The following is a 57,671-nucleotide window of genomic DNA, read 5'->3' on the forward strand; positions in this document are numbered from 1 at the left end:
TCATTTGATTTAACCTCACAATTATAACGTAAGCTTTCCCTTTAAGCCAAATATTCCCTTTTATTGAGGAAGTTCAATTCCTTGATAAAAAGTAAGTAACTAAGTTATAATTAATCAAAGGTCAAAAAAGGTCAATTAGATAGTTGATCTTAATTATCAAGTTAGGAGAGTGATCAAATGCTTTGTCAAAATTGCCAATCAAATGAAGCTACCATTCATCTATATACAAATGTTCAAGGTCAAAAGAAACAAATTGACCTCTGCCAACAATGTTACCGTGAGATTAAACAACAAGAAGATTTAGCTCATCGTGAAAAAATGACCCAAGATCCCTATGGTTTTGGTTCCCTCAATGAGTTATTCCGTCAATTAGCCGAACAAAACTTCCAACAATCACAAGATAAAACGCCACCAACTCAATCAGGTAAAATGGGACCACCTAAACCGCCTAGAAATAATGGTGGCAGTATTCTACAAGAGTTTGGTGAAAACTTAACCCAAGCAGCCAGAGATGGAAAAATTGATCCTGTCATTGGGCGAGATGAAGAAATTACTCGTGTGATTGAAATATTAAATAGACGAACAAAAAACAATCCTGTTTTAACCGGTGAACCTGGTGTAGGTAAAACGGCTGTCGTCGAAGGTCTCGCTCTAAAAATCGTTGAATCTAGTGTGCCACAAAAATTACTTGAAAAAGAAGTAATTCGTTTAGATGTAGCTTCTTTAGTTCAAGGAACTGGTATCAGAGGTCAATTTGAAGAACGAATGCAACTACTCATCCAAGAACTAAAGGCAGACCCATCGATCATTTTATTCATCGATGAAGTCCATGAAATTGTGGGAGCCGGAACTGCTGGTGACGGGAACATGGATGCGGGAAATATTTTAAAACCAGCTCTTGCTCGTGGTGAGTTACAAATGGTCGGCGCAACCACTTTAAATGAATACCGAATCATTGAAAAAGATGCCGCTTTAGAAAGAAGAATGCAACCTGTTCGGGTTAATGAGCCTTCTGAAGAAGAAACCATTATCATCTTAAAAGGCATTCAAAAACGATATGAAGATTTCCACCATGTAACTTATACAAAAGAAGCCATCACAGGTGCGGTTAAATTATCTAGTCGCTTTATTCAAGACAGACAATTACCAGATAAAGCCATTGATTTACTGGATGAAACTGGTTCTAAAAAGAATTTAACCATTCAAGTCATTGATCCAAAAGTCTTAGATCAACGAATTATAGATGCTGAAAAACAAAAAGAGCTTGCCTCAAAAGAAGAAGATTTTGAAAAAGCTGCTTACTACCGAGACCAAGTCAAAAAGCTAACTGATTTAAAAGAAAAAGAAGTCGCTGACGAAGACATCCCAACTGTGACACTAAAAGACATGGAAAAAGTCGTTGAAACAATTACTGGTATTCCCGTGGGAGATTTAAAAGAAAAAGAACAAGCTCAAATGAAAAATCTCGACAAAGACTTAAGAAAACACGTGATTGGTCAAGATGATGCTGTTGATAAAGTTTCAAAAGCGATTAAACGAAACCGAATCGGTTTAAACAAAAAGAATCGCCCCATTGGTTCATTTCTCTTTGTTGGTCCAACGGGTGTTGGGAAAACAGAACTTGGTAAACAACTCGCCTTCGAAATGTTTGGAGATAAAGAAAGTATGATTCGCTTTGATATGAGTGAATACATGGAAAAACATAGTATCTCAAAATTAATCGGATCTCCTCCCGGTTACGTCGGTTATGAAGATGCAGGACAATTAACAGAAACTGTGAGAAGAAATCCGTACAGCCTGATTCTTTTAGATGAAATTGAAAAAGCTCATCCTGACGTGTTACATATGTTCCTTCAAATATTAGAAGACGGTCGTTTGACTGACTCAAAAGGTCGCACAGTGAGTTTCAAAGACACCTTAATCATCATGACAAGTAACGCTGGAACAGGAGCTGTGGAAGCAAACGTTGGCTTTGGTGCTGCTAAAGAAGGAACAAACCAATCAGTTTTAGGGCAGTTAAACAATTTCTTTAAACCCGAATTCTTAAATCGTTTTGACGGGATTATCGAGTTCAAATCTTTAAGTAAAGAAAACTTACTAAGGATTGTTTCCTTAATGATTGATGAGGTTAACGAGATGATGAAGGATCAAGGCATCCAAATTGAAACAAGTACAGAAGTTAACGAAAAACTAGTTGATCTAGGCTATGACCCTAAAATGGGGGCACGACCACTAAGACGAGTAATTCAAGAAAATATTGAAGATGAAATTGCTGATTTTTACTTGGAACATCCCGCAACGAAAGAACTTGTTGCTGTTTTAGAGGGAGATGACATCGTGGTGAAGGGGAAATAACAACTTTTTAAATAATGAAATTATCTCCTATGAGAGTTACTTACTCATCTCAAAAGGTTGCTAAACAAGATTTTTATACTTTACCTCCTTTTAATATACATAACAAAGATTCAACAAAGCTACTTATAAATGAAGGCATACCAATTATTTATCTGATTTATTTTTCATTTAATGGTATAATAGATACATATTCTAAAAGAAGTTCAATAACAGACAGAGGTGATCAGTATGAAATTAATCGATGTAACTAACAGCTATGCAACTCTAGTTTCAAAACAATTAGAAAATACAGATGCAACGTATGTTAAAGTTTACTCACTTGGAAAAACATTAGTCGTCCACAGTATTGCAGACACTCATATTGAAGTGGTGATTGTTAACAAATCAAGAGAAGTGAAAGAATTTGAAGTGGATCATGTTTTAGAGGAAATTTTAGATCGAGGGATCAATAAAGATGATTTAAGTATCATCAGAACCACTGGTGTTGTTGAAATTTCCATGAAAGTTCAGAAGAAAAAAGTAAAAGCTAATAGTGAGGAATAAAATAAACGGTTAGGATTTTAGATCCTAACCGTTTATTTTTTATTTCATAATGTCATAAATTTCTTTAGATAAAATAGAGATTGTTTCATAAGAAGTATTATTTTGTGTCATCACTGATAAAACATACGGTGTATCTGTATAAACAACTGCCACATCATGTCTAAAACTTCCTACATCACCAATTTTATGAGCAACTCTAACTGGTAGATATTTAGGAATACGTTGATCATCAAAAACCGTATTTTGCATGTAAGACATTACTTGTCCACCTTGACGATACATCGCACTAATTAATAGTGCATTTTCTTTAGCAGAAATTTGGAAAGGCGATTGCCACTGACGACCAATAATACTTGAAATTTCACTTCTCATTTTGTAATCATATTGATTAGCACCGTAATATCCTAAGAAGTTCGCTCCTTGGTTATCTGAATATTTAGCTGTCCAATTTAACATTGTATCTAATGAATAGTACGTTCCAAAAGGTTTCCCTTGTAATATTCCAGCTCCGCCTCTCATATATGAGTAAATTGGCATTTGATTAATCGCATCTGTGTATAGATATTTACGATTTGGATCAATTTTACCTTGATTAATCATTTTTTGAGTATAGTACATAGCGGGTAACTTCCCTGTACTTGCTGCTGTAAAAATACGACTACCATTCATTGATGCTGTTGAACCATCCACTAAACTCGTTACATAAATTCCATAATTATAAGAATTATATTTAGAGTTTAAAAGCACTTGAACTTTTTCCATTTTCTCAGCTTCACTAGATACTGCTGATTCATTTAAATAGCCGTACCATTTTCCTTTATTATCATATAAAGAAACATAAGTTGAACCATTAAAATGTTGATATTTCCCTCTAGCATTAAATTTTTTCTTCATATAAGAAGATGTATTTCCTTTTTCATTCCATGAAAAATCTGACCACATTGGATAGTTAGACTTAACAATCATCACTTCTTTACCATAGCTTTGGTAAATTCCTTGAGCACCATCTGCTACAGTCACACCATTTTTATTAACATAACCAAGCCAAGTTCCCTTGTTATCAAATAAACTATAATAAGTTGCTCCGTTAAAATGACGATATTGCCCCTTAGCTAAGTAAGTTTTATTATATTTGTTATTAGTTTTTCCTAAGCTATTCCATGAAAAATTTCGCCACATATCATAATTATTTTTAGTGATAGTTACGTATTTACCAAAGTTTTGATAGCTGCCTTGAGCACCATCTGCTACTTTTACAAAATCTTTGTTAATGTAACCTTTCCAGACATTATTATTATCGTATAAAGAATAATAGTCATTACCATTGGCATGGTAATAAACACCTTTTGCTTTTAACGTTTGGTTGGCTAGGCTGCTGATTTTATGGCGACGATTCCAATCAAAACTATTCCATGTACTACCATTTTCATTTTTCACTGTGACATATTTATTAAATGAAACATAGTCACCTTGACTGCCTTGAGTTTGTTTCATTGCATTCTTATTGATGTATCCATACCATTTATCATTTAAGTCAAATAATGAATAATATGTTTCTCCGTTGTAATGGTGATATTCACCTTTAGCTAAAAACGTACGTTGATAAAATTTCTTGCTCTTATTTTTTTCTTTCCAATCAAAATTTTGCCAAATCGGATAATTAGGACTATTCATGATTACATACTGATTTAAACTATGATAAGCACCTTGCGCTCCATCAACAATTTTAGCATCCTTTTCATTTAAATAACCATACCACACACCCTTACTGTCATATAAAGAATAGTAGAGACTACCATCAAAATGATGATATTTTCCTCTAGCTAGGTAAGTATTTTTATAAAGTTTGTTCGTTTGATGTTTTTCTTTACCATCAAAATTTGATAATGTGCTACTTTGATTATTCGTGACTGTCACATACTTACCAAAGGATTGATAAATGCCGCCTTGACTTTCAGCAATAGAAACATCTTCTACTAAAACATAACCAATCATTTCTTCTTTAACAGAATATAATGTATAATAATTTTTGCCATTAACATGCTTAACTTGCTCTTTAGCTAAAAAAGTTTGCCCCTTAACATAACTATGATTTTCTAAAAATTCTAACTCTAAATTTTTATAAATTTTTGCCTTATCTTGATTTAGACTAACATATTTGTTGAAGTCTGCTTTTTCACTATCTAATGTGTCGTGTAATTTAATTTCTGATTCTTCTACAACACCAATCATACTTCCTTTTAAATCTGTTAACACATAATATGTTTTTTCATTAAAGATAAATTTTGTATCAGTTTTTAATAGAACATTTTCAATTTCAGATAATTTAACCAATTCTTTTAAGTCATTATCTTTAAAAATAATCGGTTCGTCTTTAATAAAACTAACATATTGTAATTTTTCTAATTTAATTAATTCTTTTTCAACATTATTTACTTCTTCTTTTGATTCACTTGTTTTTGTCGTGCTCGTTTCTGTTGTGTCTAACTCAATGCTTGATGTACTGCTTTCGACTTTTTCTGTCGTACTGGTTGAACTCGTACTTACCTCCGTCGACTCATTTAACTTTTCAGCACTTACTTCACCAGTTGATAACATAAATAAACTAAAGCATCCAATCAATACTGTAAAAATATTCTTTTTCATCTTACTGACAATCCTTCCTTAACTATTTTTTATCCTAACTATTTTAGTATACTCGTTTCCGCTCAAAAAAGAGGATAATTTTTCAATTAATCATCCTCTTCTAATAATTAGTTAATTACTGTTGTTGCATTGGCGTTAATATAACCATGCCATTTCCCTGCGTTATCATACAAAGATAAGTAAGTTGAACCATTGAAATTTTCATATCTTCCGCGAGCGGTAAAGGTCTGATTATATACTGAATCACCACTTTCGCGGTAAGCCCAGTCAAAATCATTCCACGTATTATAGTTTTTCTGTGTCACTTTAACATTTTTCCAATGGGATATATAGATACCATTTTTATCTGGAACAACTTTAGTAGCATCTTTATTTAAATAACCAATCCAGCTACCATTACCATCATATAATGAATAATAAGTACTACCATTAAAGTGTTCATATCTACCTTTAGCTAAATAGGTTTTTTCGTAGATATTAGTTGTATTTAGCAACGCTTTAGTAAATCCAAAATTTGACCAAATACTATAATTTTTTCTTTGAATAGAAATATATGACCCATCAGAAATGTAATCACCTTGACCACTTTTTTCTAAAGAAACAAGTTTTGCTTCTGCATACCCTTGCCATTTATCTTTTGAATCATATAATGAATAGTAAGTTTTACCATCCATATGATGGTATCTACCCTTGGCACGATACATTTGACCGTAAACATCATTTGTTGATTTTCTTACTGTTCCATTAAAATCATTGTATATTTTTTCATCTTTAGCCACTATTTTAGCGTATCTACCATCAGAGAAGTAAGCACCTTGCGCACCATCTCCTTGTTTAGTCGCTGCCGCATTAATATAGCCACACCAATTATCTTCTAAATCAAAGAGAGATAAGTAAGTTGAACCATTCGCGTTTTCATAACGACCTTTAGCAAAGAATGTTTTTTGGTAAACATCTTTATCTTCTAATTTTTCTTTCCATGAGAAATTACTCCACGTGTTGTAGCCTGATTTCTCAACTGTCACATATTTATTGTGGGCAATATAGTTTCCACTTTTATTAGCTACTGGTTTAGTTGCTTTTTCGTCTAAGTAACCATGCCAGTTTCCTTGAGTATCAAACAGTGATAGGAAGGTATTACCATTAAAATGATCATAATGACCTCTAACTTGATATGTTCTTTGATATAAGTTAGAAGTATTATTTTTTTCTTTGTTAAAATTAAAGTTTTGCCATACAGAGACACCTTTTTCTTCAATTGATACATAACGATTACTATCTGCTATATATTCACCTTGTGCTCCTGGTAAATCAATTGTTGCCTCTGCGTTTAGATAGCCGTGCCAATTTCCTTTAGCATCATATAAAGAATAGTAAACAGAACCATTTGTATGTTGATAACGCCCCTTAGCTTCAAATCTTTGACCATAAATTTGCTCAGATGATTCTCTAAATGTCCAATTAAAATCAGACCACGTATTGTAGCCTTTTTTATTCACTTTTACAAAACGACCATCCGCAATGTAGTTTCCTTGAGGCGGTAATTTCGTATCACTTGAAAAACTACCTACATAATCACTGGAAATATCATACACACCATGAACACCTGGGAACGTCATTGATGAAGACCATTGCCATGCTCCATATTGCGTGTGATATTGATGACTCGTTGGATTGTAAGGATAGGCAGCCACCCAAACTTTTTTATTACCAAGTTGACTCGGATTAATAACTCCTTCATTAATCCAATGTAAGCCTAAGTAATGATTTACATTTGAGTAACCTAAATTGTTTAATTGTTTTTCAAAGGCTTGAGCATTTTTAGTGTGGTTAACGCCTTTTTTATATTTTAACTCAGGTGCTTCTTGATCATTAACCATTAATGTTGATTTAGATAACCCTAACTCTTTCGCCATATTTGAGAAATAATTCGCTTCAGCTTTTGCACTTGCTTCTGATTCGAACCAGCTAAAGTGATAAACACTTACAATTAAACCTGCTGCTTGGGCATTTTTTATTTGATTTTTAGCAAAAGGATTTTTATAACTTGTACCCTCTGTTAACTTAACAGCCACCCCTTTAACACCATATGATTTCATAATTTTATATTCATCCACAGAGATATCATAATTGTGAGATGACACATCAATAAAATCTGCTCTTGGTTTGTTGTTATCTGTAATTGATAGTTTATTAGCTCTTGCTTCATATCCAAAAGCTGCTCGACTACTAATCATTAAATCTGAACGATTACCCGGGTAAAAGAATACATCATCATCAACGTCTGATGAATTCTCTTCTATTGAAGACTCTTCAACTTCATTTCCTCGAATATGTGTTTCAACGTTATTCGTTGTTTCTGTTGTCGAATTAGACTTAGTTTCCGCAACTTCGCTTGATACTTCTTCTTTTAATAATTTACTTGATGACTCTGTCCCGACAACTTGTTCTCCACTTACTTCTACTTTTTCATTTTTGATTTCAGCTTGCTCCGCAAAAGCAGCAACTGGTGCTGTTAATACGCTCAATGTTAAGCTTGCCAAAAGTAAATATGAATACTTTTTGTTATTCAACTATTTATCCTCCGTTTTTTTATTTCTTTTAATAGTTTAACACACTCTTAAATTAAATAAATAGAAAGTAACGTTTTTATTTTATTTCTCATTTTAACTACATAAAATAAATATTTAATAAACATTATATTTGCTTTTAAATCACCAAAAACACAATATCGTTTTTATTTCAAAACTTAATTATTTTGTTTATGTATTCCTACTTCTCTTAATAACGGATACTATTTTTTCTATAAATTTTTCAATATTCCGTTCATATTTTACATATTTTTTGATTTAAGTTTAAAAAAAAGCATGTTGATATAACTTTTTACACATGATAAACTTCATATAGTTTTAAAAAATACCCATTAAAAGGAGAGAAAAAATTGAAAAAGATTTACTTTGGTTTAATTTTGTTATCAACTATGGCTTTTAACACTAGCGTTTTAGCTGATGATAATCAACCAACCACACAGACAACTACTACTGAGGAAAGCATCCTTGTTGAATCCTCAACAGAAACAACAACTACAAAAGAATTAGTCACTTCTGAATCAAGTAGCCTTAAAGAAACAACTCAAACTGAGACTTCTGAAGCTAAAAAAATGGATGTAACACCAAAAGCTGAAATAACAAATCGTGCTGCTACGAAAGAAACAATCCCTGCACAAGGACCTTACATTACCGATGGTAGCTATGTAAAAATTACAAAGAAAAATTATGAGATTTGGCAAAACTTTAATTGGAAAAAGAAAGACGACACCACTAATCATTACGGAAAAGTCTATCTAGCTAAAGGACGTTATGAGCATAAAAATGGTCAGACTTACTACTCTTTATTCAATAATAAAGATCAATGGGTTGGTTACTTAAATGCAAATGCCACAACTAAAACTGTCGCCCAAGGACCTTATATCGCTGATGGAACTTATGTGAAATTCAAAAAAAGAAACTACCCAGCTCGGCAAAACTTTAACTGGAAACAAAAACAATCTGGCTCGGACATTGTAGAAGATCTTTACCAAGCAAAAGGGCGCTACGAACATTTCAACGGCTCAACTTACTATTCAATGTATGACTCAAAAGGAGTTTGGCAAGGTTATGCTAATGCCAATGCTGTTGTAAAAACAAGTAAAAAAGAAGGTCCGTATATCGCTGATGGACGTGAAGTAACTATCACAAAGAAAAATTATGACATCTGGCAAAACTTCAATTGGAAAAATAAAAGCAATACTAACAAATACTACGGTCAAAAAATGACTGCACGAGGCCGTTACTATCATTTTAACGGTGAACGTTATTATTCTCTATACGACAACAAAGGAACTTGGATTGGTTATTTAAATTCTAAAGCAACTACTGTTGTTACCGGTGAAAATGGTTCGAGACCAACTACTATTGATGAATTAGAAAAAGGTTATTCATCTAACGATGAAACTTATGATTACTGGGTACATTTCGCAGGAAATACTGGTCTATCATTTGCTAATGAGACAGATTTCGAGAAATATTTCCACAAATATTATCGTACTGGAAATAATTTAAATGTGAAACTAAAAGATACTGGCGAACGCAGAATGTCAATGGAAGCAGGTGGTGCTAAATCATTCTTCCCAAATGAAAATTATCAATAAAAAATAAATCTACCTACCAAGTTGCTTTTAGCAATTTGGTAGGTAGATTTTATTTTTCAGAAATAACTTCATACTTTTTAGAAACTTTATTAATAATTTTGTTTTCTTCTTTATTGTCTTCATATTGAACAAGAGAGAGGATGTGCTCTCCTGGTGCCATTGCATAAACCATTTCTGATAAAGAAACAGATAGATCAGAACCACTGTTTGTTTCCTCACTCATTAGAGCATCATCAATATAAACAAAAATATGCTCTTTACTAAAATCTTTTAGACTAAGTTTTAAAAGATTTTCTTTCTTTTCTTCAATTCTAACTTGAGTCTCATCCTTGTCGTTCTCAAATTTAAAATCTGCTTCGCCCACTGCTTTTTCTACCGTTTTTTTGTCGTCTTTCGGTAAAAAATAATCACTATTCTCCACTGTGGTTGATTCTGTAGTTTTATTTTTTGACGTACTGGATGTCGTTTCAGAAGTACGACATCCTCCTAACGAAATTAGGCTACTTACTAATAAACAGATTAATACTAGGTTTTGATTTATTTTCATATCTTTTTACTTTCCTTTACAATATCTACCAAAGATTGGAACAGATCATTATAAAATTTTTGATTGTAATGAACATAAAACAATCCCCATTTATGATCTATATCTCCGTAATACTCCGTTAAATCAAAGTCAATCGATTTTAAATTATATTTTTCCACTGCATATGTGTCAAATAAATTCCAAATTATATTAAATCGATCAATATGAAATGCTTTCCAACGATCTTCTTTCTTATCAGAAATAGATTTAAAACTTTGTTCGGGTTCATCCCAATATTTATCAACAAATCTGGATTTATTAATAATAATTTCTGTATTGAGGCAGTTTTTATTCATAAAATACATAAACCGATCAAAGTATATCTTCCACTTCTCAATATACTCATGAGAATTTTTAAAAACTGATAATTCTTTTCCCAATCCCAAACTAGAAAAATAATCTAATTTCTTATATTGCCATAATTTATTAGTAATAAAAGTACCACTAATCTCTTCTACAGAACCATAAAAAGTATCAGTATAAAAATCAACAATCAAATATTCTGGGGGATTTGCCTTTAATTCATTTAAATATGCTTTTGATAAATCACGCCTAAAGACATTTTTATAAAAATTAGTTACTTCACCATTCAACTCTTCTACTTCTTTAAAGTACGGCGATGACATTAATGAAATAACACTAACATGTTGTTGCTCATGAATTAACTCAAATTCCTCTTTGTAGTCAGCTATGAAGTCACTATTAAATATATCTCGAGACACGCAACTTCCCCAAACTGATATTTTAGTTTGTGACATGTAATACAGCCCCTCCTTTTTCTGCTTACTATCTAATTACTACCATTTTTCTTCCTTTTACTGCCATATAGTCATTAACTCTTTGTTCACTAAACCATCTTCTGTGGTTACCATTATCGTAAGCTGGATCTTGAACTAAATAATAGCCATCTTTATAACCAGCAAAAGTCATAACATGAGTTGTTAGTGAGTTAGTTCCATCACTTAATCCTACTCTTCCCCAAAATAGGACCGGATTACCTAAACTTAATTCTCTTTTTACATAACTCATAGATTGCCCTGTAATATTTTGTGTATCTCCACCTAGTGATCTCATAAAATTATTTAATCCAATTGGTGAGATAACTGCTCTAAAATCTAAATATGTCCAAGGATTTCCGATTTGTCCAATGTCTGGGTTAGTTGGATGTTGTGGCAAGTTATTATAAAACCATACTAAATTCTTATCCATTGCTTTATTTTTAGAATGTAAGGCTGTATAGGCAGAACACGCTGCACAACCACTTGGAGCATATCCAGCAGAACTTATTTGGTTGGCTTGAATTAAAGGTACAATTACTTCATTTCCAAGATTGTTTAAGCCTTCTTTTTTCATCCAACCAATATTTTTACCATATGATTTTAATTCATAGTAAACACCATAGTTTGTTTTAGCTTCTGAAGCGATTTGAACATTTTGTCCATAGTAAGTAGACGAATTACTTTTAGGTTTTGCTCCATATACGTATGGTCTATCCCATAATGTCCAGTTCCACTTAGCAACTTGTTTCATAGGTATCGAAACACTCTTCTTATATTCTACTTTATCAAGCAATGTTGTTCCTGAATCCTTGATCCAACCCACATATTGATAACCGCCGTTTTTCTTAGCCCACATTTTATAGTAAGTACCATAATTGGTTTTTGCTTTTCGTGTAAATAAAAGTGTTTGATTACGATAGTTACTTGTATTAGCTACTGCCTTAGTTCCAGGTTTATATGGTCTTTCCCAAATATCCCAATTACTCTTTAAAATTTCACCGTATGTATTTGGTATCAATTCACCAGACATTTGATTAATTTCTGGAATATTATTTGATAAACCTGACTCATTTAGCCAACCTTTATACTGATAGCCACCATCACGATATACCCAAATCTTTACATATGTACCAGACGAATTTTTAGCACGACGTGTGATAAGAACTTTTTCATTTAAATATTCTGTTGTATTTTTTACTACCTTAGAACCACTTTGATAAGGTTCATTCCAAATACTCCAATCATCTTTAGTTATAAACTTGTAAGTATTGGGTACTAACGCACCTTCCTTAGTGTATAAAGGATCTACAGCATCAACAGCATTTTTATTTATCCAACCAATCACACCGTTTTTTGTTTCAATTAAAACATATTTAGTACCATTTGATACTGACTCACGAGTAACTGTTACATTCTTTTCGTAGTAAGTTGAAGAATTAGCTATCGATTCTGCACCAGAAACATAGGGTTGATCCCAAATATCCCAATTTTTTTTATAAACTCTTTGCTCATAAGGCGTCACTTTTTGTCCAAGTTCTAAGTTCCCTAGACCTGATTTATTAATCCAACCAATCGGAGTTATTTGATCAGCACTTTTACTTGAAATTAATACATACGTTGAATTTCCTTTTTGAGCTTCACGAGTAACAACAACTATGTTTTGATAGTAAGGTGTCGAAATTCCTAATGATTTTGCTCCATTCTCATATGGTTTATTCCAAATATCCCAATCTTTTCGATAAACTTTTTGTTCGTAATCTGTCACCTTTTGACCTGCATTTAGATCGATAATCTCTTCTTCTGAAACTTGTTTTTCAGTAGTTGTTGAAACACTTGTTTTATCTTTTGAACTATCCACTGAACTTTCTGTTGTTGTTTCTTCTGTTGAACTAAAAGTACTCGTTGTTTCAATTTCGCTTGATTCTGTAAAAACTGTCGTGTCCTTTTTAGGTAAATTAACACTACTTTCTGTTGCAGCATAAACAAAGGGAGTGCTAGTAAAAAATAGAGCAGTAGCAACGAACAAATAACTAACATACTTCTTATTCATTTTATATCACTTCTTCCTAAATATTTTTTCAAAGGCTTGTTTAGATGCTTCACCTTTTTCAAACTCATTATACCTACTTCTAAATTCATTTAATTTTAAGCTATATTCTTTTTGATAATTTTCAAGATCTTCTAATGATTCAATTAACTCTTCTGTTTTCTTACATAGTTTTCCTGGAGCTTCTTCCTCAAAATCTAAATACATTCCTCTAAGAACATCTCTATAATACTCAAGATCATACGTAAAGAATAACATCGGACGATTTAAATTAGCATAATCAAACATGATAGAAGAATAATCGGTAATTAATACATCTGTGATTAATAATAACTCTTGAACATCTGGATAGTTACAAACATTGACAACAAAATCTTCAACTTCATCTAAATCTAACGATTTAGCCACAAAATAGTGTAATCTAACTAATAAAACATAATCATCAGATAATTTTTCTCTCATTTCTTTGATATCTAATTCGAAGTTAAAGCCACTCTTATTTCGATAAGTAGGTGCATAAAGAATTACTTTTTTATCTGCTGGAATATTTAGTTTTTCTTTTAACTTAATTGAAATGTCTTGATGTTCTTCTGCATTTACAAGTAAATCGTTTCTAGGAAAACCAAATTCTAACATTTCTTTATTAAATTCGAAAACTCTCCTAGCAGTTTTTGTCATGAAACTACTTGGAGAAACTAAGTAATCCCAACGACCATGTCTTTTTCTAAAACCTTCTAATTGCTCTTTTGTTTTTACTTCATCCTCTACATCTAATCCCATAGTTTTTAAAAATGTTCCATGTAGAGTCTGTATTTCAACACTAGTATCACGTTTTATATATTCATTAGGCCAATTCACATTGTTGATAAAATATTTCGACCTAGCTAAGTAATAGTAGTAACGCCAGCTATTTTTCTTAACTTTAATTGCATTACCTTTAACTTCCTCATATGGATTATTTAAACTCCAAACACATGTATATCCTGGATAATTCTGATCTACATACTCATACATAGCTTTCGGATTACAACTATATGATCTGCCCCAATATGCTTCAAACATAATCATCTTTTTCTTTTGAGGTAGTTTCATGAAGAAAGGATATATCTTGTCTTTCAACATCTTCTTACGTCTTGGACCTTTATCAAAATATTCTTTTTCTAAAGAAGACATCAATTGAATTTCATGTCTAACATTTTTTTCAATAATAAAATTATTTTTCAAAATACTCCAGCGAATTTTTTGACCTAAATATTTCATTACAACTACTCGTTTAGTAACTCCGTCATTAGTTTTTATTACTTGACTAAATTTCCAAGAAGAATTACCAAACATATGTAAATCATTCTCTGAAACTTTTATTTGATAACTTAATTTAGCAACTTCTTCAGTTATATCAATTTTAACTGGATTAACATTAAATACTAAACCATCTTTATTTCTAACACCTTGTAAACTAAATTTAGATAGTTCTTCTACATTCAAATCATCTAAATCTTGGATAATATCAAAAGTTAAATTGAATACTTTGTTACCATCTTGATGACCATTAATTTCTATTAATTTAGCAGTAATTTCATCAAGAATATAAATCTGTAAAAAGTTATTTCTTGTTTTATTTGAACAAATTTCTTTATTTCCATACTTATGGAATTCAGTTTTGAAATCCTCTGAGACTTCAACTTTAAATTCATTATCATTTTCAAAAAATTGTGGATAAAAATTTTCTCTACTAGAAATCTTCTCCATATCTGAAATATCAAAACATAATTCAAATGATTTATCTTGTGGGTTAACTACCACTTCTTTTTCTATATAATGGTTTAAATGATAATTAGTTAAACGAATAATATTTATTCTTTCATCTACAAAGCAACCTAAAAGTTTCACTTGATCTTTCTCAAGAATAACATTGTTTATCACTCCACCCACAGGAGTTGCATTTATCTTTAATTGCCATTGTTTATTGTATAATATGCGATAAACAACATTATTAATCTTAATATCCTTAGGACGAGTACCATATCCTTTGGCTGGTTGACCTATGAATAATTCTTGCGTAAAATCACCATTTTCAATACTCAAACTCACTGAGCACTCGTACTTAAGTAACTCCTGAATTTCAATATTGGAAAGATCCATTTTTATTTTATAACCTGAATAATCATAATCATACGTTCTTTTAACTAAATTTTCTTGTTTGCCACCACCGTAAATTTGAGTGTTACTTTGGTCTTTATATAATTCAACGGGCAGAGATACTTTTTTACTTCCCTTATCTGAATTTAGATAGGCTTTATATTTAACACTACTATTCGTATCAAGGTATTTTAAGAACGCTACACCATCTATTTCAAGAATATTTTCTTCCCAAGAAACTTTTTTTATCTTTGTTACAGGGGAAACATCTGAAGTCATATCAAAATAAGAACTGTCTAAAAATGTCTCAAAAATAGAATTGTCGATTTTTTTTACTAATCTTCCATCTACTAAAATATTCTTTAATTGCCAAAATTCTTTGCTATGAGTACTAAATAATACTAGGTCCTCTTTTCTATTCTCCATGACTAAGCGATATTTTATTTTATTAATAGTCGCTAGTCTCTCTTGAAAGACATCTGTTTTCATATTCTCAATATAATTAGTTACTGACTTTGAAAACAAATCAAAGTAAGATTCATCTGTTTCAGACAATTGATCTAAAAATAATTTCAAGTCAATTTCCAATTCTTTTAATTCTTTCTTCTCAATAAATTCTTTATTATCAACAGCCATCTCTTTAATAATGTCATTAAACATTGCCATTGCAGTAATTCTATCCAACATATTTTTTTCATTATGCCTTGATTGTGTTATAGATTTATCGCCATCGTTTCGTAACTGCCATCTATAAACATAATCATTAATTATATTAGTGTTAGAAGATTTCAAATGAGCTTCCATATTAAAAGGAATGTCTTCATAAAGGATCCCTTCTGGAAACGTGATTTTATTTTGATGTAAAAATGATGTTTTAAAAAGCTTATTCCAAGATGTCGTATCAAATAACAAGTTAGGATATTCTAAAATATGAGTTCCTACCTTCTCATCTGAGAATATTTTTTTATGTAATCCACTCAAGAAAAATTTTCTAGTTGAATCAAATCTTGAAACGTTCCCAACTACAATATCAGCATCATTAATTCTAGCTGAATTTAATAATTTTTCATATGATTTTGGATAGATAATATCATCGCCATCAATAAATGTAATATAGTCCCCTGTAGCTTTTTTCATCGCAATATTCCTAGCCTCACCAGGGCCTATATTAGATTCTTCAATCAATATTATGAAAGGATATTTTTCTTGATAGTCTTTTATTATGGATTTCGTCATATCTGTAGAACCATCATCTACTATAAACACTTCTAGCTCAATATTAGAATCTATTTGTTCTACTAAAGATTCTATCGCATCAGAAATGTATTTTTCTACATTGAAAGTTGGCATTATCGATGTGATTTTTACTTTGTTCAATTTATTTCCCCCTATTAATCCTATAAATAAATTCAAATTCTATAGATTTAATGATCTCATTTATTCAAAAGATAAGACTGATTTTACTATCAGTCTTATCTTTTTCTGTCTCTTTATAACAAACTCTTAAGTTCTATCTCTGGATACTTATCAGCAAACCAACGCATTGCAAATTGATTTTCAAACAAGAATAACGGTTGATCGAAACGGTCACGAGCTAAGATGTTTCGGCTTGAACTCATTTTTTCATCTAATTGTTCCGGTTCGATCCAGCGAGCAATTTTAGTTCCCATTGGTTCCATAATAATTTCAGTGTTGTACTCTCCTTGCATACGGTGTTTGAACACTTCAAATTGTAATTGACCTACGGCACCAATAATAATATCCTCAGTTAAATACGTTTTATATAACTGAATGGCACCTTCTTGGACTAATTGATTCAATCCTTTATGGAATGATTTTTGTTTCATCACGTTTTTAGCAGTAACACGCATAAATAATTCTGGCGTAAATGATGGTAAGTCCTCAAATTCGATTTTTTCTTTACCAGTGTAAATCGTGTCTCCAATTTGATATAGACCAGTATCGTATAACCCAATAATATCTCCCGCCACAGCTGATTCTACTTGCTCGCGAGAATCCGCCATAAACTGAGTGGAATTATTTAATTTAATTTTTTTACTTTCACGTGATAATTGGACATCCATTCCACGTTCAAATGAACCAGAACAAATACGGACAAAAGCAATTCTATCACGGTGAGCTGGATTCATATTCGCTTGAATTTTGAAAACAAATCCTGAAAAGTCTTCACTATAAGGACTTACTACATCTTCCGCTTTTGTAATATGAGCCGTTGGTTGTGGCGCAAATTGTAAGAATGTTTCTAAGAAAGTCTCCACACCAAAATTTGTTAAGGCTGAACCAAAGAAGACAGGTGTTAATTTACCCGTTGCGATTTTTTCCTCAGAAAATTCATTCCCTGCTTCCATTAATAATTCCACATCATCTTGAACTTGATCAAAAATTGATAATTGCTTAATTGGATGATCTATCTCTAACTCACGGTTGTCATTTAAAGGTAAGAAACGTTCCCCATCATAACGATCTGGACGATGAATTTCCACACGATTATGGAACATATCATATAATCCTTCAAATCCTTTACCCATACCAATTGGCCAGTTCATTGGATAAGATTCAATCTCTAAAACTTCTTCCAACTCCTCTAGTAACTCTAAAGGTTCACGGCCATCTCTATCTAATTTATTGATGAAGGTGAAAATTGGAATCCCACGCATACGACACACTTGGAATAATTTCTTCGTTTGTGCTTCGATACCCTTGGCGCTATCGATAACCATCACGGCACTATCCACAGCCATTAAGGTACGATACGTATCCTCAGAAAAATCCTCATGTCCGGGTGTATCTAAGATATTGACACGTTTACCGTCAAAATCAAATTGCATCACAGAACTGGTTACAGAAATCCCTCTTTGTTTTTCAATATCCATCCAGTCAGACTTAGCAAAATTCCCTGTTTTTTTCCCCTTAACAGTACCAGCATTACGAATTGCCCCACCAAATAAAAGTAACTGCTCAGTAATTGTTGTTTTCCCAGCATCCGGATGGGAAATGATAGCAAACGTACGACGACGTTCCACTTCTTGTTTTTGATTAAAAACCATATTTTTCTCCTAACACATTTTTATATTTAAAATTGATTGACATTTTTCACAAAACATCTTCTATTATAGCATGATAATAGGGGAAAGTGAATGTTATAGAAAAATAGTCAATTATAAATTAATGAAAAATAAAGTCATACAAAAACAACACATAGTTACCTATAATTTCCTCCTTCAACACCCAAATACTCCTCTAAACATTGACCTGAATTCATAATTTTATTCGCTTGATCTTTCCCAACATATCTAACATGCCAAGGCTCTCCTTGATAACCAGTGATAGGTGTTTTACTTGCTTTATACCTGATAATAAAACCATACTTATGAGCATTTTGCGACAACCAATTTGCTTCCCAACCAGATTCTATTAATGTTCCATTGCCGTGTCTCAAATCAAAAGTTAAACCTGTTTGATGTTCCGAATGACCAGGTCTTGCACAAAATGTATCTGTTTTAGCTTGACCGTTGATTCTAACATAGTCATTATATATTTGTTCTTGATACTGATAAGTTCTGAAACCAGAATAAGAATTACTGACACTCATTCCTTGTCTTTGCATATCAGAAATCATGTAACGTACTTGTCTACCTGCTTCTCCATTTTCACCTGGATTAAAATAAGAGGGAAGTTTAATTTTTTTATTGGCTATCATAATGTTATCAATATACAAGACACCATTTTTTTCTTGCCATGATTTACTGCCTTTTTGGTTCAAATATCCCATCCATTTATTGTTATCATAAACCGAACTATAAACATCTCCATTAAAGTGGTGGTATTGATACTTCACAGTATATTTTTTCTTAGCTACATTATTGGTGTTATTCTTCTTTTGCCATGAAAAGTTTTGCCACATCGGATAATTATTATTAGGAATTGCGATTGTTTGATTGACTTTAATCGCTTGACCTTCTCTACCTGATGCCAAAGTTACCGCATCTTGATTAACATAACCTAACCAGCGATTTTTGTTATCATAAACGGAATAATAAGTTGAGCCGTTATAATGATTGTACTTCCCTTTCATTAAAAGAGTTTGCTCATAATATCGACTAGTATTGTTTATTTCTTTACTAAAAGAAAAATTATTCCATAATGAATACCCTTTTCTATTCACTGTTCCGTACTTTTCTAGGGATAAATAACCACCACCACGACTGTCGCCTTCTTTAACACCACTCTTATTAAGATAGCCTAGCCATTCATTCTTATTATTGTAAATCGAATAATAAACTGAGCCATTAAAATGATGGTATTCACCCTTAGCCAACATGGTTTGTTCGTAAAATTTAGTACTATTATTCTTTTCTTGACTAAAATCAAGATTTCTCCACATAGCGTAATCCTTTTTAGTTAACGTCACATACTTGCCTGATGGAATATAGATTCCTCCACGATGCTCACCAATCGTTACACCATCTTGATTTATGTAACCTAACCAATTATCTTGATTATCATAAACCGAATAATAAACGGTACCATTAAAATGATGATATTCACCTTTCATTAGCAGCGTTTTCTGATAAAAATTGCTAGAATTATTACGTTCTTGACTAAAGCTAAAATCTTGCCATAAGGAGTAGTTTTTCTTAGTAACTGTCGCGTATTTCCAAGTACTTATATAGCTACCACCACGATGCTCACTTAGTGTAATATCTTCTTGATTTATAAAACCTAAAAACTCATTTTTATTATTATAAAGCTCATAATATGTAGATCCATTAAAATGATGATACTCATTTTTTATCGATAGCGTTTTTTTATATAACACTTGCTGATCTTCTATTTTTTCTTTTTGTTCTACGTCTTTCCATAGCGAATAATTAGAACTTAGGACAGTACCATATTTATCTACTTTTGTAGGGGCACCACTGGCGTTTTCAGTTATTTCAACAGCAGATGACAAAACATAGCCGATTCTTTTTTGATTATTATCTATTAATAAATAAGCTTTATTTTGTTGTTGCTCATCCTTAACTTCTTCAGTGATTTGAAAAGTTTTATTAAGATGTTCATCCGTTTTACCTTTAACAGTCGTTAAATCCTGATCTTCCCAAATAGTGACACCACTCTTTTTAATCGTGCCATAATAAGAAACTGATATTTTTTGATTTTCTTCTTTATCTTTAACATCCTTAGTTTCTGTTGTCTCAGTTGTAACGACTCCCTGTTCTGATAATTTTGTAGAATCTGTAGTAAAACTTTCCTTAGTTTCACTGCTACTACTCGTTTCAGTTAATTCCAATGTTTCTTTTTCAGAATTCTTAGTCGCTTCTTGAGCTGAGACAGTCGTTGCAGAAACAGCAACCGACACCAGTCCCATCAACATTAATATTTTTATTTTTTTCATAACCAAACTCCCTTAAAAAAGGTTGACTAAAAAGCCAACCTTTTATTTTATTTATCTAATAACCACTGATTTTTTCTCATTGTATTGATATGACGCCTGTAATGTTGAAGCACTTACCCAATTAACACCTCTATCATTTGGATCCACTAGGTGATACATATTAGTTTGACTATTATAACCATCAAGCGTGACGACATGAGCATTTTCAACACCACGTCCCCAGTGATAATTATGATATCTTGGTTTAGCATACTCTAATGTTATGTATAAAACTATCGGATTTCCTTTTTCTAACTCATTTGAAAGCCGCTTAAATTCAGTACCAGAAATATCTGCTGCCGTTCCATGAGCATAATCGTTAGCCCATTTTGTTAAAGGTTTAGGGAAAATAGAGTGATAAACCCCATCTCTCACCACATAAGGAGAACCAGAGAATCCTTCGTTTGGATTGTTATTCTTCGAACGAGGCATCTCTTCTATAAAAGGTGCTAATGTATAGTTTTTAGCAAATCCTTTAACTTGAAGTGCCTGTAGTAAACTAGCTGCTTCACATCCCATATCAGCATGTATATCATTTTGATTATGAGTAGGCGCATTTAACATCACATAAGTCGAGTTTTTTCCTGCTGCTTCTTTAACTCCTGTATTATTTAAATAACCTAGCCAATTATCCCCTTCATACATAGAATAATAGGTTGAACCATTATAGTGTTCGTACTTGTATTTCACTTTATAAGGTTTGTTAACAAGTCCTTTTGTTGTTCCTTTTTTGGAAGAAAAATTAAGATTTCTCCATAGATCATAATTACCATTAGTTACTGTCACAACTTTATTCATTGGAATGGCGTAACCAGAGCGCTCGGTAAATTTAGTGCCATTAGAATTGATATAACCATACCACTTGCCTGAACTGTCAAAAATAGACAGATAGGTTTCACCATTGTAATGTTGATATTTACCTTTTGCTAAAAAAGTCTTCTCATAAATATTTTTTGAGTCACCACGTTTTTTCCAATCAAAATTTTGCCACATTGTGTAGTTATTTTTAGTAATCGATACATACTTATCGTAATTTTGATAGCCACCTTGCGCGCCATCCGCAACTGTCACAAAATTCTTATTCACATAGCCTTGCCACTTATTATCTTTATCATATAAAGATAAGTAATCTTCACCATTAGCGTGATAGTAAATCCCTTTTGCTTTATAAGTTTTATTAGCTAATTGGCTCAATGGTTGGCGTGCGTTCCAGCTAAAACTATTCCAAGCACTACCGCCGCTGTTTTTGACTGTGACGTACTTATTATAAGAAACGTACTCACCCTGATTTTCTGTTGTCAGTTTTGTTCCTGTACTGTTGATGTAGCCATACCATTTATCGTTTAAATCATATAACGAATAGTAAGTATCTCCATTAAAATGACGATACATCCCCTTAGCTACAAATGTTCGGTTCAAGAATTGCTTGCTATCATATTTTTTCTGCCAGTTAAAATTTTGCCAAATCGTATAATTATCTTTATTAATAATCACATTCTGACCAAATTCTTGATAACTTCCTTGCGCTCCTTCGGTAATAGTTAGATCTTTTTCAGAAACATAGCCTAACCAATTACCTTTGTTATCATCCATTGAATAATAGATAGTACCGTCAAAACTATGGTATTTACCTCTTACTCTTAAGGTTAGATCCTTATATTGAACTAAACTATTTTTTACAGTTCCTTCAAAATCTGAATATGCTGATCCATTAACATTAACATCAGTTCCGTATTTCCAAAAAGACTGATAAACACCACCTTGACTTCCAGCTAGTTCTATATCATTTGAAGAAACAAAACCTACTTTTTCATCTAAGTGATTAAATAATAAATAAAATATATTTCCATCTGATTTAGTTATTTTTTCTTTGGCTAAAAAAGTTTGACCTTTAACAAAAGAGGATTCATTAGATGTTGCTTCTTCCATATCTAAATAAATCATTGGATGCTCTTTATTAACACTAATAAACTGATGAATTTCTTCTTTCTGATTCTCAGAAATCGGTGCTGTATCCTCTTCTTTTATATCTTCATTTTTTTGAGGACTAACCTTTTCAACACTATGACTTGTGATTGACTCTGTTGTTTCTTGTGTCAACTCAGTACTCTCTGTGCTCATAACCACACTACTGGAAGACGTTGTGGTCGTTTCCTTAACTACTTCTTCTGCTAAATAAGTATCGGTTGATACTAAAATCATACAACTAAAGCAGCCCAACAAAATTTTATTTTTCACTTTTTCGTTCCTCCTTCTTCTTATTAAACTAATAACTTCTATATTTATCGGATGTTTCCATAAAAAAATAAAACAGTTCATTTCAAAAAAACAGTCTAATTGAACTATTTATACAATATCATTCTAGCATACTCACTCATATCCATAAACCGTGTAAAAATATTGATTTAAGAAAAAAACTCTCACTATCAGAACTTTAAGTTCCGCATTTGAGAGTTTTTTTCTTATTTTCTATAATCTTGTTTCAAAAACTTTTTCAATACCATCTTCTGTTGCTACTTTAACTTTTACAATTAACTTATCTTCGAACCAACCGAATTTACTATTTAAACTCATGTTAAGTTGGTTTCTTGAAGAAATAGTTGTATTAATTCCATTTTGAGCTAGCTCTTGTTCTGTATATTTTGAGCTTCTAGAGCCAACTTCACCAATTTCTACTTCTTTAACATATAACGTTTCATTTTCATAATTTACAAATACAAATCCAAAACTTTTTACAATTCCATTCATAATTGCACTAGAATTGATTCTTAAATTTCCAGAGATGTCGTTAGAAACGACTATATCTTTACTGCCTGCCACACCATTTGAAGCAGTCGCTGTGATTGTTACTACACCTTCTGATACAGTTGTTACTTGACCAGTTTGATCCACAGTCGCTACTAACTCATTAGATGACGTCCATACAACTGACTTATCTTTTGCATCCGCAGGTTGAACGTCAGCAGACATTCTCATTGTACGACCGGCTTTTTCTTTATTCATACCAGTGACAATGACACTTGCCACTTGAACTTCAAAAATTTCTACAGAACGTTTTACTTCAACCTGATTTCCAGCTTTATCTTTTGCTTGATAAACTAATTCATACGTACCTAATTGATCTGCTTTAACTTCACCAGTTACCGTATAATCAATCACATTTCCGTCACTATCTACTGCTGTCACACCAACTTTAGGATTGAACGAACCGACTGTAATGTTTTGTTTGCTATTTTCTACCCCTGTGAAGGTTGGTTTAATATCATTAATGACTGTCACTTTACGTTTTGCTGATACTACTTGATCCACATCGTCAGTTGCTGTATACGTTAATTCATACACGCCACTTTTAGACATATCAACAGTACCAGTTACTTTAACTTCTAATTTTTTATTATTGTAATCTGTCGCTTCAATATCTTTTAACGCATCAAATGTCTTAGCTGATTTTTTTACTTCAATATCTTTGATTTCTGTTAATTTTGGTTCAGCAACTTTATCAACAGTCACCGTTTTTGTTTCTTTGGTTGTATGTTTACGACTATCTGTTGCTTCATAAGTCAGTTCATACTTACCGGCTTTTTTAGTATTTACTTCACCAGTTACTTTATAATCAATCGTTTTACCTTCAAAATCAGTTGCTGTCACATCTTTTTTAACATCAAACGCGACTGGACTTTGTTTGATTGTTTCATTTTTAATCCCTTTAAAGATTGGAGCATGATCATCCACAACCGTTACTTTTGATTTAGACTCTGCTTTATTGCCATCTCCATCAACTGTTGTATAGACTAATTCATACGTGCCAGCTTTCTTCATATCTACAGAACCTGTAACTTTGATCTCTAATTTTTTACCTAGATAGTCTGTTGCTTCAACACCTGCTAAAGCATCAAACTCTTTGTCTGACATATAAACGGTTTGATCTTTCACTCCTGTTAATGATGGTACGACACCTTTTACAAAAGCCGTATTCACATAACCGTACCAAGTCCCTTTTTCATCAAACAATGAATAATAATCATCTCCATTAGAGTGCGAATAAACTCGTTTAGCAGTGAAAACTTTATTCATTAAATCTTTTGTTTGGTGTTTTACTTTCCAATTAAAGTTTTGGTAAGTCTTTTGATTTGGTGTACTTAATTTAACTTGTCGAGACACTGCGTACCCTTTACCTGAAGAACTTACATCTACTATTAAGTCTTTCTCACTAACATAACCTATCTTAGAAAAAACACCTTTTTTAGTATTATATAGACCATAGTAAGTTTCCCCATTAAAATGATAAAAAGCTTCGTTGATAAAGAAAGCTTCTGCTTCTCTATTACCTTTTAACACAAAGGGATTTTCTAACGTATCTAAATCTTTATAAACTGTTGCTTCTGAATTTTTTAAACTTACGTATGAGTCACGTGGTAAGCTTTTACCTTTAGGACCATTTTCTTCCGTTGCATTTTTATTAATATAACCTAACCAATTATCTTGATTGTCATACATTGAGTAGTAAGTTGAACCATTTTCATGATGGTACTCATACTTCACTCTTTTAGTTTGCATTTTGTAAGCTTCGCCCTGCTCTTTAATTTTCCAATTAAAATTTTGATATAAATTATAGTTACCATTAACTAAAGTTGCATATTTATCTACTTTAATCGCTTCACCTTGTGGCTTTTTATTTGTGCTTACTTCTGTCACACCAGTTTTATTAATATAGCCTAACCATGTATTGTCTTTACTGTATAAAGAATAGTAGGTTGAACCATTGAAATGGTTGTATAGATAATTAACTTTTAAATCTTGATCTTTAAAATTCTTACTATCATTTTTCTTTTTCCAACCAAAATTTTGGTGGATTTGATAATTAGTATTTGTTACTCGAACTGTTTTACTTGTTTTTACTACCATGCCTTGTTTTCCAGAAGCCATCTCAATTGCGTCTGAATTAATATAACCTAACCATGTGTCTTTTTCATTGTATAAAGAATAATAAGTTGAACCATTGCTGTGCTCATACTTATATTTTACTAAAATCGTTTGATTATAAATATCTTTAGAATTACCTTTTTTAGCCCAATTAAAATTTCTCCACATTGAATAATTATCTTTTTTCACTGTACCATATTCAAAAACTTTAATTGCATCTGAAACAGTTGCTTTTTCTGCTGCTTCTACTCTAATCTCATTACCTAATACTTGATCAACTACCCCAGTTGATGTTGTTGCTAAAATTGCTGTACTAAATAAAGCTAAAACAAGACCCTTCTTCTTCATAACCTTCTCCTTTTAATGTTATAGTTAAATAACATGTTTTATTTTAGTTTCTACTTCATTATAACTTAGTTCATTAATTAATCAATAATAATATTTAAAGTGAAAATTCTTCTTATTTAGTGGTATTAAAACGTGAAAAAAAACACCCTATCAAATATGATAAAGTGTTTTCCTTAATAATTATTCTATTTATAATTCATCAAAAGCGTTCCTGCTAAAATCAAAGCAATACCAATCATGGCATTCGTACTAATACTTTCTTTTAAAAAGACAACCGATCCTACTAAAATTAAGACGTTAGTAATTCCTAAACCTAAAGGAACAATAAAACTTACATCTGCTTTTGAAATGATGATCATCCATAAAACAAAACTAAGTAAATAACATAATAAACCTAGTAAACTTAATGATGGAAAATTCATATTCAATTGATTGTTAACCATCTTTACAGATAGATCAGCAGAACCTAATTTAAATAAAATAATACCTGATGAAGATAAAATTACATAAATAAAAAATAAAATCATTTTTCTTTTTCCTTTCTTTCAATCTTTTCTTTTAATATAGAGACTTCTTGAATCAAAGATTTAATATCATTCGTCTGTTTGGTAATATGCTTCGTAAAAATTATCAACTGTGCCAAACTGAAGAAAACGGCCATCACTAACAGAAAATTAGACATCGTTTCAAATCCTAATAAATCAGCAAAATATTCCGGTATTTTTGGAAACACAGAGAATAACAACATAATAATACCAATCGCAAGCCACATTAATGAATGTTCTAAAGTGAACGTTGCTGAGCGAATCAGCTTAATGATAAATCCTAAGAAACAAATTGAGAAGACAATCATAACCATTGTTAGAATACTCATTAATTTTTACCTCCACTAGATAATAAAATGATGGACGTTAACACTTCTACCATGTAACGAATCGATTTGATTGGCGTAATAGAGGATTTACCTTCTAAACGCTCAAACATATTAACTCCCACTTCTTTGACTCGCTTATTTTGTTTTATCAGTAATGCATTCGTTTCTGGTTCAGGGTATTTTCTCGGGTAGTGTGTAGCGAAATATTCAATAATTTCTCGATTAGCTGCACGATAGCCTGACGTTACGTCTAATAATTTCTTGCCTGTTTTTAAACGAATAAAGCCAGATATCAAGTTAATACCTAATCTTCTTGAAAAAGAAGTTTTAAACTCTGAAGGAGAACCTTCAACAAATCTTGATCCTACGGTAAAATCAGCCTGATTCTTCACAATCGGATTAATAAGTGCTGTCACTGATTTTATATCATGCTGACCATCCCCATCAAATTGAATCGCAATATCGTAATCGTTGTAATAAGCGTATAAATAACCCGTCTGAACCGCACCACCGATACCTAAGTTTTTAATTAAATGAACCGCAGGAATTTGATTTTCGACTAAGACCTTTTTAGTATTATCTGTTGAACCATCATTAATTACTAAATAATCTAATTCAAAAGGAACTTCTTTTTGAAATGATTTAATTGATTCAGTTGTCTTTAAAATACTTGCTTCTTCGTTATACGCAGGTATTATCATTAGTACTTTCATAAAAAAACTCCTTTACTCAGATACTTCTTCTTTAGTTGACGTATGATATTCTTGAATTAAATACGGGGGTCTATTTTTTACTTCTGTATATATTTTACCGATATACTCACCCATCACACCTTGAAAAATAAGCTGTGAACCACTTAAAAATAAAATCAAAATAGTTAACGTTGGAAATCCTGGTGTTGAACTGCCTACGATTAATGTTTTAACTAAGATATAAATCATATAGACAAACGACATCAAGGAAATAAAAATTCCACTATATAGAGATAATCTTAAAGCAGCTGTTGAATCAGAAACAATCCCATTAATTGCTAGTTGAATTAAATTTCCTAACTTCCATTTTGTTTCTCCAGCAAACCTTTCGCTAGAAACAAATTCGACTTCTTTTTTCTTAAAACCAATCCACATATACATGCTTTTTGTATACCGCTGACTCTCACGAATCTTGGTAATACTATCAATACACACACGATCTAATAATCTAAAATCACCTACAGCTGGTAAAACAGGAACTTGAGAAAAATTCCCTAATATTTTGTAATACAGTTTAGAACTCTCTTTTTTAAAGAAAGATTCCCCATTTTGAGTGACACGTTTACCATAGACATCTTGATAACCGTTCTCCCATTCTGTAATCATTTGAGGAATCGTGCCTGGTGGATGTTGCAAATCCGCATCCATCATAATCACCGCGTCTCCCTTACAATGATCAAAACCAGCCAACATCGCGACTTCTTTACCAAAATTTCTGGAGAGATCCACATAAGAAATTCGAGAGTCTTCAGTTGCTAAATCTTTAACGATATTCAAAGAATTATCAATACTACCATCATTGACAAATAAAAACTCAAAGTCGTATTGACCAGTATAGCTTTTAGATAATTCATTTAATTGTCTATATAATTCATTAATACTTTCACTTTCATTGTACATAGGCACACAAAAGGTAATTAATTTCATTGGTTAAACCTCCTACATTAGACCTAATACTACGGCTAACTAATCATTTGTTTGAAGCCAAGGCAAAGGCATATCTCTGCCTTTCATCTCTATTTTAATCTTTGATTTAATATCGTAATGTTGTTTGAAATCATCCGCTCTACTACCTTGATCAATACCGTCTATTGCTTGTCCTAAAAATGAAAATGGCAGTCGTCTAACGGTCACAACTTTATCTCCACGCTCAGCTGCTTTCTTTATCATAGAAACACGACGTTGATTTTCAAAGCTATTGACGCCATATAAGAATAAGCAGAACATCATTAAACAAATGGTACCACTCTTAACATATGTATCAAGTTTAGTTAACTCTACATTAACTTCAGTATTTACCCATAAAATGCCTAGTGCCAAAGCTAAAAATAAATAGGTTAATAGAATATTTCTTGGACCAAAAGGTGTCACAATCAAGAATGGACCAACCATCACGATAGCTGTAAATAAAAAGATAAAGTACAATTTAAGATCCGACTCTTTAAGAACTTTAGTACCAGCATATATCAGAATGGCAAAAAAGATAAAAATTAAAATTAACTCACCTAATAACATATACAGCGGAGCTTGATAAAAACTAATATTTAAATAGCTACGTCCAATAAAATAAATATTAAAGAACAGCAAATAGCTACCAATCAATTTTGGTTTCTTTAAAGCTAAATAAACCACAATTGAAAATAGAGCAATCAAAAAGATATTGTTTTTCACAACTAGCTCTGACCAGTCTTGTAGTAAATGTTTAAACAACTCAGAGAAATAAACATTTGATAATCCTCTTGAACTATCTGAATGATAGGCACTATTTTGAAACATTAACCACATACCAGAAATTGATCCTAAAAACCAAAAAACAGCTAAAGAGATTCTTTTTCTATCTGTAAAAATCATAAAGATAATCGCTAAAAAGCTTAAAATCACGTTTGCCATTGACACATTTTCTGCTAAAAACTGACTTAAAAAAGCCACTAGTAACACGACTAGGTTCAACCACCATTTATTTTCTTTTTTCAAAACAAGGTAGAATACTATTAATACAAGTAAGCTAGACACATTGTAGTTGGCAAATCCAGAAAACCAACCATACGTTTGTCTAAAAATATCCATAGGTATTGTCATCAGGATAAGAACAATGTATCTCATCTTCACTCTATCTGATAGTAGTTTAGAAATGACTAGTACTAAGCTAACATTGACAGATGTATACAGAATAATTCTTAGGAGCGTTGATCTTGTTATTCCCATGATAATCAAGTTTCCTAAATACCTACCATTATATCCATCAAAATTATTAGCTAGCTGTTCCATTCCTTGTGTGCCACCCCAAAAGAAATCATCCCATGACAACACAACAAGCATTGACATGATAAAGATAAAGGTCGCATACAGCCAAATAGATTTTACTTTATTCATCTTGTTCCTCCTCATATATATCCATCCTTCTAATTTTAATTGATATAAAGTCAAAAAGATAGTCTCAAAAAATTATTTTTTTGAACAAAGCAACACTATTAGTTGATAAATTATCACACATTACTTTGTCAGTTTTTTTTCATTTCCATGCACACTATTAGCTTCGGTATCTTTTTAGCTTTTATTAATGACAATCTTAAAAATCAGGATTTATTTCAATCCAAAATAAAACTCCTAAAAATTAGTAAACAAACTAATTCTAGGAGTTTTTCTTTATTCTTCCTTCGAGTTTAACTCTTTATACATTACCGCTAAATAAATTGGGGCAAGTAATACAAATGGAATGTAGTAACGATGATAGCCAATCATTAGAGGACCTACGATTAATGTTCCTAAAAGTAATAATGTCGGTAATAATAACCATAAAAGTTTATACATTTTACGATATAACGCTAGTGCTAAAATCATCATGATTAAAATAATATAAAGTGAGTAATTATTTAATAACCCTAATACAGGTAATGAATCAAACAGTTTTGAATAACCCATCTTGGTTAAACTCAAATCCGTATTTATTTGAGGTTGTGTTAAATTATAAATTTCAAAATGTGAGTTTGTCCATGGTGTTATTTTGGATGTTGATTCTAAGCTCGCATAATATGTATTATAGTTAGTCACTGTAAACAGCGGGAATATTTGATGCATGGTTGCTTCAAAATAAACCATAGGATGTTTCGTGAATTGTTTTCCCCAAACTCCCATATATTCTTTGATATCCTCAGAAGAAACATCTTCTTGGAAAGATTCTTTAATCGGATCAGATCTAGTTGGTAGATATCTTTCTGGGATTCCTTCATATTTGATTACTTTGTTGATTGTTTTCTTTTCACTCTCTGTGACTTCATCTCCATATTTTTTTACATATCTTGCTGTTTGTTGAAGAGGCACTGATAGCTTTTCTCTCTCCATTACTTCTGAACTGATTTTGTAATGAGAAACCAAACCATTTTCAATAAGAGTAGCCATCCCAATTGGTAAAATAATCAGTGCTACTAACACAAAATGAGTCGCCTTTTTTTTGTAAAGTTTAAAGAGTTCAAAAGGAATCAAAATAAACAACATTGGGACAATCGCATAAATAGCATTTTTTCTAAGCAAAATTGCTAGTGTTAATGTAACAACAGTTACTAAGTATATTTTATTTTTGAAGTACAAGTCCTTTTTATATAAATATAAACAAGCACTTGCCACACTTGCCGCAAAAGCATGTGAGAACATTGTATCTTTCACAGGTACGGTAATTAAATTAGTCATAATTGGTAGCAGTCCTACTAACACAACGTAACCATAAGCCATTTTCTTTTTATCTGTAATTTGGTAAATCACCCATGAACTAAAAGCAACTAGTAAACCTGAACCAACCATATGATATAAACTATGGAAAAAGACTCCTAATGATGGATAGCCTAATTTAGTTCCAATCTTCACCGCATTCCCTAACATCGCTGTTGAAAAAATAGGGTGATCATTTCTAAGTTCCATATCATGGTTAAACTGGATCAATTGAATCAGCGTATCATAAGAAATCGTTCCAGGATAATCCATTAAAACAACTGGTAATACCAATAATAAATATAAAATTAAAGCTGAAAAATAGACATGTTTTCTAGCAAAATTAACTATTTTAGATGATTCGTATTTGCCTAAATCATAAGGCTTCAACTTAAATTCTGTCAGCATATAAACTAAAAAGGACTGAATCAAATTATAAAACCAAAACCATGATACTAATAAAATTAAAGTTTTAATCGTTTGAATATTATTTTCAAAAAGAATACTCCAAGTTCCATCTTTTAAGTTAGGAAATGAAAAAGCCATTCCCGATACTGCAAAGATTGACAAAATTACTGAGAGTAAATATTGAATCCAATTTATTTTGATTTGTTTTTTACTAACAAATCTTAAACTGACACACATCAAAGCAAAAATCAACGTTACGACAATTCGATTCACAGTAATTGAAACCATTAGCTCATTAAATAAATGATAAACAAATTTTAGAAAACTATTAGAAATTCTGTCATAACTATCTGGGCCTAATTTATGCGCTTGCGGCGTCATCACTAACCCACAAGACATAATAAAAGCCATCAAAACTAAACTTATTTTTTTTCTCATTTTTTTATTATGTATTTTTCTAATACATATCCTCCTACTTCTATTTCATTAAACGTATGATACTATTTTACTATAAACTTTCCAACCTGAACATTACAATTTAACTTCTAAAAAAAGAGGCTGATCACTGTCAGCCTCAACCTGCTTTACTCTTCTTTTTCTTTACTCTTCTCACGATCAGCCGATCCCTTCAAAATACGATATTTCTCTTCTTCAGGTTCGTCTTCTATTTCGTGGACTTTTAGTTTAATTTCTAAAAGTCGAGTTCCTTCAACTTTGTGGGTTGTTAGAGTGACGTGCTCCACATCTATTGACAAGGTTTCATCTACTTCAGGAATCACACCTAAAGCCGTAATCACGTAACCTGCCATTGTGTCCACATCGTTCATTGCTAAATTCGTACCAAAGGCTTCATTAAAATCATCAATTGGCATTTTGGCTTGAACCAAGTATTCATCTTCACCAATTTTTTCGAATAATTCATCAATGGTCAACTCATCAGATTCGTCGTCGATTTCACCAACGATTTCCTCTAATAAATCTTCCAATGTGACTAAACCAACCACACCACCATACTCATCTAAAAGAATTGCCATATGGTTTTGAGTTCTTTTAAGTTCAATCAATAAATCATCAATAAAAATTGTTTCAGGAACAAATAAGGGTTCGTGAATAACTTTTAATAAGTCTAAGTCTTTAAATCCAGAAACTCTGGCTTCTTTTAATAAGTTTTTTAAATGTAGAATACCAATGATACGATCTTTGTCGTCATCATATACGGGAATTCTAGAAAAATTGTTGGATAAAACTTTATCTATATTCTCTTCAGATGAATCATGAATATCGATCATAAAACTTTCGGTTCTTGGAACCATGACTTCACGAGCAAGGGTTGTGTCCATATCAAAAATCCCTTGGACCATCTCAAGTTCCCCAGAATCAAGGACACCTTCATTGGTTAAGATATAAGCCATCTCTTCTCTTGTCATTTTATCATCGACGTCATCAAACGTCATCGGGGTTAAACGGCTTAATAAATTAGTTGAACTTGAAAGTAACCAAACAAACGGCTTCATAATAATTCCTAAAAATTTAATAGGACCCATTACAAATTTTGCGACTTCCTCTGATTTATTTAACGCAATTCGTTTTGGATATAACTCTCCAAAAACAATCGAAATATACGTTAATAAAATCAATACAATAAATTGTGACACTTGTTTTGCCCAGGTAGCACCACCAAATAATGGAGCAAGTTCTCTAGCAAAAGAATTGGCTAAAGAGGCACCAGATAAAATAGTGACCAAAGTAATACCTACTTGAATGGTTGATAAAAAATTACCAGAATCATTAATTAATCGTAATAACTTAACAGAAGATTTTTCCCCCTCATCGGCTTTTGCCTCGAGACGACTCCTATTAACAGATACCACGGCCATCTCTGCAGCAGCAAAAAAGGCATTTAGTAGTGTTAAAATAATTAAAATAATGATGTTGATTAAAATAGACTGACTATCAGGGTCAGCGTTCATAAGCTTGTTCTCTCCTAACATAAATATAAGTTGTAATTTTTAAAACAATTACCAGAAAATCGTATCACACTCTACTAATTTTGACAATCAGAAACACCTATTTTTTAGGTTCTTCTAACTGAACTGTATTCGGTTCTTCTTGCTTATTCAGTTTTACCATATTAAACACATAAACAAAAATAGTTTTACACACAGCGTAGAACGGTACACCTAAAATCATTCCTAGTAAACCAGCTAAGTTTCCGGCAACTAATAAAATAATAATAATGGTTAGTGGATGAATATCTAAACTCTTACCAATCACATTTGGATAAATAATATTACCATCAATTTGTTGAACCACTAAAACTACCACACAGGCAAGAGCGGCTTTCCAAGGATCAGAAAAGACGGTGATAAAGACTGCTGGAGCTAAACCGATGTACGGGCCAATGTAAGGAATCATGTTAGTCATCCCAGCAATGAAGCCAAAAAGAAACGCATAGTCCACACCAATTAACATGTAACCTAAACTCGTTGATACACCAACGAATAAACACTCAATCATTTGACCACTAATATATTTAGAGATCGTTTCACCCATTTTACTTAAAAGCTCAATCATTTCATTTTTGTGCTTCGTTGGTAAATACGGTTCAATTGCAGGAATAAATTTGTGACCGTCTTTTAACATGTAAAATAGAATAAATGGGACAGTTACTACTAACATGGCAATCCCTGCTACAGAAGAAACAATCGATCCGATTCCAGTACTTAACCCGTTAAATGTCGACTGAGCAATACTGCCTAAAGACAAGTTCCACTTATCAATATAAGATTGGATATCCACATTTTGTAACATTGGATGATGACTGACTTGGTCCGCCCATGCTTCTACCATTGTAATAAATTGAGGCATTTTTTTCGTTAAGGCTGCAATCTGATTAATCAAATTCGGAATTAATGAAGAAATCGATAACACAATAATACCTACAAGAAGTAACATCACTATCGTTACAGAAAGTGTTTTACCTAATCCTTTTCTCTCTAAGAAAGAAACAACTGGCTTAAAACAGTAATATAAAAAACCAGAGATTAAGATTGGGGCAAACATGGTGGTAAACATGGTGCCGATTGGTTTAAAGATAAAATTAATCTTCGTGCCAACCAGTATAAGTGTTGCAATAACTAATAATTCAACTGACCAAAACATTAGTTTCGATCGTTTTAATTTATCATACATTTTTAGTTCCTCCAATTAGATTAGATCATAGATAGAAAACAATGTCTCATTTTTGTTTCTATAATTACCCTATAGTATAATATAAATTAACCAAAATTGCTTTTATTATTTTTTATCTCAGAAAAGGAGTGTCCAACGAATGGAAATCAAACAAACCACAGATCTTAATAGTCCTACTTATCAAGATGCCCTAAAGATTCGTAAAGAAGTCTTTGTCAAAGAACAAAATATTCCTTTAGATATTGAAATTGCCCAAGAAAGTGACTGCCTACATTTTGTTTTGTATGACAATAATCAAGCTAAAGCCACTGTTAGATTACTAGATAAAGGAAACCACATTTTTAAAGTGCAACGAATGGCTGTTTTAAAAGAAGCTCGTAAAAAAGGGTATGCGAAGCAACTTTTATTATTTGCGGAACAATCAGCTAAAGAAACAGGTGCTACAAAAATAGTTCTTGGTGCTCAAGAAAGTGCTCTTGGCTTTTACGAGTCTCTTAACTACTTAGTTGAAGACGACGAATACTTTGAAGCAGGTATCAGGCATTTTGATATGGAGAAAGAATTGTAGAACATATTTTTTTCACCTCTTTATTTGAACTTATTCGTGATATAATATCTCTGTAGAAAAGTTTTATGGTGGTGGTGATCCTGTATTGGAGGTGGTGGCTTATGAATATAACCACTCAATCTAGGAAAGGAGAACCTATTTTGTCGATATCAGAAGCATTACAATTGATGATCGCCTTTGGGAGCTTTACGCTGACCTTGGTCTCAACAATTGTTCTTATTCTGAAAAATGATAAAAAAAAATAAACCATCGAAACTTTGACCGAGTTTTAGATATGGTTTATTTTTTAATCATATAAAATTTATGTCACCATCTTAAATGGTTCTACATGGGAACGTGTTAGCGCACGTTCCTTTTTGTTTATTATATCATGCTTACCTTTTTTATACCATCCATCTCTCTTTAAGAAATAAAAGAACACTTTAATCATTTTTCCTAAAAGATACGTGAATAAACCAACAATCTTATTTAACAATGAAAATGAATTGACATTACTACTATCTTTTTATACATTTAAAAGGTAAATATAAATAGGAGAGTGTTTAAAGATGAAAAAGAAATTAGGAACGCTTGCTACACTTAGTTTAGCAGTTGTTGTTTTAGCTTCTTGTGGGAAAAGCCCTCAGGATGAATTTGTAAGCTACATGGAATCACAAAATAAACAAACAGTTGGAACTTGGGATTTCAAAATGAACATTGAAGACATCGAAGTTAGTGACCCTTCAACAGATAAAGCTGCTAACCCTATGATGAACATGATGGTCACACAAATGAAAGATGCTGCTATTAGCGGAACAATGAAAGCTGATTTTGAAAAAGAAATGGCTTTTGGTCTTGATATGAAAGTCAAAGCACTTGGTATGGAAATGCCTGTTAATATGGTAGGCTCATTTGGAAAAGAACCAAAAATGTACCTTGCCACAGATATTTATGAGTACATTATGAATATTGTAGGCTCAATGTCTCAAGGTGCTGTGGATACAAGCAAAATGGATATGTCAAAACTAAAAGGTAAATACATTGATGTGTTAGATATTGATGCAGATACTGTTGGCAAAAAAGAATTACAAGACGCTTCAAAACAATTACAACAATCAGAAAAAGATCGTCAAGAGATGGCTAAAAAATACTCAGAATTTTTAAAAGGCTTAGATAAAAAGACTTTCACTAAAAAAGATGATGTCATTAGCCACACTTTCACTAAAGAAGAAATGACTAAATTAGTTAAAATTGTTTCTGAAAACGCAAAAGACAAAGATGCTGATTTAGATAAAGCATTTGATGATTTAAAAGATATCACAGTGACCGCAAATATTGACGTTAAAAAAGACACAACAAAAGTTTCAATGAAAATGACGCCTAAAGAAGATACTGGCATTAAATCAATGAAACTTAAATTTGAAACAACAATGAAAGACAAAAAAGCGGATATCAAAATGCCTAAAAAAGAAGATATCATCTCAAGTAAAGAATTAGAAAAAATGTTCCCACAAGGTGCCCCTGTAGGACAAAAAGAAGAAGTTTCTGATGCAGAATTCCAAGAAGTTCTAAAAGCAATCAAAGAACACAAAGATCAAATCGATGATAAAACAAAAGAAGAGCTATTAACAACATATAAAGCTGTCTTATCAGAAGAACAGTATAAAGAAATCGAAAGTGCTTTAAAATAAATAATAAAAAAAGAAACGCTAGGAAATCTCCTAACGTTTCTTTTTATTATTTTCTACGCAACATGATGGATTAGTGTTACTGTCTTCTTGATAATTGTTGATACCTTTCGTACCAAACATCAACGTACTCCATAGAAAAAGGGCCCTTTTCATTGTTAATCCAGTCTACCAAAATCTTGACGTTCTCTTTTAATACAAGATCAATTTCATCGGAATAATTCATCTCTTTTCTGTGGTCTTCGTACTCATCCACATCTAAAAGACGCTTTTCGCCATCTGGAAAAACTTTAATATCCAAATCATAATCAATGTACTTCAAGGCTTCTTCATCTAAAACATAAGGCGAAGCCAGATTACAATAATAAGAAACTCCCTTCTCACGTATCATAGCAATTATATTGAACCAGTATTTTGTATGGAAATACAAAATAGCAGGTTCTCGTGTCACCCATCTTCTACCATCGGCTTCGGTCACTAAGGTGTGATCATTCATCCCGATAATAGAACATTCGCTGGTTTTTAATACCATCGTGTCACGCCAAGTTCGATGTAAACTTCCGTCATGCTTGTAACTTTGGATCGTTATAAACTCTCCTTCTTTAGGTACACGCATTCCTCAATTACCCTGCTTTCCTTGGCTCTTTTTGCCAAATTTTACACTAGGGTGTTCATTACACCAATATCAAAATTATTATATCATATATCTTATTTTAATAGCACTATTTATTTCTTTTTTCGTCTAATATAACCACCATTTTTTGTTGAGGTTTTGGAAAGACAAAGCTATCAAAGTCTTCTACATGTACCCACTGCTCATTTTCTTTTAGTTTTAATTCTTTTTCCACTCGAGTAAATCCTTTGGCTAATAAGAGATGCCATTTTCTATGACTAAAGACGTGCTTCACTTCGCCTATTGGTTGCTTTTGCCAAATGACATCTGGTTGTTCCTCGTTCAATAAACCGATTAAACTATCATCTAATAAAGAAACATCTTCTTCTGCCACAAAATCAAAAAGATTCGGCTCCTTTGTATCTTGCTGATAATTTTGCCAGTCTTGAGCCATTTGTGTATAAACACTTTTACTAACTTCAACTAAAGGAAACGTCCACATATTCGCCAGTAAACCATCTTCTGGGCGCTTATTTAACAGGTATTCTTCCTTGTCATTTTGAACTGCTAGTGCCACATAAAACATAGGAACCGTCTTGATTTTTTTCTTTTTCACAGGAAAATCAGTGGTCTGATCACGAGACAAGGCACCACACATCTCTTTCAAAGGACAAATTTCACACTTAGGAGAAGTGGGTGTACAAACAGTCGCCCCTAGATCCATCAAAGCTTGATTAAAATCACCCGGACGCTCCTGACTCATCGTTTCCCGAACTTTTTCATCGAACACCTTTCGTGACTTTGCTTCACCGATATCATCCCCTAAGCAAAAAAGACGACTATAAACGCGCATCACATTACCATCAATCGCAGGCTCAACAAGCTTATAAGCAATACTACCAATCGCACCACCTGTATAAGGGCCGATTCCTTTTAAACTTAAAATATCCTCAATGTTACTAGGCATCTTCCCACCGAATCGCTCCATAATATCCTGAGCCGCACTTTGCATGTTGCGAACGCGGGAATAATAACCAAGTCCCTCCCAGGCTTTTAGTAAGCGATCTTCCTCAGCTTCTGCTAAATCTTTAATGGTCGGAAACCAATCTAAAAAACGGTGAAAATAAGGAATAACCGTGACCACTTGAGTTTGTTGAAGCATAATCTCTGAGACCCACACACGGTAGGGGTCCGTATTTTCTCGCCAAGGAAGTAGCCTCATCTCCTGATCATACCAGTCTAAAAGTCGCGGACTCATGACTGCTTTTTCTTCATCACTCCATACAATTTGTGTCTTATTCATCTTCTAGTTCTTTCTCCTCAATAAATCGATTAATCAAATCAAAATCATAGCCTTTTTGAAAAAGTGATTGGCGGATTTTTTGCTTTTTCTTTGAAGCGTCAAGTCGCTGATGTCTACGCCATAGTTTTTGACCTTCTACCATAATTCGGTCCCATTCATCGTCCTCATCTTTCTCGACTTCCAAGTTACTCATAACCAGCTCAATCACGTCGCCACTATACCCTTTTGTAAATAAATGCTGACGAACTTTGTTAATTTTTTCTTTGTGACTTTTATTTTGATATTTTCTTAGCGCTTTTTCGGCAAGTCGCATGCCCATCTCTTCTTGCTCATCAAAGGTAAATAACTCAAGAGCTTTAGCAATATTGTCCTCAGAAATCCCCTTTTTAAATAGTTGTTGCTTCACCGTTTGCGGTCCCTTATCTTGAGTTTTCATTACCGTTCGAACATAACTTTCCGCAAAAACTAAATCATCCAATAAATTGATTTCATGTAGTTTATTCACTACATAAATAATCCCCTCAGAAGAAACTTCCTTTTTCTTTAAATGATCTCTGATCTCTTTCTCAGACCTTAACTGATAGCTCAAATAAGACAAGGCAAATTGATAACCAATGTCTAGCTCTGCTTCTTTTTCGATTTCAGTTAACGCGTCATCTTCAATTTCTTGACCTTTAAGTAATCTAAACCTTACCAAGGTATCCTCAGAGACTCTGATTTTGCGCCCTGATTTTGTTGTCACATTATAGTGATTGTTTTTTAATTTTCTAATTGATTGTATGATTTCCATGTTTTTCACCTTCTAATTTGCTAATACTAACTATAGCATAATCTGAAAAACTTCTCTAAAACACACTCTTATACATCAAAAAAAAATTAGCAATGACGATCATGTCCTCCGCACTTGGAAATAATTTTTTTGTCTGGTATTTTGTCACTAAACGTTGATAATTATTCCGAGAAGTTCTTTGAACGGCTTTTCCGGCTAACTCTTTTTTTATTCTGGGATAGGCTCCTTCCCAATGTGTTACAAAGCTCAAACTTTCTTTGTCCACTTTGTAAGAGTCAGAAAAGTAAGTGATCACCGTGTAATATTCAAAGGCGCGATCCAAATGTTTTTCAAGAGATTGGATTCTTTGAGGAATAATAATTTCCAGATGGTTATAAAAGGATAGGACGGATTCATGATTAGAAATAGCTCTCACATCATTCAACATCGTAAAATTAATATAATTCACGTTTCCCTTGGATGGACCTTCTAAAGGAACGAATAAAAAATCTGGTTCGATCTCTGGAAACTTATAAATACTCTGCTCAAACACTTCTTCCATGACTTTTTTATGAATCAGATAATTGTAATTGTTTGCCTCTCGGTACTTTCCTATCAGTTCTCCTGTTCGAAGCTTCGTGACTACTGGCTCCATCTCACTACTTAAAATCAACGACTTGTACTTGTGCGCACTGGATTCAATATTAAATAAACCAATCGTCCGGTGATTAATTTTAACTGAACCGTCATACAACCAGCAATCCTTAAAATTTTCGGAAATATCAGCCAAGGCTATTTCCTCACCGTGTAATAACTCAACATAGTGGTTCTTTTTTTGTTCTAGAAGTGACATCTGTATCATCTCCAATTGAATTAATTTTTAAAACCATGAAAACGCTTAACAACGAAATCACAGCACACATTTTTGTTATTTATCAATAAATATTGAGGGATATTTGAACCTTTTAATCAAATCATCATGTTTTTTCATTATGACTTGTTTTTAAAAACTTTTATATACTCTTCTTGACTGGCCGGTCTAAAAATCATGAGGAGTGTTTACCGTGGAAAATGACTTAATTAAAGAGCATCATGTCCTAATACTAGGAGCACTAAAAAAATGCCATGTGACAACTTATCACCCATTATTTGAAGACTACTTACAAATTGCCAGATGGACACTCATTGAAACACACCGACGCTTTATAGAAGAAGACACTGAGATGAGTACCTTTAATCAATACGTTTATCAACGAATTTACTGGAAGATTACCGACGAAATTAGAAAAGAAAGGCTGAACACTGAACGCCAAGAAAACAGTTCAAGTGATGACACGCTTTTACAACTACCAGATAAAGAAGCTGATGACTTACTAGAAGTAAAAGAACTCTTAGAAAAAATCAGCCCTCTCTTAACTGATATAGAACGATGTTTCCTTGAAGATGCTTATATTCATGATTTATCTATTTTAGAGATTGCCAAAAAGAATAAAACCAGTCGGAACACTGTTTATAAATGTCGAAACCGTGTCGCACTGAAAGTGATAAAATTTTTAAATACTTAGGGTGACATTTTCCCAACTCATTTCGTTATTAATAGTGTAGGGCGCGCAACTTACTAAAAAATTAAAAGGAAGTGGCTAAGATGGAACCAATCTTTGAAGGAAAAAAATTAGAACTACATTACAACAACGTGGGTGAAGAAAGACCACGTCGCCAAACATTAAATAATATGAAAAAGGACGCAAAAAATGAAGAAATCGTCCAATTCGGTCAACTCATGGGGCAATTAGCACCACAAGAAGAAGCAATTAATTCAGTTATGGTGATTGAAAAATCACGCTTTGACATCTAAAAAAAATAAAAGGGAGCGATTATCATGAAAAAATTATCAATGACTTTTTTAAACGAAACAGGAAAGAAAACTTACCTAAGACCAAAAGTAGCCAGCGAAACATTAGATGCTGGTACAGTGAAAACGGTCATGGACGATATCACAGGGCTTGATCTCTTCGAAAAAACTGGCGAAAAAATGTACGCGGAAACTAAATCAGCTAAGTACACAGAAACGATTACAACTGAATTGTTTTAAGAAATAAAAAACAAGAGACTATAACAAAACATTTTCGTTCTGTTATAGTCTTTTAATTAAAGGAGAATGTCTATGTTAACTGTTATCGATATCTCAAACCACCAAAGAGGATTAGATTTAAACTCACTGAGTGCGGATGCGTTTATCTTCAAACTCACGGAAGGGAATTACTTTAAGGATGATACCGCTGAAGAGTTTATCCAACAAGCACGCGCTTTAGGTAAACCTTTTGGCTTGTATCATTTCTTAGATCAATCTCCCGTGGAAGAACAAGCTAACTTCTTTCTGTCTTATGTCACTCCTTACCTTGGAGAATGTCTCCTGGTTCTCGACTATGAGGATTATGGTCGACAAGGTGCTGATCAAGCTAAGCTGTTTTTAGATATCATCTATCAAAAAACACAAGTCAAACCACTGATTTATATGAATGAAAGTGATGCTAACGCGGAGGATTGGTCACAAGTGATTGCTGGGGATTATGGTTTATGGATTGCTAAATACTCTAGTAACCTACCAGAACTCACCCAGTGGCTTGATTATGCTATGTGGCAGTATACAAGCTCACCCTATGACACGAGTTACTTTTACGGTGACTTACATGCCTTTAATAAATACGGACAAAAAGAAGCCAAAGACTGTCCCAACTATCATGTAAGAGGCAAACGATTTAAAGCTCTCAAACCACTTATCATTAAGGCGGATGAGTTTTTTAAAAAAGATACCGGGATGTTGTTTTCCAAAAGCACTGTATTTGATATTCAAGCCATTTGCCACACCGAAACAACAACGCATGCTCTTATATACTATAATCATCGTGAAGTCTTTGTTACACTTCGTAAGGATTATGTTGAACTGGTAGAATAGTCAAAAAGAGATTAACTCAGACATGTTGAGTTAATCTCTTTTTTTAATTTCTCCGATTGCTTGGCGCTAATCACCTTTTTCACTACATTTTTTTAGTTAGAGTTCAAAAGGCAACTCCCGCGACAATTTCACAACTAAAAATCAATCCGAAAGTCGTGGATTGGTTTTTAGTTCCTCCAATTGCTTGGAGCTAATCGCCTTTTTCACTACATTTTTTTAGTTAGAGTTCAAAAGGCAACTCCCGCGACAATTTCACAACTAAAAATCAATCCGAAAGTCGTGGATTGGTTTTTAGTTCCTCCAATTGCTTGGAGCTAATCGCCTTTTTCACTACATTTTTTTCCTTATACGTTTTGCTGCCTGTTTATATACTTCTAATTCTTTTCTCTGATCAATTGCGACCACACTAGCCATTAAATCTGCTTCATTTTTTTCTAAATCACTTCCTGTAATTGATACGACAGATACACCTAATCCATCACTACTTATACTCAAAACCATTCGTACACCTAATTTAGGATTCTTTAGTTTATAGTAACCTTTTAAATTTATACCATTTTTATCTTCTAAAGGCTCAATTACACCACTGATTTTTAATTCGGCATAATTTTCTTCAACTCTTTTTATTACCGCAATCACCCACTTACGCCTAACACCATCTATTTTTTTGAAATCTTTTTTGGCATTATCAGTAAGTCCTACAAAAATCTTTGTTTTATCTTCCAAAGAGTTCCTCATTACTTAGATCTAAAAATTCATTTTGCTCGTTAGAATCAATCAGTAAATCAATATCAGTATGAAGACGGCACTCATAATTGACCACCTCGGCGAACAAATGAGCCACTGAGTGCGAAAGTATTGACCAGTGATTGCATTAAAATTTACCACTTTTACCTGTTACTAATAATTGTTAATTGAGTCTTTTACTATTTTTAGCAAATAATTTTTTTCTGGTTTTTCTGGAACATTGTATAGGACAAGTGAGTCTCTAACGTAGCTTGCATTATTTTTTAGTAACTTAGCATCTAGTGGAAATCCTTTTGATGCTGCAAATATACCTGCGAATCTCATTACTGTTCGTGTGTTACCTTCTCTAAAGGGATGAATAAGCCATAATTTCGCGATTAAATCGCCAAACTTAAAAGCGGTTTCATAAAGACTCAAAGAAGACCAATCAATTGAATTCATATCACTGATTATTTCAGTCGCTTTTCTCTCAATTTCTACATGATCAGTATAAACTAACGAAGCGCCACCTAGTACTTTCTCTTCTTTTGAAATATTTAACGTTCTAGTCTTACCCGCCCAGGAATAGATATCACCGAAAATATACTTATGCATTTCTAAAATGGCTAAATAATTTAATTCATCTTTTTCAAAATAGGCATCACTATCAAGTAGCCTCATGTAAGTAATATCAGCTTCTGCTTGAGTTAAGACTTTTTCTGTGGTAATTCCTAGTAAATTTTTCAATATTTTTGTTTTTGGGTCTATATACGGATCAATCACGTGACCTTCCTAATTTTCGGTATTTTTCAATAGTTAAAGCTAACGCTTCTGATATTTCAATATCACCATCAACATATCTATCAACTAAATCCCGTGTTCCTTGCGTAGGTTTTGGTGCATCTAAGATAGAATAGCTTAAAGCAGTTTTTTTCAATTTCTCACGCTGAATTTTAGTTGTATTTTCTACCGAATATTTGTAATTAGCCATATGATCCCTCCTAGATTACCTTATTGTATCGTAAGCGGGAAGTAACCAAGTATATAGTCACATCTAACCTCCTCGGTTATTCTTAAGATACAAATAACGAGGAGGTTTTTCAATGATAGACAAACAAGAAATTGTTCCCGTTTCTTTACAACCGACACCGCCTAAAAGTGCCCCTACACCCAATCAAACCACGCAAAAAATTGCTTTACGAGTCAAACGAGATAATATGGATATTACGATTTACAATGGATGTAATAACTATATTCTTAACGCTGCATTGAAAGAGTTCAATCATGGTTCTTGATTATACGAAGATACAAACTATTTATATTGTTTGTGGTAAGACAGACTTAAGACGTGGGATTGATGGTCTGGCTTCAATTATCATGAATCAATATGAGTTAGATGTTTATTCGGATGCCTTATTTCTATTTTGTGGCAATCGTTCAGACCGGTTCAAAGCACTTTACTGGCAAGGGGATGGTTTTATTCTCCTGTATAAACGGTTTGAAAATGGAAAATTACAATGGCCTAGAAAACAAGAAGAAGTCAAAGAATTAACGCAACAACAACTCCGTTGGTTATTAGAAGGTTTATCCATCGAACAAAGAAAAAAGATATTAAAAGCTAAAACTGGATTTGTTTCTTAATTAGCCGTTTATAATGAAAATTATAGACGGTTTTTCGTCGTATTATTGATAGAATTAGCTATCATATCATGTGTGAATGGAGGTGTTACTTTTGACCGAGTTTGAAGAACGATTGTTAAAACAAAACGAAGCTTTAACTAATGAACTTAAACTTCTAAGAGAACAGAATCAATTTCTTTTAAATAAATTGTATGGACGTTCATCTGAAAAATCAATTGACCCTAATGGGCAATTAGATTTATTTGAAGAGGACTCGTCTTTTAATCTAGCAGAGACAACTGAAGAAAAAACCGTCTTTGAGGAAATTAACTATCAGCGGAAAAAGAAAAAAGGCTACAAAGCAGCCCTCACAAAAGATTTACCTATAAAAGAAGTTCATTGTCAGCTTGAAGGAGAAGACTGCACCTGTGATTGGTGTTGTTCTGATTTAAAAGATATTGGTAAATCTAAAATCCGTGAAGAAGTTATTTTTGTTCCTGCAAAGATGTATAAAAATGTGTACTACCAACATGCCTACGAATGCCCTAATTGTAAAAAAGATGGAGCTGATGCCATAAAAAAAGCCGTTGTTCCTAAACAACCAATCACTCATAGTTTGGCGTCTGCCTCTATCTTAGCTCACTTATTTCATCAAAAAATAGAAATGAGTTTGCCTTTTTATCGACAAGAAAAGGAGTGGGAATCTTATGGATTACGAGTGCCACGTAGAACACAAGCAAACTGGTTCATCACCTCATGTGAAAAATGGTTAACACCTATTTGGGAGGAGCTCAAAAAGAAACTAGTCAAAGAAGAGCTCATCCATGCGGATGAAACTTACTATAATGTTTTATCAAGTGAAAAAGAAAAGTCTTACTTTTGGCTCTTTCGAACCATCGAACAAGCAGAGTATCCAATTATTTTATATCATCATGACCTGAGTCGTAAAAGTAGTGTCGCTCAACAATTTTTAGCCGAATTCTCAGGCTATTTGCATTGTGACGGCTACTCGGCTTACAAATCGATTGAGAATACGACGTTAGTTAATTGTTGGGCTCACGTCCGAAGAAAATTCTTTGAAGCGAAAGATTCCTCTTCTAAAGATACTCCGGCAAGCCAAGGAGTTACCTATTGCGATCAACTCTTTCATATTGAAAAAGAAATGAAGGGATTAAGCCATCAAGAAAGATATGATTTACGGTTGGCAAAAAGCCAACCCATTCTTGATGAATTCTGGCAATGGATCGCTTCTTTCAGAGCTCTTCCAGGTTCGAAATTAGGAAAAGCGGTTAACTATGCGCTTAATATGAAGGCTGGTTTGATGAATTTTCTGGAGGATGGTCGATGTGCCTTATCAAATAATTTAGCTGAGCGAAGTATTCGCCCAACAACGATTGGCAGAAAAAATTGGCATTTTTCTGCGAGTGAACGGGGAGCAACAGCTAACGGAATCGCTTATTCTATCATCGAAACGGCTAAAGCTAATAACTTAGTTCCTGTGAAGTATTTAGAATATTTGTTTAAGCATCTTCCTAATTTAGAAGATAGTTCAAATTCTAAAGCACTTGAGGTTTATTTACCTTGGTCAGAACAGATTCAAGCTACGTGTCGATAAAATAAGGAGCCACTTGTCATATTATGACAGAGTGACGCCTTATTTGGCATATACTCGATTACTTCCCGCTTACATTGTATCACAATACATACGGAGCAAAAAAACCGCTAATTACTTAGCGGCGTTTTTCTCGTGTAAATCTTTTTTTATTTGAGAGGTTGAAATCTCTGGTGTACGTTCTAGGTAAACGACTTCTGCTCCTGTTTCTTTCACAAAGTCAAACTTACCTTTCCAGTCATCTCCCATGACAAAAACATCTACTTTAAATTCTTCGATATCTGTCATTTTTTGATCCCAGTTATTTTCTGGAATAACTAAATCCACGTAGCGAATCGCTTCTAAAAGCATTTTACGCTTTTCGTAAGAGAAGTAGCATTTCTTTTGTTTCTCATCCCAGTTGAATTCATCTGAAGATAAAACAACGATTAGGTAATCCCCTTGCTCCTTCGCACGTCTCAATAGATTAATATGACCATAATGTAGTAAGTCAAATGTTCCATATGTAATTACTTTTCTCATTTTGTATTCCACCTTAATGTAGTTGTTATGGTTAAGGATAGCATAAAAGTTCAAAATATGAAATAACTCTATTTAATTGGTTTTATTTAATTAAATCTAGAAATTTTAAATACGATTTCAAACCATTATCAATTGTATAATCTACTTCAAATCCTAATTCTCTTAAATTAGAAATATCTGCAACTGATTTCTTGATATCTCCAGAACGCTCTTCTAATTTATTAATTTTAATTTCTTCATTTAAATACCTAGATATTATTGATATTAAATCATTAATAGTTGTTTCATTTCCAGTTCCCACATTATAAACTTTCCCTTTTGAATCATTAGAGTATGCTATAATTTCTAGTGCTTTTACAACATCATCAACATAAATAAAATCTCTAGACTGTTCTCCATCTCCAAAAAGATTAAATTCAGAAGACTCATTTTTTATTTTTTTAACATATCTATCTACCAAGATCGACATTACTCCAGAATAAGGAGAACTTGGATTTTGATTTGGTCCGTAAACGTTGAAAAATCTAACACTGCTTGTTGGCACACCATACAAATCATTATACATTAGTGTATATTTTTCTGAAGAAAATTTATCAATTGCATAAGGTGACAAAGGTTTAATTGGTGAATTTTCTTTTTTAGGTAGTTCTTTATCATCTCCATAAACCGCTGCGGATGAAGAAAAAATTAATCGTTTTAAATTACGATTCTCCATTTTTCTAAGTGTTTCTAAAATAAACAGTGTTGAATCAAAATTTACTTCATGGGTCTCTGATGGTCTTTCAATAGAATCTGCAACACTTGCGATTGCTGCTAGGTGGTATATACAATCAAAATTCTCTTGAATTAAAATATCTTCCATAAAATGTCTATCTAAAACTGATTTCTCATAGAAAGTAACATTAGGTAAATTATTAATATTTTTTTTTCGCCCCATACTTAAATCATCAATTATAACTACCTCATTGCTAATACAAATTTTTTTCACTAAATTAGATCCAATAAAACCTGCCCCACCAGTTACTAGAATTTTTTTCATAAAACATCTTCCTTATCAAATATTATTGGAATCAACTTTTCCATATTTGTTTTATAATTTCTTCTCTTGATAAATCTTTATTCATACTATGTTCTTTTTTTCTTACTTCAAATACTTTTTCGAATTCTTTTATTTTTTTTAGAGGAATTCCAGCATAAACACCAGATTGATTTATATCTTTATACACATGACTGCCAGCTGCAATAATTACATTATCGGAAATTTTTATATTAGGAAATAATATTGTATTAGCACCTATAAATACATTATCTCCTATTTCTATTTTTCCCATATGATAACTCGTAGAATGTTTTTCAATGTTATTAAATACATGATGCATAACGTCATGATTGATAAAGACTACTTGAGAAGCAATAACTACATTGTTGCCTAACGATACTAACTTAGCATCACTAGGAATTTTTCTAGGTTGAAAAAAAACATTGTCACCACAAAATTTCAAATATTTTTTCTTTTTTAGTATTTTTCCTCTTGTAAATCCGTTACGAGAAAAGAAAAAATTTATTTTATCAATCATTATCATAAACATCTTCCTTTTTTATATTTCTTTTTTTAATAATTCTTTTACCATAACTAATGAATTAACAATTTTAGATTTTTTTAAGAATAAGTATAACAATAAAAATATTAAATACAAAAAACTCCCTAGTAAAGGCGACAAAAACCAAGAACTACATATAAAAATTACTGTTAGTAATAATTCATAAAAAATATCATTATATGACTTGATTTTTAAACTATATAAAATATAAACTTCTGCTAAAATACATCTAGTTGCTAATACCACTAATATGCTTACAACTGCTAAATTCAAAGAATGAAAGATTTTTGTTGATACAAAACTAAAAAAAATACTCAGTAATAAACTAACAATATTCACTTTCATTAATATCTTCTCTTTGCGTAAACACTTTAAATATGTATTAACTAGTAAATACATTTTACCTTCGTATAAGCACATAGGAAATAGTATAGCCATAAAGTAAATACTTTGATAATAGTCTGGTAACCAAATATTCAGTACATACTTTAATGGATAATATCCTAATAATAATAATAGTATTGTACTCATTAGAACATCTCTAATTGCTAAGTAGATACTAGGAAGCAATTCCTTTTGGACTTTTCTAATTATTGGATAAAGAACTACTCCTATAGAATTTATTAATACTAATAAAAAATTAGATATACTAAGTGTTAACGAAATTTTAGCAAATGTTGCAATCCCCCATTCAGATACAATATTCAGTCTGGAAATTCCTATTATAAATATACTGCATAAATAGGACATTAATAGTTTTATACCCGAACTCATATTTTTGTATACTTCTATAAAATCTATTTTTTCGAATTTAAAAACAAATGAAAACACAACTCTAATATAGTATACACCGATTAATGCAGATAAAAATTTAGAAAAAATATCTAAAATCATCAAATACTCGATTGAAACTTTTTTTATTAATATCAATGCTAAAAAAACAATTAAGAATATAATTCTATCAATAATTACCATAACTGAGTATTCTCTTATTTTATTAAAAGATTGTAATATATACATAATTAATGACTTAAAATTTAAAATAAGTATGTTGATAATGGAAAAATAGATAATAAATTTTGGTTGCTTCGTCTCAAAATTATAAGATAAAAAAAGTAAAATAATGGTTAGCACTGTCTCAAAAAATATAAATAAAATAATTTGATTATTTAAAGTAGACTTGTTAATATCAGAAAGACTTTTACCACCATATCTTAAATAAATACCATCAACCCAACCTAGATGAAATATACCTACATATGATACATACAAAAGATATAATTGCCAATAACCATACTCAGTAACAGAAACTAGTTTAGGTAAAACTAAAATGATTAATATGGATAAAATTGTAATTACAATATTCGATAATAAAGAGTATGATAGATTTCGTGAAACTGTATTCTTTTTCATAATCTAAATTTCCTTATTTTTTATAGATTCTACATAAAAATTTGCCATCTTTTTGGCCTCATCATCTATATCAAATCCCTGTTCTTTTAATTTATAAAATACAGATTCTCTATCAATCGTATTTTCTCTATATTTTTTTATCGTTGTAACCCATAAATTAATGTCATTTAAAGATAAAAATTGACAACGCTCTGTTAATTTAACTTCCTTCGTTATTTTATCGGATAATAATGTAGGCAAACCACTACATTGTGCTTCAACAGCTGATATAGGTAACCCTTCAAATTTTGAAGGTAAAATAAAAACATCCATCATGCTTAGAAGACTTGAGACATCATCAGTAACTCCTAAAAATTTTATTTTATTTTGAATATCCAAATCTATAGCTAAATCTTCTATATTTTTTTTCAAAATTCCATCACCTATAAGAATTAAACAACTATTTTCATTTTCTTTTAACAAACTTTTAAACATTTCTAATATAAACTCATGATTTTTTACAGGAGTAAAATATCCTATATGACCAATAACTAAGCATTTGTCGTCCAGTTTAAATTTATTTCTGAGCTCTACTCTTTTATTTTTATTAAATCTAAATTTTTCTAGTTTAATTGCATTTTTTACAACTTTATAATTTTTATCATTAAACAGCCATTCACCAGCCAATTCAGAGCAAGCAAATTTATCTGTTACAAATTTATTTATCTTTTTTTTATTCCATTTTTCAATATTTTTTACTAGTTTACCACTACTAAACATATTCCCTGAACTATGAGAATGTATGATTCTTACTGGAACTTTTGAAAAATAAGACAACATTATATATTCAATGTCGATTAATGAAGTTTTATGGAAATGAACAACATCAATTTCTGGATGATTTTTAAAAAAAAAGAACGGAAATCTTAAATAATGATTTAAAATATTTCTTCTTTTATAACCAACATCATAAACTTTTCCTCCTAAATTTTCAATTTCAGCTTGATAAGCAATCTTCTCATCCTTAAAAGAAAAAAAATCAAATTGAATTTTTTCTCTATCCATACTTCTATACATACTCATAATATAAGACTCTAATCCGCCTTGATTTGGAGTCATTCCAATTTGCATCACTCTTAATGGCTTACCCACTATGATATATCCTCCTTTGTTACTTTTCTTTTTTTATTCTTTTAATAGTTATACCTAAAAAATAAATCATTAAAATTCCTAATATATTAATAAATGTAATGCTATTCGACACGAATGATATAAACTCAGCTCGTGGAATTAATAAAATATTTCGCATAAACATAAAGGAAAATATGTTAAGTATCCAATTGTTTTTATTTAAAAGTCTAGGTAGCAAGCTTAGCAACATGCCGATAAAAATATTGGCTGTTATTAACCCTATAAAGCCAAAATCATAGTAAACTTCTGCTATATATGAAGATCCATATCCTCTTCCTAATAAATATGCAGTTGGCATAATATAATACGATATTGTATGAGCAAATAAATTCCCTTCCATAGCTCTTTCAACAGTTTGACCAGAAAAAGCTGTACTTCCAAATATTTTTTTATAGATAACATTGCTTTGAACAAATTCTATTAACGGTCCAAATGAATAAAGTTTTCCTTTTGGTAATGTATCTTTAAATTCATATGTATAACCTATCAAATTTACAGTTACACCTTGAGAAAATAAGAAGCTTTTTACATTTCCAAATAATCCCAATGTCTGTTGGTGAATTGAATCTCTTTTAGACGAAATAGAATTTAATAAAATCAATAAAAAAGGACTTCCTAATATTATTGTCAGTTTATTTTTAAAGGATAGTTTCTTAGAGCTATCACTATCATTTTTCAATGTAAGGTATATAACAATTAGTAAGATATTTAACATAAACTCTATTCTTCTACCTACAGTCATAGAATATAAACTAACTAATAAAAATAAACCCGTTATTATTCTAAATTCTTTCTTGTTTGGTTTCGAAGAGATAAAGGCAACATATGAAATTAGGTTCATTTCTGCCAATTTGACAATCCATCTTGGAAGATTACTTTGATAACTTAAAAAAAAGTCATAATATGAAGTACTTGAAACAAAACTACTTTGATCTTTTATATATATAAATTTAAACAGAAATGTAATCACAAAGAAAAGCATACTACTTATTTTGAAATAGTAGAGACTATTATCTTTATTTTCTTTTTTCTCAGTAAAGTTTATTCTTGAAAAAAATAAATAACCCATTACCAAGAAAAAGAGTGAAATATATAAACTATCTAGCATAAAATTTATAGTTTCCATATTTGTGAAGTTTGTACCATACATTCCATATTCTGTAGATTCATAATTTAAAAAAATATTTAAACTAAATCTTGAAAATAAAAATAGAAAAAAGCTGATATTAAATAATAAAAACAACACATTTTTTTTTATATTTTCAAAGGATAATATCATATTTGAAATCAAGATAACGAATATACCTACAGCTTTTACTTCAATACTTTTATTAAAAAAAGCAATACAGAAAATAATAGCTGATACTATTAAAAGTATATATGAGCATAATTTATTGATTGATATTCTCAATTTTTTTCACCCTTCATTTCTAGAACTTCTAATGAAAAATCCTTATATAATATTTCAGAATTATACATTGATTTCCAAATATAATATGATTTATCCCTCATTTTGTTATATTCTTGGATATTTGAAGAAATGATTTTCATAATCTCTTCTGAGATTTCTTTCTTCCCTGTTTCTTTCTTCAGCAACGTTCCATTTTCTCCATTAAAAACGATCTCTCTTGTTCCACCAACATCTGTTGCAATTACTGGTATAGAAAAAGATAATGCCTCCATAATTGATACCGGTATTCCTTCAGAAGCTGATACATTTATAAAACATCCCACACTGTTCTCTTTATAGAATTTTATAACTTCTGAATTCTTAACAAATCCTTTAAACTTATAATTTCTTTTATTCAACTTTAACTGAGCTAATTTAGAAACATTTTCCAATTCCTCACCGTCACCAAAATGTGTCCAATGATATTTTATGTTTTTACTTTCTAAAATTTCTAAAGCCTCTACTATTAAATTAATTCTCTTTATTGGTCTTAAAGCTGAACAAGACACTATTTCAAATGGAATTTCATTAGTAAATATATTGGTTCCTTTATAACTAGTTCCTAACTTTCTAGACATTATTTTATCTGAATATTTAGGATACTTACTTGTTAAATATTCAGCTCCATCATCTGAACAAGGATAAATATAATCATTATTTTTTAATAAAAATTTTCTTGATGGTAGAAAATTTAAGCGTGTTTCATTCTCATACAAATCATATCTATGTGCTCTGGAAATTAATTTAACCGATATATTATGTTTATCTATTAACTCTCTTTTTAGAAGTACTCCTATTTGAGAAGTGGTATATAGCCAGTAACTATAAATAACCACTTCCATATTATCAACAATAAAATCATTTTTTTGAGAAAATAACTTTTGAGAAATTAATTTAAAAACCGCTTCACAACGATTACTAAAATAATTCTGATATAATAAGCACTTAAATTGCTTAGTAGTCTGTTCTACGTCTTCTCCTTTATATCTCTTTACTGTGTTTTTCAGTTTACTAATAGTTGTATGATGATAGTTAATCTCAATTATATCCACATTTTTTGGTGTACTTCTTGTAACTTTCATTTTCTCATTTATCATAGTTGGAATTATAATAATTTTTTCAAATGTATTAGAAAGATGCTTGATTTCTGATTCTAAATATTCTTCACCTTTATAATAAGGATAATAGTTGGTCAACAAAATTAATTTTTTTCCCATATCTACCTCTTAATGATTATTTATATTTTTTCTTCTTATTACTGACTTCAACGTCCAATAAAATATTTTTACATCTAAAAAAAAACTAATATTGTCAGTGTAATAAGCATCATTTTCTATTCTTTCATCCATTGTAGCAGAATTACGTAATAAAGCTTGATTATAACCAGTTATTCCAGGTTTAACTTCATATTTCTTAAAAAATTTTTTTGGATACATGTCTTTATTTCCAAGTGGACTTGGCCTAGGCCCTATAATACTCATATCACCCTTCAAAACATTAATAAACTGAGGTAACTCATCTACACTCAGTTTTCTTAATGTATGACCTACATTAGTCACTCTCTGATCACTGGCACTATTATATGTGGTCCCATCGGAATTTCTTAAATCAGGTGCCCCGGTTTTCATTGTTCTAAATTTATACATTTTAAATTCTTTCATATTTTTTCCTAATCTCTTACCGTTAAAAAAAATTGGACCTTGATCTTCTTTTTTTATTACAATTGAAACAGGAATCATAACTAAAAATAAAATACCTATACCTATGAAAGAAATCAATATATCTAAAATACGTTTAATATAAGTCTGGTACATTTGGTAACTCCTTCATTTCTGTAAAAATCTCTTTCAAAGCATCTTCAAAGCTATATTCTGAAGAGTACATTAATGTCTCTATTGCTTTACTATTATCCATATATGATGCAGATATACCTTCACTACCTTCTTTATTTAAAACAGATACCTCATTTTCATTTTTGAATACACTATTTATCTTATTAGCGACCTCTTCATTCGTCAACCTAATGCTAGAACCTATATTATAAGTACCTGATGACTCAAGTAAAAGTGCTTTCTGTATGGCTCTTGCCACATCCTTAACATAAATGAATTCTCTTTTGGAAATTGAAGGAGTATTTAATAATAATTGTTTTTTATTGTACGCTAATCTCATAAATTTATTGATCATATAATTATTTTTTTCATTAAATCCAAAGACATGAGCTATTCTCAAATTTTTTATATTCATGCCATGTTTCTTAGAATATATATTTGCTATACACTCATTAGAAAATTTACTCACACCGTACATTAATTCTGGATCCACAGTAGAACACTCGTTCCAAGGCAACTCATCTTGCTTGCTATATACTGAAATAGTTGATGCATTCACTATATTATCAATTTTTAATTCTTTACATACTTCAAAAATGGTTTGAGTCATCACTTCATTACTATGAAATTCCTCAATTCTACCTTGGTTTCCTCTTTTTGATGCTAAATGTACAAATGAATCTATATTTTTTAATTTGTAAATCAAATCACTATATGTATAATCTGTTTTAATTGTTTCTATATTTTTATATTTATTCTCTCTCCTAGATAAAATTACTGGCTCCATTCCACAATTTAACAATTCCTTACATAAGTATTGACCAATAAAACCTGAACCACCAGAAATAGCTACTCTCATATTTGAGCCTCTTTATTATTTACAAAATATCCTATTTTTTCATATTTTCCATTTACTGGTCTAATTAGATCACCTTCACAATAATAGTAATAATACTCTTCAGAATTCTCTTCATTTTCCTTATAATCAGTATAAACTGCATTGGTATTAGGTTTTTGACACGCAAATTCTAATTCATATTTTCTAACATTAGTTTCTACTGATAGATTTGGATTTTTATTTTCAATTAAATGGTATAAACTTGATTCAAGTATATCGAATTCCGTTGCATATTTTAATAGCTTCCACATGTGACAACCATCTAACCTTGGTGTTATTTCAATAATATATGGACTATTATCTTCTATTTTCATTTGTACATAAACTGGACCATTATTTATATTCAGTTTTAAGCACGCATTTTCAATAATTGAAATCAATTTATTTTTTATATCAGGCGTTATTTTTTCTGATGGTACTACATGCTTTCTTATCAATCCTGTATATTTTTCCCATGTTTCTCTATCTGAAACTTCCAAAAATGTTATTTTCCCATCTTCCATATATCCATTAACCGAGACTTCTGGACCATCTATATATTGCTCAATTATAACTAACTTATCTCTTGAATAGCCTTGTGTTTCGTTAAATAGGCTTTCAAATTGCTCCTGAGTATGAATTAAATTTACACCTCGTTGTCCTTGAGAATCAGTAGGTTTCATAATGAAAGGAAAATCTAATTTTATAGACTCACTTTTCGCTTTCAATATCTGGTAATTTACATTTCCTTCAAAATTATTTCCTAAAAATTCTCTCATTTTATCTTTTTTATTACAAATTTTTGCTGTTTCACTTGTAACAAAGTAAGGCAATTTTAAATTTTCACTAATTTCTGAAGCAACAGGAATAGCTAAATCTGATCCTACAGAATAAACAACATCAATCTTATTTTCTTTTACATATTCTGTTACTTTCTCAATATCTAGTATATTTATCTCTTTAAAACTATCTGCTAAATCAGCACCTGGACCATCTTTTTTCATCGCTAACGCATGTGTTTCATACCCTAATCTGTTCAATGTTTTTATAGCATCAGCTTGTACCGATGCCACACCTAAAATAAGAATTTTTTTCATTATAAATCATTCTCCTTTTTTATTTTTTTACCAATGTAGTGCACATCTTCTACACTCATTAAACTATTTAACGGAAGTGTTATCTCATTAACATATAATTCATATGCATTAGGATAATCTTCTATATCAAAACCTAAATTTTTATATGCTGTTAACAAAGGTAACGGTTTATAGTGAACATTAGTTGATATGCCTTCTTTAGCTAACGAAATAATCATATCATTTCTCTCTTCTAAATTTAAATCCCTAAAATTAGTTATCAATAAATGACCACTAGAATTTGATTCAGAATGATAATGTCCTAATACTTTTACCATGTTTACGTCACTTAATTCTTTTTCATAAGCTTCAATAAGTTTTTTTCTTTTTTTCAATATTGATGGGTACCTTTCTAATTGAATCAAACCTATTGCAGCCATGATATCAGTCATATTACATTTATAATTCGGAGCTACGATATCGTACTCCCAAGACCCAATCTCAGTTTTCGCCAACGCATCTTTGGACTGACCATGAAGAGATAACAACATAAATTCCTTATAGATTTCTTCATTATCTATCCCGTCAATAGTTTTCCAAGTAACTGCTCCACCTTCTGCAGTTGTTAAGTTTTTAACAGCATGAAAAGAAAACGATGTAAAGTCAGCCACTTCGCCACTAATTTTATTTTTATACGTAGCTCCAAATGAATGAGCTGCATCTGCTAATACAACCACTCTACCAATAGCTTCTTGGATTTTATTAGATGATTTAAATTTATCTTTAGTACTATCTATTACTTGATACAATTTGTCATAATCACACATTATTCCCGCTAAATCAACTGGAATAATTGCTTTTGTTTTTTCAGTAATTTTACTTGCTAATTGATCGTAATCCATTTCATAAGAATCTTTTTGTGTATCAACTAAAATAATTTTAGCACCGACAT

At 31.6% G+C, this 57,671-nt stretch carries 49 protein-coding genes (1 of these 49 running past the window's edge); 13 read left to right on the top strand and 36 right to left on the bottom strand.

The features are described 5' to 3' along the window. Positions 1–177 precede the first annotated feature (177 nt). Both G7082_RS01980 and G7082_RS01985 read left to right on the top strand, forming a co-directional pair. A complete protein-coding gene (locus G7082_RS01980; protein ID WP_166033495.1) occupies positions 178–2,355 on the top strand; it encodes an ATP-dependent Clp protease ATP-binding subunit in 2,178 nt (725 codons plus the stop codon). A gap of 228 nt (positions 2,356–2,583) precedes the next feature. Continuing rightward, positions 2,584–2,898, top strand: coding sequence for a DUF1827 family protein (locus G7082_RS01985; RefSeq protein WP_166033496.1), 315 nt, complete (start codon positions 2,584–2,586; stop codon positions 2,896–2,898). A 39-nt stretch (positions 2,899–2,937) separates the two neighbouring features. On the opposite strand, the gene G7082_RS01990 is transcribed toward G7082_RS01985, so the two are convergent. After that, positions 2,938–5,544 carry a serine hydrolase gene (locus G7082_RS01990; RefSeq protein WP_166033497.1) on the bottom strand — a complete coding sequence of 869 codons (2,607 nt, stop codon included), beginning with the start codon at positions 5,542–5,544 and terminating at the stop codon, positions 2,938–2,940. 107 nt (positions 5,545–5,651) lie between these two features. Continuing rightward, positions 5,652–8,117, bottom strand: coding sequence for a GH25 family lysozyme (locus G7082_RS01995; RefSeq protein WP_166033498.1), 2,466 nt, complete (start codon positions 8,115–8,117; stop codon positions 5,652–5,654). A gap of 368 nt (positions 8,118–8,485) precedes the next feature. Here G7082_RS01995 and G7082_RS02000 point away from each other — a divergent pair, with 368 nt between their 5' ends. After that, complete coding sequence (locus G7082_RS02000) at positions 8,486–9,733, top strand: hypothetical protein (protein WP_166033499.1); 1,248 nt, start codon at positions 8,486–8,488, stop codon at positions 9,731–9,733. Positions 9,734–9,782: 49 nt separating this feature from the next. Here the strand turns inward: G7082_RS02000 and G7082_RS02005 are convergent, their stop codons facing one another. The 16 genes from G7082_RS02005 to G7082_RS02075 form a co-directional block, all read right to left on the bottom strand. Next, positions 9,783–10,280: a hypothetical protein gene (locus tag G7082_RS02005; RefSeq protein ID WP_166033500.1), complete on the bottom strand. Its 498-nt coding sequence runs from the start codon at positions 10,278–10,280 to the stop codon at positions 9,783–9,785. Beyond that, positions 10,277–11,077, bottom strand: a complete 801-nt coding sequence (locus tag G7082_RS02010; protein ID WP_166033501.1) for a DUF6270 domain-containing protein — start codon at positions 11,075–11,077, stop codon at positions 10,277–10,279. The genes G7082_RS02005 and G7082_RS02010 overlap by 4 nt, the downstream gene beginning before the upstream one ends. Before the next feature lie 28 nt (positions 11,078–11,105). Next, positions 11,106–13,148 (bottom strand): GW dipeptide domain-containing protein, encoded by a 2,043-nt coding sequence (locus tag G7082_RS02015; protein ID WP_166033502.1) that lies wholly within the window; start codon positions 13,146–13,148, stop codon positions 11,106–11,108. Between the two features lie 6 nt (positions 13,149–13,154). Next, complete coding sequence (locus G7082_RS02020) at positions 13,155–16,661, bottom strand: bifunctional glycosyltransferase/CDP-glycerol:glycerophosphate glycerophosphotransferase (RefSeq protein ID WP_166033503.1); 3,507 nt, start codon at positions 16,659–16,661, stop codon at positions 13,155–13,157. A gap of 113 nt (positions 16,662–16,774) precedes the next feature. Then, on the bottom strand, positions 16,775–18,352 hold the full coding sequence (locus G7082_RS02025; protein WP_166033504.1) for a peptide chain release factor 3: 1,578 nt from the start codon (positions 18,350–18,352) through the stop codon (positions 16,775–16,777). Positions 18,353–18,507: 155 nt separating this feature from the next. Beyond that, entirely contained in the window at positions 18,508–20,703 is a 2,196-nt protein-coding gene (locus G7082_RS02030) for a M15 family metallopeptidase (RefSeq protein WP_166033505.1), read from the bottom strand. Between the two features lie 51 nt (positions 20,704–20,754). Then, a complete protein-coding gene (locus G7082_RS02035; RefSeq protein WP_166033506.1) occupies positions 20,755–22,980 on the bottom strand; it encodes a C39 family peptidase in 2,226 nt (741 codons plus the stop codon). A 231-nt stretch (positions 22,981–23,211) separates the two neighbouring features. After that, on the bottom strand, positions 23,212–26,013 hold the full coding sequence (locus tag G7082_RS02040) for an immunoglobulin-like domain-containing protein (protein ID WP_166033507.1): 2,802 nt from the start codon (positions 26,011–26,013) through the stop codon (positions 23,212–23,214). 185 nt (positions 26,014–26,198) lie between these two features. After that, on the bottom strand, positions 26,199–26,540 hold the full coding sequence (locus tag G7082_RS02045; protein WP_166033508.1) for an EamA family transporter: 342 nt from the start codon (positions 26,538–26,540) through the stop codon (positions 26,199–26,201). Next, complete coding sequence (locus G7082_RS02050) at positions 26,537–26,887, bottom strand: DUF2304 domain-containing protein (RefSeq protein ID WP_166033509.1); 351 nt, start codon at positions 26,885–26,887, stop codon at positions 26,537–26,539. Before G7082_RS02050 ends, G7082_RS02045 begins: the two co-directional genes overlap by 4 nt. After that, positions 26,887–27,600 carry a glycosyltransferase family 2 protein gene (locus G7082_RS14900; protein ID WP_202983121.1) on the bottom strand — a complete coding sequence of 238 codons (714 nt, stop codon included), beginning with the start codon at positions 27,598–27,600 and terminating at the stop codon, positions 26,887–26,889. Before G7082_RS14900 ends, G7082_RS02050 begins: the two co-directional genes overlap by 1 nt. A 12-nt stretch (positions 27,601–27,612) precedes the next feature. Next, a complete protein-coding gene (locus G7082_RS14905; RefSeq protein ID WP_202983122.1) occupies positions 27,613–28,566 on the bottom strand; it encodes a glycosyltransferase family 2 protein in 954 nt (317 codons plus the stop codon). A 39-nt stretch (positions 28,567–28,605) separates the two neighbouring features. Next, complete coding sequence (locus G7082_RS02060) at positions 28,606–30,012, bottom strand: DUF6056 family protein (protein WP_166033510.1); 1,407 nt, start codon at positions 30,010–30,012, stop codon at positions 28,606–28,608. Between the two features lie 273 nt (positions 30,013–30,285). After that, positions 30,286–32,151: a DUF6020 family protein gene (locus tag G7082_RS02065; RefSeq protein WP_166033511.1), complete on the bottom strand. Its 1,866-nt coding sequence runs from the start codon at positions 32,149–32,151 to the stop codon at positions 30,286–30,288. 185 nt (positions 32,152–32,336) lie between these two features. Further along, a complete protein-coding gene (locus G7082_RS02070; RefSeq protein ID WP_166033512.1) occupies positions 32,337–33,722 on the bottom strand; it encodes a hemolysin family protein in 1,386 nt (461 codons plus the stop codon). 97 nt (positions 33,723–33,819) lie between these two features. Beyond that, positions 33,820–34,944 carry an AI-2E family transporter gene (locus G7082_RS02075; RefSeq protein WP_166033513.1) on the bottom strand — a complete coding sequence of 375 codons (1,125 nt, stop codon included), beginning with the start codon at positions 34,942–34,944 and terminating at the stop codon, positions 33,820–33,822. Between the two features lie 139 nt (positions 34,945–35,083). On the opposite strand from G7082_RS02075, the gene G7082_RS02080 reads away from it, so the two are divergent. The 3 genes from G7082_RS02080 (at position 35,084) to G7082_RS02090 (ending at position 37,182) form a co-directional block, all read left to right on the top strand. Then, a complete protein-coding gene (locus tag G7082_RS02080) occupies positions 35,084–35,512 on the top strand; it encodes a GNAT family N-acetyltransferase (RefSeq protein WP_166033514.1) in 429 nt (142 codons plus the stop codon). 167 nt (positions 35,513–35,679) lie between these two features. Beyond that, entirely contained in the window at positions 35,680–35,757 is a 78-nt protein-coding gene (locus tag G7082_RS15200) for a putative holin-like toxin (protein ID WP_238842706.1), read from the top strand. A 303-nt stretch (positions 35,758–36,060) separates the two neighbouring features. Further along, entirely contained in the window at positions 36,061–37,182 is a 1,122-nt protein-coding gene (locus G7082_RS02090; protein WP_166033516.1) for a hypothetical protein, read from the top strand. Between the two features lie 76 nt (positions 37,183–37,258). On the opposite strand, the gene ntdP is transcribed toward G7082_RS02090, so the two are convergent. The 4 genes from ntdP to G7082_RS02110 all read right to left on the bottom strand — a co-directional run bounded on the left by ntdP (position 37,259) and on the right by G7082_RS02110 (position 40,717). Then, positions 37,259–37,795: a nucleoside tri-diphosphate phosphatase gene (gene ntdP / locus G7082_RS02095; protein ID WP_166033517.1), complete on the bottom strand. Its 537-nt coding sequence runs from the start codon at positions 37,793–37,795 to the stop codon at positions 37,259–37,261. Positions 37,796–37,901: 106 nt separating this feature from the next. After that, entirely contained in the window at positions 37,902–39,095 is a 1,194-nt protein-coding gene (mutY, locus tag G7082_RS02100; RefSeq protein WP_166033518.1) for an A/G-specific adenine glycosylase, read from the bottom strand. Next, entirely contained in the window at positions 39,088–39,885 is a 798-nt protein-coding gene (gene recX, locus G7082_RS02105; RefSeq protein ID WP_166033519.1) for a recombination regulator RecX, read from the bottom strand. The genes mutY and recX overlap by 8 nt, the downstream gene beginning before the upstream one ends. Positions 39,886–39,940: 55 nt before the next feature. After that, positions 39,941–40,717, bottom strand: a complete 777-nt coding sequence (locus tag G7082_RS02110) for a competence protein ComK (protein WP_166033520.1) — start codon at positions 40,715–40,717, stop codon at positions 39,941–39,943. A 211-nt stretch (positions 40,718–40,928) separates the two neighbouring features. Here G7082_RS02110 and G7082_RS02115 point away from each other — a divergent pair, with 211 nt between their 5' ends. From G7082_RS02115 to G7082_RS02130, 4 genes are all read left to right on the top strand, one after another. Continuing rightward, the gene (locus G7082_RS02115; protein WP_166033521.1) at positions 40,929–41,429 is read left to right on the top strand and encodes a sigma-70 family RNA polymerase sigma factor; all 501 of its coding nucleotides are present in this window, start codon (positions 40,929–40,931) and stop codon (positions 41,427–41,429) included. Positions 41,430–41,509: 80 nt separating this feature from the next. Further along, positions 41,510–41,719 (top strand): DUF1659 domain-containing protein, encoded by a 210-nt coding sequence (locus tag G7082_RS02120; RefSeq protein WP_166033522.1) that lies wholly within the window; start codon positions 41,510–41,512, stop codon positions 41,717–41,719. A 24-nt stretch (positions 41,720–41,743) separates the two neighbouring features. Then, entirely contained in the window at positions 41,744–41,956 is a 213-nt protein-coding gene (locus G7082_RS02125; protein ID WP_166033523.1) for a DUF2922 domain-containing protein, read from the top strand. A 72-nt stretch (positions 41,957–42,028) separates the two neighbouring features. Beyond that, positions 42,029–42,820, top strand: coding sequence for a glycoside hydrolase family 25 protein (locus G7082_RS02130; RefSeq protein WP_166033524.1), 792 nt, complete (start codon positions 42,029–42,031; stop codon positions 42,818–42,820). Positions 42,821–43,150: 330 nt separating this feature from the next. Here the strand turns inward: G7082_RS02130 and G7082_RS02135 are convergent, their stop codons facing one another. From G7082_RS02135 to G7082_RS02145, 3 genes are all read right to left on the bottom strand, one after another. After that, entirely contained in the window at positions 43,151–43,546 is a 396-nt protein-coding gene (locus G7082_RS02135) for a hypothetical protein (RefSeq protein ID WP_166033525.1), read from the bottom strand. 174 nt (positions 43,547–43,720) lie between these two features. Beyond that, complete coding sequence (locus G7082_RS02140) at positions 43,721–44,329, bottom strand: Fic/DOC family protein (protein ID WP_166033526.1); 609 nt, start codon at positions 44,327–44,329, stop codon at positions 43,721–43,723. Then, positions 44,322–44,537: a hypothetical protein gene (locus tag G7082_RS02145; RefSeq protein ID WP_166033527.1), complete on the bottom strand. Its 216-nt coding sequence runs from the start codon at positions 44,535–44,537 to the stop codon at positions 44,322–44,324. Before G7082_RS02145 ends, G7082_RS02140 begins: the two co-directional genes overlap by 8 nt. A gap of 112 nt (positions 44,538–44,649) precedes the next feature. On the opposite strand from G7082_RS02145, the gene G7082_RS02150 reads away from it, so the two are divergent. The 3 genes from G7082_RS02150 (at position 44,650) to tnpC (ending at position 46,781) form a co-directional block, all read left to right on the top strand. Next, complete coding sequence (locus G7082_RS02150) at positions 44,650–44,841, top strand: hypothetical protein (RefSeq protein ID WP_166033528.1); 192 nt, start codon at positions 44,650–44,652, stop codon at positions 44,839–44,841. Then, positions 44,831–45,187: an IS66 family insertion sequence element accessory protein TnpB gene (gene tnpB, locus G7082_RS02155; protein ID WP_166033529.1), complete on the top strand. Its 357-nt coding sequence runs from the start codon at positions 44,831–44,833 to the stop codon at positions 45,185–45,187. The genes G7082_RS02150 and tnpB overlap by 11 nt, the downstream gene beginning before the upstream one ends. Before the next feature lie 91 nt (positions 45,188–45,278). After that, positions 45,279–46,781: an IS66 family transposase gene (tnpC, locus tag G7082_RS02160; protein ID WP_166033530.1), complete on the top strand. Its 1,503-nt coding sequence runs from the start codon at positions 45,279–45,281 to the stop codon at positions 46,779–46,781. 111 nt (positions 46,782–46,892) lie between these two features. Here the strand turns inward: tnpC and tagD are convergent, their stop codons facing one another. The 11 genes from tagD to G7082_RS02215 all read right to left on the bottom strand — a co-directional run. Next, positions 46,893–47,300 carry a glycerol-3-phosphate cytidylyltransferase gene (gene tagD / locus G7082_RS02165; RefSeq protein ID WP_086950879.1) on the bottom strand — a complete coding sequence of 136 codons (408 nt, stop codon included), beginning with the start codon at positions 47,298–47,300 and terminating at the stop codon, positions 46,893–46,895. A gap of 82 nt (positions 47,301–47,382) precedes the next feature. Next, positions 47,383–48,339, bottom strand: a complete 957-nt coding sequence (locus G7082_RS02170; RefSeq protein ID WP_166033531.1) for an NAD-dependent epimerase/dehydratase family protein — start codon at positions 48,337–48,339, stop codon at positions 47,383–47,385. 31 nt (positions 48,340–48,370) lie between these two features. Next, entirely contained in the window at positions 48,371–48,883 is a 513-nt protein-coding gene (locus G7082_RS02175) for an acyltransferase (protein ID WP_166033532.1), read from the bottom strand. A gap of 15 nt (positions 48,884–48,898) precedes the next feature. Beyond that, positions 48,899–50,314: an MATE family efflux transporter gene (locus tag G7082_RS02180; protein ID WP_166033533.1), complete on the bottom strand. Its 1,416-nt coding sequence runs from the start codon at positions 50,312–50,314 to the stop codon at positions 48,899–48,901. Between the two features lie 3 nt (positions 50,315–50,317). After that, entirely contained in the window at positions 50,318–51,445 is a 1,128-nt protein-coding gene (locus G7082_RS02185) for a glycosyltransferase family 1 protein (protein ID WP_166033534.1), read from the bottom strand. Between the two features lie 19 nt (positions 51,446–51,464). Further along, positions 51,465–52,895 carry an O-antigen polysaccharide polymerase Wzy family protein gene (locus G7082_RS02190; protein WP_166033535.1) on the bottom strand — a complete coding sequence of 477 codons (1,431 nt, stop codon included), beginning with the start codon at positions 52,893–52,895 and terminating at the stop codon, positions 51,465–51,467. Beyond that, on the bottom strand, positions 52,892–54,151 hold the full coding sequence (locus G7082_RS02195; protein WP_166033536.1) for a glycosyltransferase: 1,260 nt from the start codon (positions 54,149–54,151) through the stop codon (positions 52,892–52,894). The genes G7082_RS02190 and G7082_RS02195 overlap by 4 nt, the downstream gene beginning before the upstream one ends. Before the next feature lie 9 nt (positions 54,152–54,160). Continuing rightward, positions 54,161–54,748, bottom strand: a complete 588-nt coding sequence (locus G7082_RS02200) for a sugar transferase (protein WP_166033537.1) — start codon at positions 54,746–54,748, stop codon at positions 54,161–54,163. Continuing rightward, positions 54,729–55,625, bottom strand: a complete 897-nt coding sequence (locus G7082_RS02205) for an NAD-dependent epimerase/dehydratase family protein (RefSeq protein WP_166033538.1) — start codon at positions 55,623–55,625, stop codon at positions 54,729–54,731. The genes G7082_RS02200 and G7082_RS02205 overlap by 20 nt, the downstream gene beginning before the upstream one ends. Further along, a complete protein-coding gene (locus tag G7082_RS02210) occupies positions 55,622–56,740 on the bottom strand; it encodes an ATP-grasp domain-containing protein (RefSeq protein WP_202983123.1) in 1,119 nt (372 codons plus the stop codon). The genes G7082_RS02205 and G7082_RS02210 overlap by 4 nt, the downstream gene beginning before the upstream one ends. Then, positions 56,740–57,671: the 3' portion of a DegT/DnrJ/EryC1/StrS family aminotransferase gene (locus G7082_RS02215; protein ID WP_166033539.1), read on the bottom strand. 274 nt of this gene lie beyond the right edge of the window; 932 of the gene's 1,206 nt are visible here — the last part of the coding sequence; its start codon lies off the right edge, out of view; its stop codon occupies positions 56,740–56,742. Before G7082_RS02215 ends, G7082_RS02210 begins: the two co-directional genes overlap by 1 nt.

The organism is Vagococcus hydrophili, assembly GCF_011304195.1.
Lineage (GTDB): Bacteria > Bacillota > Bacilli > Lactobacillales > Vagococcaceae > Vagococcus > Vagococcus hydrophili.

What these genes read in the sequence shown, in the direction of transcription:
- G7082_RS02130 (WP_166033524.1), top strand. Translation starts at nt 42,029, where the DNA reads ATGTTAACTGTTATCGATATCTCAAACCACCAAAGAGGATTAGATTTA.
- G7082_RS02025 (WP_166033504.1), bottom strand. Translation starts at nt 18,352, where the DNA reads ATGGTTTTTAATCAAAAACAAGAAGTGGAACGTCGTCGTACGTTTGCT.
- G7082_RS02145 (WP_166033527.1), bottom strand. Translation starts at nt 44,537, where the DNA reads ATGGCTAATTACAAATATTCGGTAGAAAATACAACTAAAATTCAGCGT.
- mutY (WP_166033518.1), bottom strand. Translation starts at nt 39,095, where the DNA reads ATGAATAAGACACAAATTGTATGGAGTGATGAAGAAAAAGCAGTCATG.
- G7082_RS02090 (WP_166033516.1), top strand. Translation starts at nt 36,061, where the DNA reads ATGAAAAAGAAATTAGGAACGCTTGCTACACTTAGTTTAGCAGTTGTT.
- G7082_RS02050 (WP_166033509.1), bottom strand. Translation starts at nt 26,887, where the DNA reads ATGAGTATTCTAACAATGGTTATGATTGTCTTCTCAATTTGTTTCTTA.
- G7082_RS02005 (WP_166033500.1), bottom strand. Translation starts at nt 10,280, where the DNA reads ATGAAAATAAATCAAAACCTAGTATTAATCTGTTTATTAGTAAGTAGC.
- G7082_RS01990 (WP_166033497.1), bottom strand. Translation starts at nt 5,544, where the DNA reads ATGAAAAAGAATATTTTTACAGTATTGATTGGATGCTTTAGTTTATTT.
- G7082_RS02060 (WP_166033510.1), bottom strand. Translation starts at nt 30,012, where the DNA reads ATGAATAAAGTAAAATCTATTTGGCTGTATGCGACCTTTATCTTTATC.
- G7082_RS02070 (WP_166033512.1), bottom strand. Translation starts at nt 33,722, where the DNA reads ATGAACGCTGACCCTGATAGTCAGTCTATTTTAATCAACATCATTATT.
- G7082_RS02030 (WP_166033505.1), bottom strand. Translation starts at nt 20,703, where the DNA reads ATGAAAAAAATAAAAATATTAATGTTGATGGGACTGGTGTCGGTTGCT.
- G7082_RS14900 (WP_202983121.1), bottom strand. Translation starts at nt 27,600, where the DNA reads ATGAAAGTACTAATGATAATACCTGCGTATAACGAAGAAGCAAGTATT.
- G7082_RS02195 (WP_166033536.1), bottom strand. Translation starts at nt 54,151, where the DNA reads ATGGGAAAAAAATTAATTTTGTTGACCAACTATTATCCTTATTATAAA.
- G7082_RS02200 (WP_166033537.1), bottom strand. Translation starts at nt 54,748, where the DNA reads ATGTACCAGACTTATATTAAACGTATTTTAGATATATTGATTTCTTTC.
- G7082_RS02180 (WP_166033533.1), bottom strand. Translation starts at nt 50,314, where the DNA reads ATGAAAAAGAATACAGTTTCACGAAATCTATCATACTCTTTATTATCG.
- G7082_RS01980 (WP_166033495.1), top strand. Translation starts at nt 178, where the DNA reads ATGCTTTGTCAAAATTGCCAATCAAATGAAGCTACCATTCATCTATAT.
- ntdP (WP_166033517.1), bottom strand. Translation starts at nt 37,795, where the DNA reads ATGCGTGTACCTAAAGAAGGAGAGTTTATAACGATCCAAAGTTACAAG.
- G7082_RS14905 (WP_202983122.1), bottom strand. Translation starts at nt 28,566, where the DNA reads ATGAAATTAATTACCTTTTGTGTGCCTATGTACAATGAAAGTGAAAGT.
- G7082_RS02150 (WP_166033528.1), top strand. Translation starts at nt 44,650, where the DNA reads ATGATAGACAAACAAGAAATTGTTCCCGTTTCTTTACAACCGACACCG.
- tagD (WP_086950879.1), bottom strand. Translation starts at nt 47,300, where the DNA reads ATGAGAAAAGTAATTACATATGGAACATTTGACTTACTACATTATGGT.
- G7082_RS01985 (WP_166033496.1), top strand. Translation starts at nt 2,584, where the DNA reads ATGAAATTAATCGATGTAACTAACAGCTATGCAACTCTAGTTTCAAAA.
- G7082_RS02210 (WP_202983123.1), bottom strand. Translation starts at nt 56,740, where the DNA reads ATGAAAAAAATTCTTATTTTAGGTGTGGCATCGGTACAAGCTGATGCT.
- tnpB (WP_166033529.1), top strand. Translation starts at nt 44,831, where the DNA reads ATGGTTCTTGATTATACGAAGATACAAACTATTTATATTGTTTGTGGT.
- G7082_RS02080 (WP_166033514.1), top strand. Translation starts at nt 35,084, where the DNA reads ATGGAAATCAAACAAACCACAGATCTTAATAGTCCTACTTATCAAGAT.
- G7082_RS02040 (WP_166033507.1), bottom strand. Translation starts at nt 26,013, where the DNA reads ATGAAGAAGAAGGGTCTTGTTTTAGCTTTATTTAGTACAGCAATTTTA.
- G7082_RS02015 (WP_166033502.1), bottom strand. Translation starts at nt 13,148, where the DNA reads ATGAATAAGAAGTATGTTAGTTATTTGTTCGTTGCTACTGCTCTATTT.
- G7082_RS02045 (WP_166033508.1), bottom strand. Translation starts at nt 26,540, where the DNA reads ATGATTTTATTTTTTATTTATGTAATTTTATCTTCATCAGGTATTATT.
- G7082_RS02205 (WP_166033538.1), bottom strand. Translation starts at nt 55,625, where the DNA reads ATGAGAGTAGCTATTTCTGGTGGTTCAGGTTTTATTGGTCAATACTTA.
- G7082_RS02065 (WP_166033511.1), bottom strand. Translation starts at nt 32,151, where the DNA reads ATGTCTTGTGGGTTAGTGATGACGCCGCAAGCGCATAAATTAGGCCCA.
- G7082_RS02125 (WP_166033523.1), top strand. Translation starts at nt 41,744, where the DNA reads ATGAAAAAATTATCAATGACTTTTTTAAACGAAACAGGAAAGAAAACT.
- G7082_RS02110 (WP_166033520.1), bottom strand. Translation starts at nt 40,717, where the DNA reads ATGTCACTTCTAGAACAAAAAAAGAACCACTATGTTGAGTTATTACAC.
- recX (WP_166033519.1), bottom strand. Translation starts at nt 39,885, where the DNA reads ATGGAAATCATACAATCAATTAGAAAATTAAAAAACAATCACTATAAT.
- G7082_RS15200 (WP_238842706.1), top strand. Translation starts at nt 35,680, where the DNA reads ATGATCGCCTTTGGGAGCTTTACGCTGACCTTGGTCTCAACAATTGTT.
- G7082_RS02175 (WP_166033532.1), bottom strand. Translation starts at nt 48,883, where the DNA reads ATGATAATGATTGATAAAATAAATTTTTTCTTTTCTCGTAACGGATTT.
- G7082_RS02075 (WP_166033513.1), bottom strand. Translation starts at nt 34,944, where the DNA reads ATGTATGATAAATTAAAACGATCGAAACTAATGTTTTGGTCAGTTGAA.
- G7082_RS02170 (WP_166033531.1), bottom strand. Translation starts at nt 48,339, where the DNA reads ATGAAAAAAATTCTAGTAACTGGTGGGGCAGGTTTTATTGGATCTAAT.
- G7082_RS02120 (WP_166033522.1), top strand. Translation starts at nt 41,510, where the DNA reads ATGGAACCAATCTTTGAAGGAAAAAAATTAGAACTACATTACAACAAC.
- G7082_RS02010 (WP_166033501.1), bottom strand. Translation starts at nt 11,077, where the DNA reads ATGTCACAAACTAAAATATCAGTTTGGGGAAGTTGCGTGTCTCGAGAT.